The 56,558-nt window shown below is 72.2% G+C and carries 54 protein-coding genes and 1 pseudogene (2 of these 55 cut by a window edge); 28 read left to right on the plus strand and 27 right to left on the minus strand.

What is annotated here, in order from left to right; translation table 11 throughout:
- From Q5762_RS17595 to Q5762_RS17605, 3 genes are all read left to right on the plus strand, one after another.
- Positions 1-649, plus strand: the 3' end of a protein-coding gene (locus Q5762_RS17595) for a sugar ABC transporter permease (protein WP_399495189.1). 734 nt of this gene lie to the left of the window's left edge; only the last 649 of its 1,383 coding nucleotides appear in the window; its start codon lies off the left edge, out of view; its stop codon occupies positions 647-649.
- Positions 650-858: 209 nt separating this feature from the next.
- Positions 859-2,778, plus strand: a complete 1,920-nt coding sequence (dxs, locus tag Q5762_RS17600; protein ID WP_315893075.1) for a 1-deoxy-D-xylulose-5-phosphate synthase — start codon at positions 859-861, stop codon at positions 2,776-2,778.
- A 191-nt stretch (positions 2,779-2,969) separates the two neighbouring features.
- Complete coding sequence (locus tag Q5762_RS17605; RefSeq protein ID WP_399495192.1) at positions 2,970-4,448, plus strand: amino acid permease; 1,479 nt, start codon at positions 2,970-2,972, stop codon at positions 4,446-4,448.
- 37 nt (positions 4,449-4,485) lie between these two features.
- Here Q5762_RS17605 and Q5762_RS17610 read toward each other — a convergent pair whose 3' ends face one another.
- Complete coding sequence (locus Q5762_RS17610; protein WP_315893077.1) at positions 4,486-4,866, minus strand: NTP pyrophosphohydrolase; 381 nt, start codon at positions 4,864-4,866, stop codon at positions 4,486-4,488.
- Between the two features lie 12 nt (positions 4,867-4,878).
- A complete protein-coding gene (locus tag Q5762_RS17615; protein WP_315893078.1) occupies positions 4,879-5,970 on the minus strand; it encodes an LCP family protein in 1,092 nt (363 codons plus the stop codon).
- A 503-nt stretch (positions 5,971-6,473) separates the two neighbouring features.
- Between Q5762_RS17615 and Q5762_RS17620 the strand changes: the two genes are divergently transcribed.
- The gene (locus Q5762_RS17620) at positions 6,474-7,568 is read left to right on the plus strand and encodes a hypothetical protein (protein ID WP_315893079.1); all 1,095 of its coding nucleotides are present in this window, start codon (positions 6,474-6,476) and stop codon (positions 7,566-7,568) included.
- Between the two features lie 78 nt (positions 7,569-7,646).
- On the opposite strand, the gene Q5762_RS17625 is transcribed toward Q5762_RS17620, so the two are convergent.
- Together Q5762_RS17625 and Q5762_RS17630 are read right to left on the minus strand one after the other, a co-directional pair.
- Complete coding sequence (locus Q5762_RS17625) at positions 7,647-9,800, minus strand: 3-hydroxyacyl-CoA dehydrogenase NAD-binding domain-containing protein (protein WP_315893080.1); 2,154 nt, start codon at positions 9,798-9,800, stop codon at positions 7,647-7,649.
- Positions 9,797-11,011 carry an acetyl-CoA C-acyltransferase gene (locus tag Q5762_RS17630; RefSeq protein WP_315893081.1) on the minus strand — a complete coding sequence of 405 codons (1,215 nt, stop codon included), beginning with the start codon at positions 11,009-11,011 and terminating at the stop codon, positions 9,797-9,799. Before Q5762_RS17630 ends, Q5762_RS17625 begins: the two co-directional genes overlap by 4 nt.
- A 392-nt stretch (positions 11,012-11,403) precedes the next feature.
- Between Q5762_RS17630 and Q5762_RS17635 the strand changes: the two genes are divergently transcribed.
- Positions 11,404-12,450, plus strand: coding sequence for an alpha/beta fold hydrolase (locus Q5762_RS17635; protein ID WP_315893182.1), 1,047 nt, complete (start codon positions 11,404-11,406; stop codon positions 12,448-12,450).
- Between the two features lie 55 nt (positions 12,451-12,505).
- On the opposite strand, the gene Q5762_RS17640 is transcribed toward Q5762_RS17635, so the two are convergent.
- The 3 genes from Q5762_RS17640 to Q5762_RS17650 all read right to left on the minus strand — a co-directional run bounded on the left by Q5762_RS17640 (position 12,506) and on the right by Q5762_RS17650 (position 15,566).
- Positions 12,506-13,792 (minus strand): ribonuclease D, encoded by a 1,287-nt coding sequence (locus tag Q5762_RS17640; protein ID WP_315893082.1) that lies wholly within the window; start codon positions 13,790-13,792, stop codon positions 12,506-12,508.
- A gap of 117 nt (positions 13,793-13,909) precedes the next feature.
- Positions 13,910-14,575, minus strand: a complete 666-nt coding sequence (locus Q5762_RS17645) for a response regulator transcription factor (RefSeq protein ID WP_315893083.1) — start codon at positions 14,573-14,575, stop codon at positions 13,910-13,912.
- A gap of 304 nt (positions 14,576-14,879) precedes the next feature.
- On the minus strand, positions 14,880-15,566 hold the full coding sequence (locus tag Q5762_RS17650) for a DUF3000 domain-containing protein (RefSeq protein WP_315893084.1): 687 nt from the start codon (positions 15,564-15,566) through the stop codon (positions 14,880-14,882).
- A 92-nt stretch (positions 15,567-15,658) separates the two neighbouring features.
- Here Q5762_RS17650 and hemE point away from each other — a divergent pair, with 92 nt between their 5' ends.
- Positions 15,659-16,735, plus strand: coding sequence for a uroporphyrinogen decarboxylase (hemE, locus tag Q5762_RS17655; protein ID WP_315893085.1), 1,077 nt, complete (start codon positions 15,659-15,661; stop codon positions 16,733-16,735).
- Positions 16,736-16,804: 69 nt separating this feature from the next.
- Here the strand turns inward: hemE and Q5762_RS17660 are convergent, their stop codons facing one another.
- From Q5762_RS17660 to Q5762_RS17670, 3 genes are all read right to left on the minus strand, one after another.
- Entirely contained in the window at positions 16,805-17,182 is a 378-nt protein-coding gene (locus Q5762_RS17660) for a hypothetical protein (RefSeq protein ID WP_315893086.1), read from the minus strand.
- A gap of 68 nt (positions 17,183-17,250) precedes the next feature.
- Positions 17,251-18,624 carry an FAD-dependent oxidoreductase gene (locus Q5762_RS17665; RefSeq protein WP_315893087.1) on the minus strand — a complete coding sequence of 458 codons (1,374 nt, stop codon included), beginning with the start codon at positions 18,622-18,624 and terminating at the stop codon, positions 17,251-17,253.
- Between the two features lie 33 nt (positions 18,625-18,657).
- Positions 18,658-19,572 (minus strand): DUF4349 domain-containing protein, encoded by a 915-nt coding sequence (locus tag Q5762_RS17670; RefSeq protein ID WP_315893088.1) that lies wholly within the window; start codon positions 19,570-19,572, stop codon positions 18,658-18,660.
- A gap of 162 nt (positions 19,573-19,734) precedes the next feature.
- Here Q5762_RS17670 and hemG point away from each other — a divergent pair, with 162 nt between their 5' ends.
- Both hemG and hemQ read left to right on the plus strand, forming a co-directional pair.
- Positions 19,735-21,201, plus strand: coding sequence for a protoporphyrinogen oxidase (gene hemG, locus Q5762_RS17675; protein WP_315893089.1), 1,467 nt, complete (start codon positions 19,735-19,737; stop codon positions 21,199-21,201).
- A 17-nt stretch (positions 21,202-21,218) separates the two neighbouring features.
- Complete coding sequence (hemQ, locus tag Q5762_RS17680; protein WP_315893090.1) at positions 21,219-21,932, plus strand: hydrogen peroxide-dependent heme synthase; 714 nt, start codon at positions 21,219-21,221, stop codon at positions 21,930-21,932.
- A gap of 8 nt (positions 21,933-21,940) precedes the next feature.
- On the opposite strand, the gene Q5762_RS17685 is transcribed toward hemQ, so the two are convergent.
- The 5 genes from Q5762_RS17685 to Q5762_RS17705 all read right to left on the minus strand — a co-directional run bounded on the left by Q5762_RS17685 (position 21,941) and on the right by Q5762_RS17705 (position 28,060).
- Positions 21,941-23,614: an alpha/beta hydrolase gene (locus Q5762_RS17685; RefSeq protein ID WP_315893091.1), complete on the minus strand. Its 1,674-nt coding sequence runs from the start codon at positions 23,612-23,614 to the stop codon at positions 21,941-21,943.
- Positions 23,615-23,701: 87 nt separating this feature from the next.
- Positions 23,702-24,748, minus strand: coding sequence for a TIGR04222 domain-containing membrane protein (locus Q5762_RS17690; RefSeq protein WP_315893092.1), 1,047 nt, complete (start codon positions 24,746-24,748; stop codon positions 23,702-23,704).
- 7 nt (positions 24,749-24,755) lie between these two features.
- Complete coding sequence (locus Q5762_RS17695; RefSeq protein WP_315893093.1) at positions 24,756-26,333, minus strand: DUF692 family multinuclear iron-containing protein; 1,578 nt, start codon at positions 26,331-26,333, stop codon at positions 24,756-24,758.
- Between the two features lie 129 nt (positions 26,334-26,462).
- The gene (locus Q5762_RS17700; RefSeq protein WP_315893094.1) at positions 26,463-27,218 is read right to left on the minus strand and encodes a DUF4142 domain-containing protein; all 756 of its coding nucleotides are present in this window, start codon (positions 27,216-27,218) and stop codon (positions 26,463-26,465) included.
- A gap of 131 nt (positions 27,219-27,349) precedes the next feature.
- Positions 27,350-28,060, minus strand: coding sequence for a peptidyl-tRNA hydrolase (locus tag Q5762_RS17705; RefSeq protein WP_315893095.1), 711 nt, complete (start codon positions 28,058-28,060; stop codon positions 27,350-27,352).
- Between the two features lie 71 nt (positions 28,061-28,131).
- Here Q5762_RS17705 and Q5762_RS17710 point away from each other — a divergent pair, with 71 nt between their 5' ends.
- The 3 genes from Q5762_RS17710 to Q5762_RS17720 all read left to right on the plus strand — a co-directional run bounded on the left by Q5762_RS17710 (position 28,132) and on the right by Q5762_RS17720 (position 30,372).
- Positions 28,132-28,809 (plus strand): AIM24 family protein, encoded by a 678-nt coding sequence (locus Q5762_RS17710; protein WP_315893096.1) that lies wholly within the window; start codon positions 28,132-28,134, stop codon positions 28,807-28,809.
- Positions 28,810-28,879: 70 nt separating this feature from the next.
- Positions 28,880-29,725, plus strand: a complete 846-nt coding sequence (locus Q5762_RS17715; RefSeq protein WP_315893183.1) for an ATP-binding cassette domain-containing protein — start codon at positions 28,880-28,882, stop codon at positions 29,723-29,725.
- Complete coding sequence (locus tag Q5762_RS17720) at positions 29,722-30,372, plus strand: ABC transporter (RefSeq protein WP_315893097.1); 651 nt, start codon at positions 29,722-29,724, stop codon at positions 30,370-30,372. The genes Q5762_RS17715 and Q5762_RS17720 overlap by 4 nt, the downstream gene beginning before the upstream one ends.
- A gap of 54 nt (positions 30,373-30,426) precedes the next feature.
- On the opposite strand, the gene Q5762_RS17725 is transcribed toward Q5762_RS17720, so the two are convergent.
- From Q5762_RS17725 to zapE, 5 genes are all read right to left on the minus strand, one after another.
- The gene (locus tag Q5762_RS17725; protein WP_315893098.1) at positions 30,427-31,350 is read right to left on the minus strand and encodes a polysaccharide deacetylase family protein; all 924 of its coding nucleotides are present in this window, start codon (positions 31,348-31,350) and stop codon (positions 30,427-30,429) included.
- 17 nt (positions 31,351-31,367) lie between these two features.
- On the minus strand, positions 31,368-32,258 hold the full coding sequence (locus Q5762_RS17730; RefSeq protein ID WP_315893099.1) for a PPK2 family polyphosphate kinase: 891 nt from the start codon (positions 32,256-32,258) through the stop codon (positions 31,368-31,370).
- Between the two features lie 89 nt (positions 32,259-32,347).
- Entirely contained in the window at positions 32,348-33,730 is a 1,383-nt protein-coding gene (locus Q5762_RS17735) for an alkaline phosphatase PhoX (RefSeq protein WP_315893100.1), read from the minus strand.
- Between the two features lie 135 nt (positions 33,731-33,865).
- Positions 33,866-34,291 carry an OsmC family protein gene (locus tag Q5762_RS17740; protein WP_315893101.1) on the minus strand — a complete coding sequence of 142 codons (426 nt, stop codon included), beginning with the start codon at positions 34,289-34,291 and terminating at the stop codon, positions 33,866-33,868.
- Between the two features lie 34 nt (positions 34,292-34,325).
- Positions 34,326-35,414, minus strand: coding sequence for a cell division protein ZapE (zapE, locus tag Q5762_RS17745; protein WP_315893102.1), 1,089 nt, complete (start codon positions 35,412-35,414; stop codon positions 34,326-34,328).
- A gap of 69 nt (positions 35,415-35,483) precedes the next feature.
- On the opposite strand from zapE, the gene Q5762_RS17750 reads away from it, so the two are divergent.
- The 5 genes from Q5762_RS17750 (at position 35,484) to Q5762_RS17770 (ending at position 39,668) form a co-directional block, all read left to right on the plus strand.
- A complete protein-coding gene (locus Q5762_RS17750) occupies positions 35,484-36,323 on the plus strand; it encodes a pyrimidine reductase family protein (protein ID WP_315893103.1) in 840 nt (279 codons plus the stop codon).
- A 106-nt stretch (positions 36,324-36,429) separates the two neighbouring features.
- The gene (locus tag Q5762_RS17755; RefSeq protein WP_315893104.1) at positions 36,430-36,912 is read left to right on the plus strand and encodes an indole-3-glycerol phosphate synthase; all 483 of its coding nucleotides are present in this window, start codon (positions 36,430-36,432) and stop codon (positions 36,910-36,912) included.
- 238 nt (positions 36,913-37,150) lie between these two features.
- Complete coding sequence (murC, locus tag Q5762_RS17760; RefSeq protein ID WP_315893105.1) at positions 37,151-38,542, plus strand: UDP-N-acetylmuramate--L-alanine ligase; 1,392 nt, start codon at positions 37,151-37,153, stop codon at positions 38,540-38,542.
- Between the two features lie 10 nt (positions 38,543-38,552).
- Positions 38,553-38,963, plus strand: a complete 411-nt coding sequence (gene msrB / locus Q5762_RS17765; protein ID WP_315893106.1) for a peptide-methionine (R)-S-oxide reductase MsrB — start codon at positions 38,553-38,555, stop codon at positions 38,961-38,963.
- A 111-nt stretch (positions 38,964-39,074) separates the two neighbouring features.
- Complete coding sequence (locus Q5762_RS17770; RefSeq protein ID WP_315893107.1) at positions 39,075-39,668, plus strand: NAD(P)H-dependent oxidoreductase; 594 nt, start codon at positions 39,075-39,077, stop codon at positions 39,666-39,668.
- Positions 39,669-39,672: 4 nt separating this feature from the next.
- On the opposite strand, the gene Q5762_RS17775 is transcribed toward Q5762_RS17770, so the two are convergent.
- Entirely contained in the window at positions 39,673-40,983 is a 1,311-nt protein-coding gene (locus Q5762_RS17775) for a benzoate/H(+) symporter BenE family transporter (RefSeq protein ID WP_315893108.1), read from the minus strand.
- A gap of 115 nt (positions 40,984-41,098) precedes the next feature.
- Here Q5762_RS17775 and Q5762_RS17780 point away from each other — a divergent pair, with 115 nt between their 5' ends.
- The 6 genes and pseudogenes from Q5762_RS17780 to Q5762_RS17805 all read left to right on the plus strand — a co-directional run.
- A complete protein-coding gene (locus Q5762_RS17780; protein WP_315893109.1) occupies positions 41,099-42,562 on the plus strand; it encodes a TerD family protein in 1,464 nt (487 codons plus the stop codon).
- A gap of 397 nt (positions 42,563-42,959) precedes the next feature.
- Positions 42,960-45,251, plus strand: coding sequence for a sensor histidine kinase (locus tag Q5762_RS17785; protein WP_315893110.1), 2,292 nt, complete (start codon positions 42,960-42,962; stop codon positions 45,249-45,251).
- Entirely contained in the window at positions 45,248-45,652 is a 405-nt protein-coding gene (locus tag Q5762_RS17790) for a roadblock/LC7 domain-containing protein (protein WP_315893111.1), read from the plus strand. Before Q5762_RS17785 ends, Q5762_RS17790 begins: the two co-directional genes overlap by 4 nt.
- Positions 45,652-46,026 (plus strand): DUF742 domain-containing protein, encoded by a 375-nt coding sequence (locus Q5762_RS17795; protein ID WP_315893112.1) that lies wholly within the window; start codon positions 45,652-45,654, stop codon positions 46,024-46,026. The genes Q5762_RS17790 and Q5762_RS17795 overlap by 1 nt, the downstream gene beginning before the upstream one ends.
- Positions 46,013-46,609 (plus strand): ATP/GTP-binding protein, encoded by a 597-nt coding sequence (locus tag Q5762_RS17800; protein ID WP_315893113.1) that lies wholly within the window; start codon positions 46,013-46,015, stop codon positions 46,607-46,609. Before Q5762_RS17795 ends, Q5762_RS17800 begins: the two co-directional genes overlap by 14 nt.
- A gap of 25 nt (positions 46,610-46,634) precedes the next feature.
- Positions 46,635-46,796 (plus strand): annotated as a pseudogene (locus Q5762_RS17805) (hypothetical protein); the annotation flags it as partial.
- A gap of 38 nt (positions 46,797-46,834) precedes the next feature.
- On the opposite strand, the gene Q5762_RS17810 reads toward Q5762_RS17805, so the two are convergent.
- Both Q5762_RS17810 and Q5762_RS17815 read right to left on the minus strand, forming a co-directional pair.
- Positions 46,835-47,080 (minus strand): DUF397 domain-containing protein, encoded by a 246-nt coding sequence (locus Q5762_RS17810; RefSeq protein ID WP_315893114.1) that lies wholly within the window; start codon positions 47,078-47,080, stop codon positions 46,835-46,837.
- On the minus strand, positions 47,077-47,913 hold the full coding sequence (locus Q5762_RS17815; protein ID WP_315893115.1) for a helix-turn-helix transcriptional regulator: 837 nt from the start codon (positions 47,911-47,913) through the stop codon (positions 47,077-47,079). Before Q5762_RS17815 ends, Q5762_RS17810 begins: the two co-directional genes overlap by 4 nt.
- A gap of 146 nt (positions 47,914-48,059) precedes the next feature.
- On the opposite strand from Q5762_RS17815, the gene Q5762_RS17820 reads away from it, so the two are divergent.
- Positions 48,060-48,497, plus strand: coding sequence for an ATP-binding protein (locus tag Q5762_RS17820; RefSeq protein WP_315893116.1), 438 nt, complete (start codon positions 48,060-48,062; stop codon positions 48,495-48,497).
- A gap of 62 nt (positions 48,498-48,559) precedes the next feature.
- The gene (locus tag Q5762_RS17825) at positions 48,560-49,630 is read left to right on the plus strand and encodes a hypothetical protein (RefSeq protein WP_315893117.1); all 1,071 of its coding nucleotides are present in this window, start codon (positions 48,560-48,562) and stop codon (positions 49,628-49,630) included.
- A gap of 91 nt (positions 49,631-49,721) precedes the next feature.
- On the opposite strand, the gene Q5762_RS17830 is transcribed toward Q5762_RS17825, so the two are convergent.
- Positions 49,722-50,120, minus strand: a complete 399-nt coding sequence (locus tag Q5762_RS17830) for a VOC family protein (RefSeq protein WP_315893118.1) — start codon at positions 50,118-50,120, stop codon at positions 49,722-49,724.
- A 47-nt stretch (positions 50,121-50,167) separates the two neighbouring features.
- Between Q5762_RS17830 and Q5762_RS17835 the strand changes: the two genes are divergently transcribed.
- Complete coding sequence (locus tag Q5762_RS17835) at positions 50,168-50,803, plus strand: nucleoside/nucleotide kinase family protein (RefSeq protein WP_399495193.1); 636 nt, start codon at positions 50,168-50,170, stop codon at positions 50,801-50,803.
- Between the two features lie 20 nt (positions 50,804-50,823).
- Here Q5762_RS17835 and Q5762_RS17840 read toward each other — a convergent pair whose 3' ends face one another.
- The gene (locus Q5762_RS17840) at positions 50,824-51,555 is read right to left on the minus strand and encodes a glutamine amidotransferase-related protein (RefSeq protein ID WP_315893184.1); all 732 of its coding nucleotides are present in this window, start codon (positions 51,553-51,555) and stop codon (positions 50,824-50,826) included.
- Between Q5762_RS17840 and Q5762_RS17845 the strand changes: the two genes are divergently transcribed.
- From Q5762_RS17845 to Q5762_RS17855, 3 genes are read left to right on the plus strand one after another with little or no spacing between them, the layout of a single operon-like run.
- Positions 51,437-52,129 (plus strand): LysR family transcriptional regulator substrate-binding protein, encoded by a 693-nt coding sequence (locus Q5762_RS17845; RefSeq protein WP_315893120.1) that lies wholly within the window; start codon positions 51,437-51,439, stop codon positions 52,127-52,129. The two genes, Q5762_RS17840 and Q5762_RS17845, sit on opposite strands and share 119 nt — an antisense overlap.
- A 50-nt stretch (positions 52,130-52,179) precedes the next feature.
- Positions 52,180-53,151, plus strand: coding sequence for a hypothetical protein (locus Q5762_RS17850; RefSeq protein ID WP_315893121.1), 972 nt, complete (start codon positions 52,180-52,182; stop codon positions 53,149-53,151).
- A gap of 39 nt (positions 53,152-53,190) precedes the next feature.
- Complete coding sequence (locus Q5762_RS17855; protein ID WP_315893122.1) at positions 53,191-54,318, plus strand: Xaa-Pro peptidase family protein; 1,128 nt, start codon at positions 53,191-53,193, stop codon at positions 54,316-54,318.
- 39 nt (positions 54,319-54,357) lie between these two features.
- Here Q5762_RS17855 and treZ read toward each other — a convergent pair whose 3' ends face one another.
- Together treZ and Q5762_RS17865 are read right to left on the minus strand one after the other, a co-directional pair.
- Positions 54,358-56,109 (minus strand): malto-oligosyltrehalose trehalohydrolase, encoded by a 1,752-nt coding sequence (treZ, locus tag Q5762_RS17860; RefSeq protein ID WP_315893123.1) that lies wholly within the window; start codon positions 56,107-56,109, stop codon positions 54,358-54,360.
- Positions 56,110-56,181: 72 nt separating this feature from the next.
- On the minus strand, positions 56,182-56,558 hold the final stretch of the coding sequence (locus tag Q5762_RS17865) for a GNAT family N-acetyltransferase (protein ID WP_315893124.1). Its footprint extends 613 nt past the window's final position; only the last 377 of its 990 coding nucleotides appear in the window; the start codon falls outside the window, past its right edge — the gene reads right to left on this strand; it ends in the stop codon at positions 56,182-56,184.

Raw genomic sequence — 56,558 nt, forward strand, 5'->3', positions numbered from 1 at the left:
CGCGGTCCTCGCCTACGCCGGCTCCCTGGTCCTGGACGCCAAGCGCCGTAAGGCCGCCGCCCTGCCGTCCCGGCCGGTCAGCGAGATCGTGCTGCGCACCGCCGTCGTCGCCGTCCTGTGCTTCGTCGTCGCCTACGTCCTGAACGAGCCCGAGGGCGCCCGCGGCCTGCCGCTCGCCCTGGTCCTCTTCCTGGCCGTCCTGGTGATCGCCGACTTCGTCGCCCGCCGCACCCTCTTCGGCCGCAAGGTCTTCGCGGTCGGCGGCAACGCCGAGGCGGCCCGCCGCGCCGGCATCAACGTCGACCGGATCCGGATCGTCGTCTTCGGCGTCTCCGGCATGCTCGCCGCCTTCGGCGGCCTCTTCGTGGCCAGCCTCTCCGGTGGCGCCACCAAGAGCCTGGGCAGCGGCAACACGCTGATGCTGGTCATCGCCGCCGCCGTCATCGGCGGTACGAGCCTCTTCGGCGGCCGCGGCAAGGTCTGGTCGGCACTCCTGGGAATGATCGTGATCCAGTCGATCCAGCAGGGCCTGAACATGATCGGCATGGCCAACGAGATCCAGTACATGATCACCGGCGCGGTGCTCCTCGCCGCCGTCGTCATCGACTCGATCTCGCGCCGTACGCAGAAGACCGCGGGCCGCGCCTAGCCCCCCGCGTTAGCCATCCCACAGTGTCCGGCGCCGCAGAACCGGTGCCGGGCACTGCTGCGTCTGGCCCTGTGGACCGCCCGTACGCTCAGCGGTGTGTCGGCCACACGGGTGACCCGCACCCCGCCGTCCGATGACCACGGTCGGGGGCGGAACATTAGACTCGACGAATCGGCAAGCTCGACCAGCTCAATGGCAAGGAGGCACGGGTGGCACTGCTGACCCGTATCAGGGGACCGCGTGATCTGGACCGGCTCTCCCCGGAACAGCTGGACCAGCTGGCCGAGGAGATCAGGACGTTTCTCGTGGACGCCGTCTCCAAGACCGGCGGTCACCTGGGGCCCAACCTTGGCGTGGTCGAGCTGACCATCGCCCTGCACCGCGTCTTCGACTCCCCGAAGGACAAGGTCCTCTTCGACACCGGCCACCAGAGCTACGTCCACAAGCTGCTCACCGGCCGCCAGGACTTCTCGAAGCTGAAGATGAAGGGCGGCCTGTCCGGCTACCCCTCGCAGGCCGAGTCCGAGCACGACATCATCGAGAACTCGCACGCCTCCACGGTCCTCGGCTGGGCCGACGGTCTGGCCAAGGCCAACGAGGTCCTGAAGAAGGACGACCACGTCGTCGCCGTCATCGGTGACGGAGCCCTCACGGGCGGCATGGCCTGGGAGGCGCTGAACAACATCGCCGCCGCCAAGGACCGCCCGCTGGTCATCGTCGTCAACGACAACGAGCGCTCCTACGCCCCCACGATCGGCGGCCTCGCCAACCACCTGGCCACGCTCCGTACCACCGACGGCTACGAGCGCTTCCTGGCCCGCGGCAAGGACATCCTGGAGCGCACCCCCGTCGTCGGGAAGCCGCTCTACGAGACCCTGCACGGCGCCAAGAAGGGCCTGAAGGACTTCATCGCCCCGCAGGGCATGTTCGAGGACCTCGGCCTGAAGTACGTCGGCCCCATCGACGGGCACGACATCGAGGCCCTGGAGTCCGCCCTGACGCGCGCCAAGCGCTTCGGCGGCCCGGTGATCGTCCACTGCCTCACCGAGAAGGGCCGCGGCTACCAGCCCGCCCTCCAGGACGAGGCCGACCGCTTCCACGCCGTCGGCAAGATCCACCCCGACACCGGCCTGCCGATCTCCTCCTCCGGCGCCGACTGGACCGGCGTCTTCGCCCAGGAGATGGTCGAGCTCGGCAAGGAGCGCGAGGACATCGTCGCGATCACCGCGGCCATGCTCCAGCCCGTCGGCCTCGACAAGTTCGCCAAGGCCTTCCCCGATCGGGTGTACGACGTCGGCATCGCCGAACAGCACGCCGCGGTCTCCGCGGCCGGCCTCGCCACCGGCGGCCTCCACCCGGTCTTCGCGGTCTACGCGACGTTCCTGAACCGCGCCTTCGACCAGGTCCTCATGGACGTGGCCCTGCACAAGTGCGGCGTCACGTTCGTCCTGGACCGGGCCGGCGTCACCGGCACCGACGGCGCCTCCCACAACGGCATGTGGGACATGTCGATCCTCCAGGTCGTGCCCGGTCTGCGGCTCGCCGCCCCGCGCGACGCCGACCAGGTCCGCGCCCAGCTGCGCGAGGCCGTCGAGGTCACCGACGCGCCGACCGTCGTCCGCTTCTCCAAGGGCGCCGTCGGCCCCGCCGTACCGGCCCTGCGCCGTATCGGGGGCGTGGACGTGCTCCGCGAGCCCGGCACGCCGACGCCCGACGTGCTCCTGGTCTCCGTCGGCGCGCTCGCGCCGATGTGCCTGGAGATCGCCGGCCTGCTCGACAAGCAGGGCATCTCCACCACCGTCGTCGACCCCCGCTGGGTCAAGCCGGTCGACGAGGCGCTCGCACCGCTCGCCGAGCAGCACCGGGTCGTCGTCACCGTCGAGGACAACAGCCGCGTCGGCGGCGTCGGCTCGGCCGTCGCCCAGGCCCTGCGCGACGCCGGGGTGGATGTTCCGCTGCGCGACTTCGGCATCCCGCCGCGCTTCCTCGACCACGCCTCGCGCGCCGAGGTGATGGCCGAGATCGGGCTGACCGCCCCGGACATCGCCCGCCAGGTCACCGGCCTCGTCTCCCGCCTCGACGGCAAGTACGAGGACAGCGACCGCGCCGTGGAGCCCGCCCGCGACTGACCTCCGGTCACCCGGCGTCACCATTGGGCCGGTCGGACCACCCCACGGGGTGACCGACCGGCCCTTTCGTGTGAAACGCGCATCCTCGACGCGCGCCACTCCTTCGGGGTCTCGATCATGGGTGTCGGGACCGACGGCACGGAGGTACGACGGTGAGTACGGACCAGCAGCCACCACGAGCGAGCACCGGGATGTTCCGGACGAAAACGGTCGAGCAATCGATCCGTGACACCGAGGAGCCGGAGCACGCGCTCAAGAAATCCCTCTCCGCGTGGGACCTGACGGTCTTCGGCGTCGGCGTCATCATCGGCACCGGCATCTTCGTCCTCACCGGCAAGGTGGCGAAGGAGAACGCCGGGCCCGCCACGGCGCTGGCCTTCGTCGCCGCCGGCATCGTCTGCGCGCTCGCGGCCCTCTGCTACGCCGAGTTCGCCTCCACGGTCCCGGTCGCCGGATCCGCGTACACCTTCGCGTACGCCTCCATCGGCGAACTGCCCGCCTGGATCATCGGCTGGGACCTTGTCCTGGAGTTCGCGCTCGGCACGGCGGTGGTCGCGGTCGGCTGGTCCGGCTACGTCCGCTCGCTGATGGACAACATCGACTGGCATCTACCAGCGGCTCTGGAAGGCCCCGACGCACCCGGCGGGACCTTCGACATCCTGGCCTTCATCCTGGTCCTGGTGCTGACGGTGATCCTCGTCCTCGGCATGAAGCTCTCCGCCCGGATCACCGCCCTCGTCGTCGCCATCAAGGTGACCGTGGTCATGATCGTGATCGTCGCGGGTCTGTTCTTCATCGTCGGCGACAACTACGACCCGTTCATCCCCGACGCGGTCACCCCGGAGGGCGGCGGCTCCGCCTGGGACGCCCCACTGGTCCAGACGATCTTCGGCTACGAGCCCACCAACTTCGGCGTCATGGGCATCTTCACCGCCGCCTCCGTCGTGTTCTTCGCCTTCATCGGCTTCGACGTGGTCGCCACCGCCGCCGAGGAGACCAAGCTCCCGCAGCGCGACATGCCCCGCGGCATCCTCGGCTCGCTGTTGATCTGCACGGTGCTCTACGTCGCCGTCGCCCTGGTCGTCACCGGTATGCAGCACTACAGCGAACTCTCCGTCAGCGCCCCGCTCGCCGACGCCTTCAAGGCCGCCGGACACCCCTTCTACGCCGGCGTGATCAGCTTCGGCGCCGCCGTCGGCCTCACGACCGTCTGCCTGATCCTGCTGCTCGGCCAGACCCGGGTGTTCTTCGCGATGAGCCGCGACGGGCTGCTGCCGCGGTTCTTCTCCATCACCCACCCGCGCTTCCGGACGCCGTACCGGCCGACGATCCTGCTCGGCGTCATCATCGCCATCGTCGCGGGCTTCACCAGCATCAACGAGCTCGCGACGCTGGTGAACATCGGCACGCTGTTCGCCTTCGTCATGGTCGCCGTCGGCGTGATGGTGCTCCGCCGTACCCGCCCCGACCTGCACCGCGCCTTCCGCACCCCGTGGGTGCCGGTGCTCCCGATCCTGTCCATCGCCGCGTCGTTCTGGCTGATGCTCAACCTGCCGGGCGAGACCTGGTTCCGGTTCGCCGTCTGGATGGCGATCGGCATCGTCGTGTACTTCCTCTACGGCCGCTCCCACAGCCGCCTCGGCAAGGCCGGCCCCGACGCGCTGTACTAGGGGCTCTGTACCAAGGGGTCTGTGCCAAGGGTCCGCACTAAGGGATCTCCCGCACCGCACGCGGACCCACGCACCGGGCCCCGTGCTCGCCCACCCGCCGCCGCAGTTCCCGGTCGGCCGTGACCACCAGGCACGGCCGGTCGGCCGCGTTCCGGGCCAGGGCCACGATGAGGTCGTCGCCGCTGCCGGGCGCCTCCTCGACCCGTACGCCGGGCACGGACTCCACGCCGCGGGCCCGGCCCTCCACGACCAGCACCACCTCGAAGGGCCCGCCCTCCGGAACGCCGCCGGCCGCGAGCCGGTCGCGCAGCCGCTCGGCGGCCGCGCGCCGGTCCCGCCACCAGCCGTCGGGAACGGACCCCACGACATTGGCGCCGTCGACGATCAGCAGAGGCGGCGTCAGCTCTTCCCCGTCCATGCGGACAGGATGTCAGCCGCCGGTCGCGGGCGACTTCTTGGCCGCCGCCGGGATGCTGGTGTCCTCGCGGATCGCCTTCCACAGCCGGGAGGCGTTGGGCTCGTACGCCACCACCCGGTTCGGGTCCTTCTTGTCGTAGGCGACCGGCAGCATGATCGTCTCCATGCTGCTCGGGTCGACCCCGTTCAGGGAGCGGGCGAACTCGCTGAGCGCGGTGAGCGAGGCGAGCCCCGAGTCGGTGGTCAGTGCCTTGGTCGCCGAATCGGCGACCTTGTACGTCTTGGTGGGGCTGCCCAGCAGGTCCTGCTTGCGCACCTCGGTGAGCAGCGCGGTGAGGAACTTCTGCTGGTTGCCGATGCGGCCGAGGTCGCTGCCGTCGCCGACGCCGTACCGGGTCCGTACGAAGGCCAGGGACTGGGTGCCGTCGAGCCGCTGCGGGCCCGCCGCCAGGTTCAGTCCGGCCGAGCCGTCCTTGATGGGCTCCTCGAGGTCGACCGTGACGCCGCCGATGGCGTCCACCAGGTCCTTGAAGCCCGCGAAGTCGATCTCCAGGTAGTGGTCGAGGCGCACGCCGCTCATCTTCTCGACCGTCTTCATCACACAGACCGGTCCGTACTGCGCGAACACGGAGTTGAACATCACGCGCTGTGCGCCGGGCGCGGTGCCGCCGTCGGACTTCTGGCACTCGGGCCGGAAGACGAGCGTGTCGCGGGGGATGCTGATGGCGACCGCCTGGGTGCGGCCCTCCGGGATGTGGACCACCAGGGCGGTGTCCGAGCGGGCCCCGCTCACCTTGCCGCCGTCCAGCTCGGCGTTGGCTCCGGCACGCGAGTCGGAGCCGAGCACCAGCAGGTTCTGGCCGGCGGTGGGGAGCTTCTGCGGGCGGTCGTCGCCGAGTGCCTTGTCGACGTCCACGGCCTTGATGTTGCTGTCGAGGCTGCTGTACATCCAGTACGTGGTGCCGCCCGCGGCGAGCAGGAGCACGAGCAGCGTCAGCAGGATGATCCGGCCCGTCCTGCGCTTGCGCTTCGGCGCCTTGCGGGAACGTCCGGCGGGGGCCCCGCCGTCGGGTCCGGTGTCAGGCGTACGTATGTCCTGGCTCATCGCGCGTGCATCCTCGAATTCTGGCAACCCGCTGCGGGGTACGGCGACTCGGCACCCCCCCCGGGGCAGCAGGATCCGCTCAGCTCCTGTGGAGCGTGCAGTATAGGCGGCCGTGTGCACATCCGTTCGCCCTTTGTTCGAGGAACAGTCACACAACCGCCACAGGTGATGCGACGGTCATTCGGTCGGAACGGGGGAGTCGCGGGTGCCACGGAGAGCTGGACCGGCCGGGCCCGACTCCACGCCCGGCCGCGGAGCCCCGGACGTCCGGCGGGCGGACCGCGCCGCCGCAGGTCAGTGGCGCTCGGCCGGCAGTCCGTACGGCAGTTCGAGACCGGCTCGCCGCGCAACCGGCGGTTCCACGCCGGACAGCTGCCCGGCGCGACGGCGGCGTACCCCACGGCGGCGTCAGGCACTCCCGGCACCCACTAAAGTCGACGAACAGCAGTCCGAGCGGACCTGCACATTCCACTGCTGACCTGTCGACCGGAGCGCTGGACCCCATGGCATATCGATCCGAGGACCCGACCCACCGTACTCAGGGGCCGTTCACCGTCCCCACGCTGCGCGGGGGCTGGCTCACCCGTGGCGCGGAGGGCCGCTTCAGCGCCTACCTGATGCGCGACGGCGAGGTGCTGCGCTGGACCGAGGGCACCGACGGACGGTGGAGCGGCCCGGTCTCCCTCGGTGGCGGCGGACTCCAGCCGATCCTGGCGGTCGGACAGGGCGCCGACCGTTACGTCCACCTCGTCGGGCTGCGCCCGGTGGAAGGTGAGGAGGACCACGTCGAGCTGATGCACAGCACCCAGTTCCAGACGGGCCGCCCCAACGTGGAGTGGCGCTCCATCCAGCACTCCAACGGCAAGAGCTTCAAGTGGACCGGCAACCCGAGCGTCACGGTCGACTCCGAGGGACGCGCATACGTCTTCACCAAGAACGGCGGCGGCGGGCTGAGCGTACGGGCCCAGAAGTCGGGCGGCGGCTGGCACCCCTGGTGGGACCTGAAGGGCGGCGGCACCGACCCCTCGCCGGTCGCGGTCACCAACGGCGCCGGCCTCGTCGAGCTGTACACGGCCACCGCCAAGGGCTTGGTGCGCTACGTCCAGGAGGAGCCCGGCGGCAAGCCCGTCCGGCAGGACGTGGTGCCCGCGGCGGTCACCCTCGGCAGCCTGGCCGCCGTCACCGGGCCCTCGGGCCACGCCACGCTCTTCTACCTCGACAAGGAAGGGCGCGTCTGCGTCTGGTCCCCGGACCGCTCACCGGAGACGACGCCGTTCGTCGAGGCCGTCGGAACGGGCCCGCTCGCCGCGACGCGGTGCCGGATCGACGGCTTCGAGTGCACCGTCCTCGCCCAGCAGTCCGCCGACGGACGCCTCGCCCTGGCCGCGTACCCCGCCGAGCAGGAGACCGCGGGAGCCAAGTGGACCGAGACGGGCGCGCCGCAGGGCACCGTCGCCACCACCCTCACGCAGGGTCTGGACGGCGGTCTGGTGGCCATGACGGTGGCCGGCGGACCCACCGGACCCGTCCTGCTCACCATGCGCCAGCAGGCCGACGCCGACGGCTTCCAGCTGGGCGGCTGGCACACGGTGGCCTGAGCGCCGCACGGCGCGGTACGCGGAACGGCCCCGGCACCTTTCCCAGGTGCCGGGGCCGTTCCGCGTGCTCTTCAGGCGTTACGCCGGGACGCTCGCCACGCCCTGCGCGAGGAACGGCTTGCCGTTCACCCGCTGGGAGACGCCCTCACGGTCCAGGTACGGCGTGATGCCGCCCAGGTGGAAGGGCCAGCCGGCGCCCGTGATCAGGCAGAGGTCGATGTCCTGCGCCTCGGCGACGACACCCTCCTCCAGCATCAGGCCGATCTCCTGCGCCACCGCGTCCAGGACGCGGTCGCGGACCTGCTCCTCGGTCAGGACGACATCGCCCTGCTTGAGGAGGGCGGCGACCTCGGGGTCCAGCTCCGGCTTCCCGGAGTCGTAGACGTAGAAGCCGCGCTTGCCGGCCTCGACGACCGCCTTCAGGTTGGGGGAGACGGTGAAGCGCTCCGGGAAGGAGCGGTTCAGGGTCTCGGAGACGTGCAGACCGATGGCCGGGCCGACGAGCTCCAGGAGGACCAGCGGCGACATCGGCAGACCGAGCGGCTCGATGGCCTTCTCCGCCGTGACGACCGGGGTGCCCTCGTCGATGACGTTCTGGATCTCGCCCATGAAGCGGGTCAGGATGCGGTTCACGACGAACGCCGGGGCGTCCTTGGTGAGGACCGCGGACTTCTTCAGCTTCTTCGCGACACCGAACGCGGTGGCGAGGGAGGCGTCGTCCGTCTGCTCGCCGCGCACGATCTCCAGGAGCGGGAGGATCGCGACCGGGTTGAAGAAGTGGAAGCCGACCACGCGCTCCGGGTGCTGGAGCTTGGAGGCCATCTCGCTGACGGAGAGCGAGGAGGTGTTGGTGGCGAGGATCGCGTGCGCCGGGGCGACCGCCTCGACCTCCGCGAACACCTTCTGCTTGACCGTCATCTCCTCGAACACGGCCTCGATGATGAAGTCCGCGTCCGCGAAGCCCTCGGCCTTGTCCAGGACGCCGGTCACCAGGGCGGTCAGGCGGTTGGCCTTGTCCTGGTTGATGCGACCCTTGCCGAGCAGCTTCTGGATCTCTGCGTGGACGTAGCCCACACCCTTGTCCACGCGCTCCTGGTCGATGTCGGTGAGGACCACCGGCACCTCCAGGCGGCGCAGGAAGAGCAGCGCCAGCTGCGAGGCCATCAGACCGGCGCCGACGACACCGACCTTGGTGACCGGGCGGGCCAGCGACTTGTCCGGGGCACCGGCCGGCCGCTTGGCGCGCTTCTGCACCAGGTTGAAGGCGTAGATGCCGGAGCGCAGCTCGCCGCCCATGATCAGGTCGGCGAGCGCGGTGTCCTCGGCGTCGAAACCGGCCTGGAGGTCGCCGTCCTTGGAGGCGGCGATGATGTCCAGGGCGCGGTACGCGGCCGGGGCGGCGCCGTGCACCTTGGAGTCGGCGATGAACCGGCCCTTGGCGACGGCCTGGTCCCAGCCCTCACCACGGTCGATCTCGGGCCGCTCGACGGCGACGGAGCCGTTGAGGACGGAGGCCGTCCAGATCAGCGACTGCTCCAGGAAGTCCGCGCCCTCGAAGATCGCGTCGGCGATGCCGAGCTCGAAGACCTGCTTGCCCTTGAGCTGACGGTTCTGGTTGAGCGAGTTCTCGATGATGACCGAGACGGCCTTCTCCGCACCGATCAGGTTCGGCAGGATCGTGCAGCCGCCCCAGCCGGGGACGAGACCGAGGAAGACCTCGGGGAGCGAGAAGGCCGGCAGGGCCTTCGAGACGGTGCGGTAGGTGCAGTGCAGACCGACCTCGACACCGCCGCCCATCGCCGCACCGTTGTAGTACGCGAAGGTCGGCACGGCCAGCGCGGACAGACGCTTGAAGACGTCGTGGCCGCCCTTGCCGATGGCGAGCGCGTCCTCGTGGCGCTTCAGCAGCTCGACACCCTTGAGGTCGGCGCCGACGGCGAAGATGAACGGCTTACCGGTGACACCGACGCCGACGATGGAGCCCTCGGCGGCCTCCTTCTCGACCTGGTCGATGGCGAGGTTGAGGTTCGCCAGGGACTGCGGCCCGAAGGTGGTCGGCTTGGTGTGGTCGAAGCCGTTGTCCAGCGTGATCAGCGCGAACCGGCCGCCCGCGGCGGAGCCGCTATCGGACCCCGTGGCCGGGAGTTCGAAGTGCCGTACGTGGGCGCTGGTGACGACCTCGTCCGGGAAGAGCTCGGCGGCGCCCTTCAGAAGCTCGGCGGTGGTGCTCACTTGCCCTCCCAGTGGGGGTTTTCCCAGATGACCGTCGCGCCCATGCCGAAGCCGACGCACATGGTGTTGAGGCCGTAACGGACCTGCGGGTTCTCCTCGAACTGGCGGGCCAGCTGCGTCATCAGACGGACGCCGGAGGAGGCGAGCGGGTGACCGTAGGCGATCGCGCCGCCGTACTGGTTGACGCGGGCGTCGTCGTCGGCGATGCCGTAGTGCTCGAGGAAGGCCAGCACCTGAACGGCGAAGGCCTCGTTGATCTCGAAGAGGTCGATGTCCTCGATGGACAGACCCGCCTGGGCGAGCGCCTTCTCGGTGGCCGGGATCGGGCCGTAGCCCATGACCTCGGGCTCGACGCCCGCGAAGGCGTACGAGACGAGGCGCATCTTCACCGGGAGGTCGTGCTCGCGGGCGAAGTCCTCGGAGGCGATGATCGAGGCGGTGGCGCCGTCGTTGAGACCGGCCGCGTTACCGGCGGTGACGTTGCCGTGGACGCGGAACGGCGTCTTCAGGCCGGCCAGCGACTCCATCGTCGTACCCGGGCGCATCGGCTCGTCGGCGGTGACCAGGCCCCAGCCGGTCTCGCCGGCCTCGGCGTTGGTACGGCGCACCGAGATCGGCACCAGGTCCGCCTGGATCTTGCCGTCGGCGTACGCCTTGGCGGCCTTCTCCTGCGAGCGCACGGCGTACTCGTCGGCGCGCTGCTTGGTGATGCTCGGGTAGCGGTCGTGCAGGTTCTCGGCGGTCATGCCCATGAAGAGGGCGGACTCGTCGACGAGCTTCTCGCTCACGAACCGCGGGTTCGGGTCGACGCCCTCGCCCATGGGGTGACGGCCCATGTGCTCGACACCGCCGGCGATGACGGCGTCGTAGGCGCCGAAGGCGATGGAGCCGGCGACCGAGGTGACGGCGGTGAGGGCACCGGCGCACATGCGGTCGATGGAGTAGCCCGGGACGGACTGCGGCAGGCCGGCGAGGATGCCGGCGGTACGGCCGAGGGTCAGACCCTGGTCACCGATCTGCGTGGTCGCGGCGATGGCGACCTCGTCGATCTTCGCGGGGTCGAGGCCGGGGTTGCGGCGCAGCAGCTCCCGGATGGCCTTCACGACGAGATCGTCGGCGCGGGTCTCGTGGTAGATGCCCTTCGGGCCCGCCTTGCCGAACGGGGTGCGGACGCCGTCGACGAAGACGACGTCCCTGACGGTACGAGGCACGATGGCTCTCCTCCAGGGTGCGGGATGGCACTGCACTGCTGCGGCACACGACTAAGCGCGCGCTTGCTCCCCCCATGCTACTTGCGGGTAACCACCCTGCCCACCCCCCTGGGCGGGAGCGGCGAAGGTCACACCCCGAACAGCACGCCGGACGGATGTGCGCCCCCACGCGCGCCCGGCCGATCGGAGGGTCCCGCAACCCGATGGGCCCCGGCCGGCAGCCGTGCCGTGGCGCCGGGTGCACATCGAGCCGACGCTGGCCTGGCCGGGGCACGAGGCCCCGGACCGAGCGCACAGAACGGATTCCCATGGCGGCCATCATCTCCAAGGACCACGAGGTCACCCACAAGTCCACCGTCCCCGCGAACAAGGACGACATCGTCAAGCTCTTCGTGCGGGAGCGGGACGGCACGCCCCTGGGGCATCTCCCGGAGCGCAAGGCCGTGCTCATGCTGCACGGCCGGAGCGTTCCGGTGGCTGCGGGCTTCGACCTCAAGCACGCCTCCTACAGCTGGGCGGACCACCTGGCCAAGGCCGGCTACGACGTCTTCATGATGGACCTCCAGGGCTCCGGACTGTCGCCACGTCCCAGGATGGAGGACCCGCGCAATGTCAGCCCCGCCCATCAGAACCTCCTGAAGCCGAGGCCACCGGGATTCACCCCGGGCACACCGAACTACGCGTTCCAGCTGAACAACTCGAACAGCGACCGGGACGAGCTGCACACCGTCGTGGAGTGGATCCGCAAAGAGCGCAACGTGGCCAAGGTCGCCTTCGTCGGCTGGTCCGCGGCGGCGTTCACCATGGGGCCGTACGCGGTGAACAACCCCACCAAGGTGGAGAGCCTGTTCCTGCTGGCGCCGATCTTCCCGCCCGAGGGCACGTCGACCCCGCCGAGCCAGCTGCCGCAGCCGGGATTCCCGACGTTCCTGGGCACGAGATGGGGTTTCGAGTCGGGGTGGAACACGGAACTGCGCTGCGAGAACCAGCGCGAACCGGGCATCGTCGAGAAGGTGTGGGCCGCGGTCATGGAGAACGACCCGGTGGGCAGGACATGGGGACCGCCGGAGGGCCTCAGCCGGATCCGGAACTTCTTCCGGTGGGGCTGGAACAAGACGACGGCTGCGCAGGGCGGTGTCCTCGGCGGAAGCGTGCCCGTGCTGATCGCGTACGGCGAGTACGACACCCAGGTGAACACCTCACCGCCCAACCCCAACCCGGAACTCGACTTCTCGGTCCCCGCGCTCTACAACGCCATCGCGGGCTCCCACAAGCTGATGGTCAAGCTGGCCTGCGCGGGGCATTCGGTGGTGTGGGAGACGCAGCACAAGAACGTGCACAACCTCACGAAGCACTGGCTCGAGCACCTCAAGGTCGACGGCAAGACCCTCGGCGTCTTCGACATGAACACGAACGGCGACATCAGTCCGGCGCCGTAGGACGACGGAGTCCCCGGCCGGGCACAGCACGGCCGGGGACTCCAGGGTCGTCAGGTCAGGCCTTGGCGCTCGTCAGTGCCGTCACCAGGAGCGGGGTCACCAGGTCCACCTGCCACGGGCGGGCGCCGTAGCCGGTGAGGGCGGTCGAGACCGCGTCCGGGGTGGACGGGGTCGGAGGCTCCCAGCAGACGCGGCGGACCGTGTCCGGGGTGATCAGGTTCTCCTGGGGGAGGTTCAGCTCCTCCGCGAGCGCCGAGATCGACGTGCGCGCCGCCGACAGGCGGGCCGCCGCGATCGGGTCCTTGTCCGCCCACGCGCGCGGCGGCGGCGGGCCCGCGACCTGCGTGCCCGGCTGCGGCAGCTCGCTGTCCGGGAGGGCCTTCGCCCGCTCCACGGCCGCCTGCCACTGCTCCAGCTGCCGGCGGCCCATGCGGTGGCCGAAACCGGGCAGCGCGGTCAGCGCCGTGACATTCGCCGGCACCGCGAGCGCCGCCTCCACGATCGCCGCGTCGCTCAGCACCTTGCCCGGCGACACGTCCCGCCGCTGCGCCACCTTGTCGCGGGCCGTCCACAGCTCCCGTACCACCGCCATCTGGCGGCGACGGCGGACCTTGTGCATGCCGGACGTCCGGCGCCACGGGTCCTTGCGCGGCGGCGCGGGCGGGGCCGAGGCGATCGCGTCGAACTCCTGCAGCGCCCACTCCAGCTTGCCCTGCCGGTCGAGCTCCTTCTCCAGCGCGTCACGCAGGTCGACGAGGAGCTCGACGTCAAGCGCGGCGTACCGCAGCCAGGGCTCGGGCAGCGGGCGGGTGGACCAGTCCACCGCGGAGTGCCCCTTCTCCAGCGCGTACCCGAGCACGGACTCGACCATGGCCCCGAGCCCGACCCGCGGGAAGCCCGCGAGCCGGCCGGCCAGCTCGGTGTCGAAGAGCCGCGTCGGCACCATGCCTATGTCCCGCAGGCACGGCAGGTCCTGGGTCGCCGCGTGCAGGATCCACTCGGTCCCGGCGAGCGCCTCGCCGAGGCCGGACAGATCGGGGCAGCCCACCGGGTCGATGAGCGCGCTGCCCGCGCCCTCGCGGCGGAGCTGGACGAGATAGGCGCGCTGGCCGTAGCGGTAGCCGGAGGCGCGCTCGGCGTCCACGGCGACGGGCCCGCGGCCCGCGGCGAACGCGGCGATCACCTCGGCGAGCGCCTCGTCGGTCGCGACGACGGGCGGAATGCCCTCACGGGGCTCCAGCAAGGGGATCGGCAGCCCATTCGCAGGGACGTCGTCGTCCGGGGGAGCGCCCCCGGTGGTTCGCAGTGCTGTGTCTGCTGCGGTCTCTTGGGCGTCGGTCACGTGTCAAGGGTATCTGTGAACGGCAAGCGCCTGTCGACGGAACGTTCCGTCGACAGGCGCCGGTGTTTCGTCAACCGCGCGGGGGGCCCGTTCGGGGACTCCGGGGGCTCGTCGGCCTCAGTGGATGATCCCGGTGCGCAGCGCCACCGCGACCATGCCCGCCCGGTCGCCGGTGCCCAGCTTGCGGGCGATCCGGGCCAGGTGGCTCTTCACGGTCAGGGCGGACAGGCCCATGGAGACGCCGATCGCCTTGTTCGACTGGCCTTCGGCGACCAGCCGGAGCACCTCGACCTCGCGGCCGGAGAGCTCGCGGTAGCCGCCCGGGTGGCTCGGAGCACCCGGGGGGCGGCGGTGGCCGAGACGGGCGGCCGCGGAGCCGATGGGGGCGGCGCCGGGGCGGGTGGGGTGCCCGATGTTGGTGCGCGTACCGGTGACGACGTAGCCCTTGACTCCACCGGCCAGCGCGTTGCGCACCGCGCCGATGTCGTCGGCCGCCGACAGGGCGAGGCCGTTGGGCCAGCCCGCCGCGCGGGTCTCGGACAGCAGCGTGAGGCCGCTGCCGTCGGGGAGGTGGACGTCGGCCACGCAGATGTCGCGGGGGTTGCCGACGCGGGGACGGGCCTCCGCGATGGACGACGCCTCGATGACGTCGCGTACGCCGAGGGCCCACAGGTGGCGGGTGACGGTGGAGCGGACGCGCGGGTCGGCCACGACGACCATGGCCGTCGGCTTGTTGGGGCGGTAGCCGACCAGGCTTGCGGGCTGCTCGAGGAGAACGGACACACGGCCTCCTGGGGAGATGCGGGACGGAGCCGGCTCGGGGAAGAAGCCGGGGGCGAACCCGTGCGGTGAAGGGGTCATTGACCTCTTCGGCAGCTCGGCCGCCCGCCTTTAGGGAAAGATCACGATTTGGTGAGTAACAATTGGGGCAATTCGGACGCGTGATCGATCATCCTACGAGTGAGCCTCCGTCCGGGCGACGCCTACGGCCCCGTCAGGGGCCGTCCCAGACCGTTCCCGGGGCCCGGATCAACGCCTCCCCGGGGTGCCCGCAAGGCTCCTCCCCGGACCCTTCCCCGGACGCCCCCTACGGCTGCTGCGGCCCCCTGCGCTGCGGCAGCGAGACGACCCCCGCGCCCGAGATCGTGCTCGCCCCCGGGTCGGGCGGCGACGGTGACGGCGGCAGCCCCGCGATCTGGCAGAGCAGATCGCACCAGGCCGCCAGATGCGCCCCGGTGTCCGGCACGCCGCCCAGCGCCTCCTGCGGCGTCCACGACGCCCGGATCTCGATCTGGGTCGCCGGGCGCCGCTCCGCGAGCCCCCCGAAGTAGTGCGAACCCGCGTGGGTGACCGTCCCGCTCGCCTCCCCGTACGCGAGCCCGCGCGCCTCCAGCGCGCCGGTCAGCCACGACCAGCAGACCTCCGGCAGCAGCGGGTCCGACGCCATCTCGGGCTCCAGCTCCGCCCGGACGAGCGTCACCAGGCGGAACGTACCCTTCCAGGCATCGTGCCCCGCCGGGTCGTGCAGCAGCACGAGCCGGCCGTCGGCAAGATCGTCCTCGCCCTCGACGACCGCCGCCTCCAGTGCGTACGCGTAAGGGGCCAGGCGCTGCGGAGGCCTGGTCGGGTCGATCTCCAGCTCCGGCCGCAGCCGAGCCGTCCGCAATGCGTCGACCGCCCGTCTGAAGGCGGGTGGCACCGCGTTCGCCTCCGTGTCGTCCGTACCTCCGTCACCGTCGGAATGATCGGAAAAATGTCCCTGAGCCGCAGCCATGCGGGGAAGAGTAGGCGGAACGGGGGCCTCGCGCAGGGAGGGACACCCCGCCCCGGGCGGGCGGCTTCCGCGTGCATGCGAAGATTCTGGGCGTGAGCGCCAACGAACGCCCCGAGGGCCAGCAGACGAAGCACCAGCCGCAGACGTACGACTCCGCCTTCCTGAAGGCCTGCCGGCGTGAGCCCGTGCCGCACACACCGGTCTGGTTCATGCGTCAGGCGGGGCGCTCGCTGCCCGAGTACCTGAAGGTCCGCGAGGGCATCCCGATGCTCGAGTCCTGCATGCGGCCCGAGCTGGTCACCGAGATCACGCTGCAGCCCGTACGCCGCCACAAGGTGGACGCGGCGATCTACTTCAGCGACATCGTGGTCCCGCTCAAGGCCATCGGTATCGATCTCGACATCAAGCCCGGCGTCGGACCGGTCGTCGCCGACCCGATCCGGACCCGCGCCGACCTCGACCGGCTGCGCGACCTGACCCCCGAGGACGTCCACTACGTCACCGAGGCCATCGGGATGCTCACCGGCGAGCTGGGCGCCACCCCGCTCATCGGTTTCGCCGGCGCGCCTTTCACCCTCGCGAGCTACCTCGTCGAGGGCGGCCCGTCCCGTAACCACGAGCACACCAAGGCGCTCATGTACGGCGACCCGCAGCTGTGGGCCGATCTGCTCGACCGCCTCGCCGAGATCACCTCGGCCTTCCTCAAGGTCCAGATCGAGGCCGGCGCCTCCGCCGTCCAACTCTTCGACTCCTGGGTCGGCGCCCTGGCCCCCGCCGACTACCGGCGCTCGGTGATGCCCGCCTCCGTCAAGGTCTTCGACGCGGTCGCCTCGTACGGCGTCCCGCGCATCCACTTCGGTGTCGGTACGGGTGAGCTGCTCGGCCTCATGGGCGAGGCGGGCGCCGACGTGGTCGGCGTCGACTGGCGCGTCCCGCTGGACGAGGCCGCCCGGCGCGTCGGCCCCGGCAAGGCGCTCCAGGGCAACCTGGACCCTGCCGTGCTCTTCTCCACCCCGGAGGCCGTCGAGGCCAAGGCGGACGAGGTCCTGGCCGCCGCCAAGGGCCTGGAGGGACACGTCTTCAACCTGGGCCACGGCGTGCTGCCGACGACGAACCCGGAAGCCCTGACGCGCCTGGTGGACTACGTCCACACCAAGACGGCTGTCTGACGACGCCCCCACCGCACGGCCCCGGCCCGCCACCCCCGTTCGGGGCGGCGGGCCGGGGGCGTGAAGGGGTCAGTTGGCCTCGCAGTTGATCGGCGGGTTGCCCGTGGCGACCCGGCAGAAGTCGCTGCCGGGGCCGCCGTCGACGACGCCGGCGTTGCCGTTGACCCGCAGGAAGTCGCTGCCGGTGTTGCCGCGTACCGAGGCCATGGGCGACACGAGGCCGTCGACGGCGATGAAGTCGTTGCCGCCGAGACCGTCGACCGAGTGGCCGGCGGGGACCGACGCACAGCGGATGAAGTCGCTGCCGGGCGTGCCGGTCAGGTTGGTGGCGGTCCGGGGGACGCCGTTGACCGTGCAGGTCACGGCCTGGGCGGGCGTGATGCTCAGAGCGAGCGGGGCGATGACGAGTGAGGCGGCGCAGAGCGCACGCACGGTGTGTCTGATCATGTCATCGAGTTAACCCACGGTCATTACAACATCGCAATTCGTCACCGTGGGTCACTGGCCCGCTCGGATCAGCCCGCCTTGCGTACCGCCGCCACCGCCTTCCGCGCCGCGATCAGGACCGGGTCCCACACGGGCGAGAACGGCGGCGCGTACCCCAGGTCGAGCGCCGTCATCTGCTCCACCGTCATCCCGGCCGTCAACGCCACCGCCGCGATGTCCACCCGCTTGGCGGCCCCCTCGCGGCCCACGATCTGCACCCCGAGCAGCCGGCCCGTACGACGCTCCGCGAGCATCTTCACCGTCATCGGGGCGGCGCCCGGGTAGTAGCCCGCCCGGCTGGTCGACTCGATCGTCACCGTCACGTACCGCAGACCCACCTCCCGGGCGTCCTTCTCGCGCAGGCCCGTCCGCGCGATCTCCAGGTCGCAGACCTTCGACACCGCCGTGCCCACCACACCCGGGAACGTGGCGTAGCCGCCGCCCACGTTCGAGCCGATGACCTGGCCGTGCTTGTTGGCGTGCGTGCCGAGCGCGATGTGCCGCTCGCGGCCCGAGACCAGGTCGAGGACCTCCACGCAGTCGCCGCCCGCCCAGATGTTCTCGTGGCCCCGCACCCGCATCGCGAGGTCGGTGAGCAGCCCGCCGTACGTCCCCAGCGGCAGCCCGGCGGCCGCCGCGAGACCCGTCTCCGGTACGACGCCCATCCCGAGGACGACCACGTCCGCCGGGTACTCGCCGTCGTCCGTCGCCACCGCCCTGACCCGGCCGTCGTCCCCCGTGAGGATCTTGGTGACCGCCGAGGAGCCGACCGTCGTGATCCCGAGACCGTCCATCACCTCGTGGACGAGCCGGCCCATGTCCGGGTCGAGCGTCGCCATCGGCTGCTCGCCCCGGTTGAGGACCGTCACCTCGTAGCCCCGGTTCAGCAGCGCCTCGGCCATCTCCACGCCGATGTACCCGGCCCCCACGACCACCGCCCGCCGGCCCTCCGAAAGCGCCAGCGAGTCGAGCAGCGCCTGACCGTCGTCCAGGGTCTGCACGCCGTGCACGCCCGGGGCGTCGATCCCCGGCAACGGCGGCCGCAGCGGTCGCGCGCCGGTCGCGATCACCAGCTTGTCGAAGCCCGTCCACGCCACGGCGCCCGACTCCAGGTCCCGCGTGCGCACCCGCTGCCCTTGAACGTCGAGCTCGACGACCTCCGTCCGCATCCGTAGGTCGATGTCCCGCGCCCGGTGCTCCTCCGGGGTACGCGCGATCAGCTCGTCGCGCTCGGCGACGTCGCCGCCGACCCAGTACGGGATGCCGCAGGCGGAGAACGAGGAGAAGTGACCGCGTTCGAAGGCGACGATCTCCAGCTCCTCGGGGCCCTTGAGCCTGCGTGCCTGCGACGCGGCGGACATGCCCGCCGCGTCACCGCCGATGACCACCAGTCGTTCGCTCATACGAACACGCTACGTCGGCGCGGCCGTTCGGTCTCAGTCCGTCGATGCGCCCGGTTCCTCGGCGGCGGCCGGAGAGCGGCGGGCCGCGCGGCGCGGACGGATCAGCAGCCGCCACACCAGATAGCCGATCAGGGTCACCGCCAGCCACGGTGCCACCGCCGCCAGCACGATCCCGGTCCAGGCCAGCGCCGTCACCAGCGCGTTCCAGCCGCCCGCGAGCGCGTCCAGGATGCCCGGCCGGTCCTCGTCCTCCGAGGGCTTCGCGCTCTCCTTCTCGGTGAGTTCGAGGGTGATCGTCGCCATCGTCGTACGGTCCTTCAGCGAGGCCTGCTGGGCGAGCAGCGACTCCAGATCGGCCTGACGGCTGCTCAGCTCGCCTTCCAGGGTGACCACGTCGGACAGCCTCGTCGCCTGGTCCATCAGCTTGCGCACCCGGTCGACGCTGGCCCGCTGGGTCGCGATCCGGCTCTCCACGTCCACCACCTGCTCGGTGACGTCCTTGGCGTCCGCCTTCCGGGAGAGCAGCTTCCCGGTGCCCGCGAGCTCCCTGAGCACCGACTCGTACGAGCCCTGCGGCACGCGCAGCACGATCCGCGACGTCACATAGGTGTCGTCGATCCGCTCGGTCGACTCGTTGGCGACATGACCGTCCGCGCCCTCGGTGACCCGGCGGGCGGTGGCCAGCGCCTTCGTCGCGTCCTCGACCTCCACGGCCAGTTCGGCGGTACGGATGACGTGCTGCTGCTGGGCCGGGGCGGCGGGCTTCTTCGCGTCCGATGACCCGTCGGTGGCCCCCTTGTCCGCCTCGTACCCCCGGTCGGCGGCGCCCGCGGCACTCTCGGGGCCCTCCGCGGGCTTCGCCGCGCTCAGCCCCTTGCTGTCGGCTCCGCTGTCGGACGCGCCCGCGGCGCAGCCGGTCAGCGCCAGCGCGACCGTCAGCAACGCCACGGCCGCTCTTCGCGCTCCTCGTGTTCCTCGCACGGATCCCCCCTCGGGATGGTGGTGGTGAGTGGTGACGGTTCGACGTACGAGCCGTGCTCCCGGGTTGCCCTCGGGCGGTAGCGAAGCGGTCACGTTCTGGCCTCGGAACGGGTTTGAGAGAGTGGAGCCATGAACGCGGACACCAGGGACAGCAGCACACGGGCGCACGTGGTCGTCGTCGGAGGCGGAATCGCCGGTCTCGCGGCCGCCCACCGACTGGTCTCGGCCGGGCTCCGGGTGACGCTGCTCGAAGGCGACGACCGGATCGGCGGCAAGCTGCTCGCCGGGGAGATCGCCGGCGCCCCCGTCGACCTCGGCGCCGAGTCCCTGCTCGCCCGCCGCCCCGAGGCCATCGCCCTCGCCCGCGCCGTCGGGCTCGGCGACCGGCTCCAGGCGCCCGCCACGACCACCGCCTCCGTCTGGACCCGCGGCACCCTGCGCCCGATGCCCAAGGGCCACGTCATGGGCGTCCCCGGCGACGCGGCCGCCCTCGCCGAACTGCTCTCCGAGGAGGGTCTGCGGCGGGTCGAGCGGGACCGCGACCTGCCCCCCGCCGAGATCGGCGAGGACATCGCCATCGGCGCGTACGTCGCCGAGCGGATGGGCCACGAGGTCGTCGACCGGCTGGTCGAACCGCTGCTCGGCGGGGTGTACGCCGGTGACGCCTACCGCATCTCCATGCGTGCCGCCGTCCCGGCGCTCTTCTCCGCAGCCCGGACCCACCCGACGCTCACCGAGGCCGTCCACGCCGTCCAGCGGGCGGGCGCCGCGACCCCGTCCGACGCGGCGGGCGCCGCCACCGGCCTCGGCGGCACCGCCTTCGCGGGCATCGAGGGCGGCATCGGCACCCTCCCCGAGGCCGTCGCCACCGCCATCCGCGCGGCGGGTGGCGAGATCCACACCCTCATGCCGGTGACGGAACTGCGCCGGGTGGCGGACGGTGGACGGTGGCGGGTCGTCGCCGGCGGCCGGGAGTTCCACGCCGACGCGGTCGTCGTCGCCGCGCCCGCCTGGGCCGCCGCCGAACTCCTCGCCGCCGAGTCCCCCGTCGCCTCCCGCGAGCTCGGGACCGTCGAGTACGCCTCGATGGCGCTCGTCACCCTCGCCTTCCGCCGCCAGGACGTGCCCGCGCTGCCCGGATCGGGCTTCCTCGTGCCGCCCGTCGACGGGCACACCATCAAGGCCGCCACCTTCTCCAGCCAGAAGTGGCGGTGGGTCTCCGACGCCGCCCCCGACCTCTTCGTCCTCCGCACCTCCGTCGGCCGTTACGGCGAGGAGGAGCAGGTCCTCCGCGACGACGCCGACCTCGTCGAGACCTCCCTCAAGGACCTCGCCGCGGCCACCGGGCTGACCGCCCGGCCCGTCGCCACCACGGTCACCCGCTGGACCGGCGGCCTCCCGCAGTACCCGGTCGGCCATCTCGCCCGCGTCGCCCGTATCCAGGACGCCGTCGCCGAGGTCCCCCGGCTGCGCGTCGCCGGGGCCGTGTACGAGGGCGTGGGCATCCCCGCGTGCATCGCCTCGGGCCGTCGCGCGGCCGACGAGATCATCGCCACGTTCGAAACGACCCACCCTGGTGCAGGGCACTGTCCGTGACGGGCGAGAATAGGCGTATGAGTGCGCCCGAAAAGATCCCGAACGCCGGTAAGAAGGCGAAGGACCTCAACGAGGTCATCCGCTACACCCTGTGGTCTGTGTTCAAGCTGCGCGACAACCTGCCCGAGGACCGCGCCGGCTACGCCGACGAGGTCCAGGAGCTGTTCGACCAGCTCGCCGCCAAGGACATCACCGTCCGTGGCACGTACGACCTCTCCGGTCTGCGCGCCGACGCGGACGTCATGATCTGGTGGCACGCCGAGACGAGCGACGAGCTCCAGGAGGCGTACAACCTCTTCCGCCGCACCAAGCTGGGCCGCGCCCTCGTGCCGGTCTGGTCGAACATGGCGCTGCACCGCCCCGCCGAGTTCAACAAGTCGCACATCCCGGCCTTCCTGGCCGACGAGACGCCCCGCGACTACGTGAGCGTCTACCCCTTCGTGCGCTCCTACGACTGGTACCTGCTGCCGGACGAGGACCGCCGCCGGATGCTCGCCGACCACGGCAAGATGGCCCGCGGCTACCCCGATGTCCGCGCCAACACGGTCGCCTCGTTCTCGCTCGGCGACTACGAGTGGCTGCTCGCCTTCGAGGCCGACGAGCTGCACCGCATCGTCGACCTCATGCGCCACCTGCGCGCGTCCGAGGCGCGGATGCACGTCCGCGAGGAGGTCCCCTTCTACACCGGCCGCCGCCGTTCCGTGGCGGATCTGGTGGCGGGTCTGGCCTGACGGCCGCCCTACCGACTCGGTGACGGCCCGGCGACCAGCCGGGCCGTCACCCCTTGACCCGGAAGATCAGACGGCGGAAGTTCCGACCGCCGTTCCAGCGACACCGGGTCCGGCTCCGGGTGCGGCGCGCACGACGCGCGCCGCACCGGCGTCATTTCCGGGGTGTTCGGTACGGAGGCGTCCCGTACGGACGTGCCCGGCACTGCCCCGGTCAGCAGGTAGTTCTCCAGGTATCCGTTGACGCAGGCGTTCGTGCCGCCCCCGATGCCGTGCGTACCGGCGTTCCGCTCGGTCACCAGCGCCGCACCCGCCAGCCTGCGCTGGAGCTCCAGGGCACCCGCGTACGGCGTGGCCGCGTCCCGCTCGGCGGCCAGGATCAGCACCGGCGGCAGCACCCCGGGACCGGTCCGGACGTCCAGGGGCTTCTGCCGGGGCGCCTTCCAGTACGCGCAGGGCAGATTGGCCCAGACGTTGTCCCAGGTCTCGAAGGGGGCGACGGTCGCCAGCCGGGTGTTGTCCCGGTCCCAGACCGCGAAGTCCTCCGGCCACGGCGCGTCGTTGCACTCCACCGCCGTGTACACGGCAGCCCCGTTGCCCGTGAGCTCGGTGACCTCCTCGCCCGGCGCCGCCTGCGCGATCAGCGGCTTCGGATCGCCCTTCAGATAGCGGGCGAGCGCGGTGGCCCGCAGCGGCCAGAAACCGTCGTGGTACCCGGCCTGGAGCATCGCCCCGTGCAGCTGTCCCGGACCGACCCGCCCGCCGGCCGGCTTCGCCGCGAGTTCGGCGCGGACCTTCTCGTAACTCTCCTGGACCTCCTGGGCCGTGGCCCCGAGGCCGTACACCTTGTGGTGCTTGGCCACCCACGTACGGAAGTCGGCCCAGCGGCGCTCGAACGCCCGTGACTGGTCGAGGTTGTTGACGTACCAGATCCGGCTCGGCGCGGGGTGGACGGGCGCGTCGAAGACCATCCGGCGGACCCGGTGCGGGAAGAGGGTGGCGTAGAGCGCGCCGAAGTACGTGCCGTAGGAGGCGCCCATGTACGTCAGTCTCGGCTCGCCCAGCGCGGCGCGCAGCACTTCGAGATCGCGGGCGTTGTTGAGCGAGTGGTAGTGCCGCAGCGCCGTGCCGGTACGGGTCGCGCAGCCCTGGGCGTACGTCTTCGCGCGGGCGGTCCTCTCCCGCTTGAAGACCTCGGAGGGCTGGGTGGGCGCCGGGGTGGGGCCGGTGGCACGGTCGGCGGGGTCCTGGCAGGAGACCGGGGCGGAGCGGGCCACACCGCGCGGGGCGTAGCCGACGAGGTCGTACGCGGCGGAGATCCGCTTCCAGGCGGGGAGTTCGGCGACCAGGGGGAAGTACGTCGAGGAGGCGCCGGGGCCGCCCGGGTTGAACACGAGCGCGCCCTGCCGGTCGGCGGCCGGGCCGGAGGCTTTGACGCGGCTGACGGTGAGGGGGATCTGCCTGCCGTCGGGGTCCGCGTAGTCGAGGGGGACCAGGACGGTGCCGCACCGGACGTGCGGCGGGAGTTTCTCGGCCGCCGGGCAGCTGCCGAAGCGGACGGGCTCGGCGGCTGCCCGGCGGGCGGCGAGGAGGGTGCCGCCGGTCTCGGCGGGCGGGGCGTCGAGACCGGTCAGCGAGGACAGCAGGAGCGACCCGACGGTTCCGGTCAGCACGAGGGCTTTCACGGCAGGATCGTTGGAGCGGGTGACGTGCTTGTCCAGGACCCCCGGGGGTGTCGGGCGGAATTGACCCGTTCGGCCCTCGGGCTTGGGTCAGCTGCTGGAGCTCGAACAGCTCGATCCGCTGCTGCTGGAGCAGGAGCTGCCGCCGCCGCTCGAACCGGAGCTGGAGCCTCCGCAGCTCGACCCGCTGGATCCGCTGGATCCGCCGGATCCGCCGGAACAGGCGCTCGCGGAACAGCTGCCGACGCCGAACCCGGAGTCCGTACCGCCGCCGCCTCCTCCGGTGCCACCAGGAGCGCCGCCGCAGCCGCCTCCGTTGCCCGGGGTGCCCGCGCACCAGTGCAGGGTCGCGAGCATGGCGGCGTCCGTGGCGGAGCTGCCGGACGAGTGGGTCGTGACCGGCCGGGGCATGCGGGCCGCCGCGATCAGCTGGGTGCGCAGTTCCGGTTCCGGTACGGCGCGCAGTCCACGGAGCGCGACCTGGTGTCCGGCGTCGGGGGCGTAGGCGTGGTCCCGCTGGTACGCGAGGGAGGCCCGGCGGCCGGCGGGGGTGGCGCGGTGGGCGTTGTAGGCGCCGCAGAGGAGGGCGGTCACGATGCCCGCGAAGAGCACCGGGCCCACCTTGAAGATCAACGGCAGCTCGTACAGGCCGGTGTCGACGCCCACGCTCAGGGCGAAGGAGAGGATGAGCAGCCCGAAGGAGCCGAGGGCGAGCATGAGGCACCAGCGGCGTCCGGCGCGGCGGGCCGCGGGGTCGACCATGAGGCCGCGCGCGGCGAGCCCGTCGCCGATCTCCTGCACGGCGGGGCTGCGCATCACCGCGAGGCGCAGGTGGTGCAGGGCGCCGTGCGGGGCGGCGGCCAGCTCCTGGAGGACGGCCCGTTCGACGTGATCGCGGGGCGCGGCGCCCGGACGCGCGACGACGATGCCGGGACCGCCGACGGCGATCCGGCCGTCGGCGTGCAGGGCGGCGAGCGCGCTGTCGACGACCCGGGGCGGGCCGCCGATCAGGAACGCGGCCTCGGGGAGGTCGTGGACGTATCCGCCGCGGTCGGCGCGGGCGTCGCGGAGGCGGACGATGAGCAGGACGGAGCCGGTGATCACGGCGGCCCAGACGAGCAGGGCGAACAGATTCATGGGGACGTCACCTCCGTACGAGTGCGGCGCGGGCCGCGCGGGCGAGTCGGGTGGCCGGGCCGGGCCGGCGGGTGCCGGCGCGCTCCTGCCACCAGTGGGTGAGCCGGCGCCGGGCGTCGGGGTCCTCGGGGCGTCCGGCGACGAGCAGTTGCTCGACGAAGTCGAGGGCGTCGCGGCGGTAGCCGCCGGTCATCGGGCGGCTCCGGGCGTACGCGCGGAACGCGGGGCGGTAGCCGTCACCGAGGATCTCGGGCAGCTCGGGCGCGATCTTGGCGATCACGTCGGTCCGCTTCCCGACCAGCGCCCGACTCTGCACCCCGACCCGCCGCGAATCGAACCCCTCGGGCACAGGCGTCCCCGCGACCAGCGCGGAGAGCAGCGCCGCCTGCGCCATGGCCACCCGCTCGCGCGCGGCCTCGCCACGGGGGGCACGGGGCGTGGGGGTGGGAGCGGTCCGCTCGTCGGCGTCGGCGTCCGCGTCGGCGACTGCGACCGATGTCCTCGCCGAGCGGGGCTCGACAGCGGGGACCGACCCGTCGGCCACCTCCGCAGGGTCCGTGCCGGGGGCGGCGAGGCGCCCCCGGGTCACGTACGCCGGCTTCGCCGCGCGTCGGGACTGCGGCATCAGGCCGCCCGAGACGCGGGCGCCCGCGCCGATCAGCGGCGCGTCCTCGGCGGCGCGCGCGCCGGACGTGGCGGAGCCCGCCTCGGCCGGGTCGTGCCCGGCGGTCACGTCGGGACGTCCGTCGGTTCCCGCGCGCCGCGCTCCCGCCACCCGTCCCCGGATCGCCGCCAGTTCCGAGGCCAGTTCCTCGGCCGGCGGGAAGTTGTCGTCGCGCTCCAGGAGCACGCCCGGGGGAGTGGTCCGGGCGGCGAGGTCCGAGAGGATGTCCAGGACGGGTTCCGCGACCGGGTGGGCGTGGGTGTCGTGCCAGACGCCGTCGCGGGCGAGGCCGCCCGCCACGTGGACGTACGCGATCGCCTCGACCGGGAGCTCGGAGAGGGCCTTCGACGGGGACTCGCCCCGGTTGACGTGGTTCGTGTGGAGGTTCGCGACGTCGATCAGGAGCCGTACCCCCGTACGCTCCACCAGCTCCGCAAGGAACTGGCCCTCCGTCAGCTCCTCGTCCGGCCAGGCGATCAGCGCCGCGATGTTCTCGAGCGCCAGCGGCACGGGCAGCGAGTCCTGCGCGATCCGGACGTTCTCGCAGAGCACGTCCAGGGCGGCCCACGTGCGCGGCACGGGCAGCAGGTGGCCGGCCTCCAGGACCGGCGTCGCCGTCAGCACGCCCCCGGCCCGGACGAACGCGATGTGCTCCGACACCAGCGGCGCCCCCAGCGCCGTCGCCGTCGCCGCGAGGTCCGCGAGCCGCCGCGCGTCCGGCCGGTCCGCGCCGCCGAGCCCGAGGGAGACCCCGTGCGGCACGACCGTGACCCCGCGCGAGCGCAGCCGCTTCAGCGGGTCCGGCAGGTGGCCCGCGCACATGTTCTCCGCGACGACCTCCACCCAGTCGACGCCCGGCAGCGCCTCCACCGCCCCCGCGATCTCCGGCCGCCATCCGATGCCAATGCCGAGTTCCGTCATGTCCCCCTCCTTCGGTCCCTCACCTGATGGCCCCGCCGGCCGCGTTCGAATCCAGTCAGTGGGACGTTCAGAGGTTGATTTGAGGTTCCGAAGGCCCTTCGGCGGACATGACGACGATTTCGGGATCGACTACGGCATCGACTGCGGCGTCACGATCCCCGCCTCCGGCGCCGGGCGCGACGTGAACGACTGGTCCGTCCCCGTCGGCCGCACCGGGGTGGGCACCGCCGGCGACGGCACCACCGGCGGCCCGGTCGGCGGCGCCGTCTTCCGCCCCGCCGCCTCGTTGGCCAGCGCGTCGAAGTCGACCATGCCGGTCGCCTCCAGCATCGTGATGTGGTCCAGGACCGTCTGGTTCGCGTCACTCGCCAGCTGCCGGATCAGCGAGTTGCGCGTCGTGTGCCGGACCTCCGCGATCAGCGCGAAGACCTTCCCGTGCGCGTTGCGCAGCAGGTTCGCGAACTTCCGCTCGTACTCCTCCCCGCGCGCCGCCGTCAGCTCCCGCAGCCACCCCTGCTGCTGCTCGGTCGGCTGGTTCGGCAGCTCCACGGCCAGCTTCGCCGCCACCTCCCGGGCCCGCCGGTCCAGGTCCGTGTGGCCGACCACCAGGTGGTCGCCGCTCTCCACCATCGCCCGGCTCGGCGCGCGTTCGACGGCCTGCTGGCCGGCCGGGAGCTCCCACAGCCCGGCCAGCCGTACCTTGACCAGGAAGTCCCGGTCCGTGGCGGACAGCGGCCCCCACTGCGTGGGCACGCTCGACACGTTCAGGTTCGCCTGTCCGGTCCCCGAGCGGTCGGCGTAGGACCAGACCGGGAAGGCGAGCGCGCCGATCGTGACGACGAGCGCCGCGATGATGAGGGCCGTGCCGTTGACGCGTAGCGACAAGGTGTCTCCCGTACGTTCCGTGTCCGATGTGCGTCGGTCACCGCAGACTGAACCGCCAACGCCGCGGCTGTTCAACCCACTTGGCGGTATCGGGAGATACGTACGACTGGGCGGCCGTGTTCAGTCGCCGTTCAGTCGCCGAGCGAACCGAGCACAGGGAATTCGGACACGACCGTGCACGAACCGGGCGCGATCTCCGTGAACCCCGCGTCCCGCACCACCGGCAGCCCGCTCGTCGTCAGCTCCGCCCAGCGCTCCGCGCCGGCCGTCCGTACGGCCAGCGGGAAGCCGGCCTCACGCCACGCCTTCCGGTCCGCGTCCGGCATCTCCCACCACAGCAGCTGCGCCCCGTGCCCCGCCTGCGCCATCGACTTGCCCGCCGACATGTCCAGGTCCGGGTTGAGCCAGAGCGTCGCCGCCCCGGGCCGGGGAGCGCCGGGAGCCGCCGGGTCGTCCAGGTCCGTGCCGGACACCTGGAGCTTCGCCAGCTCCTTGGGCCAGCCGTCCAGGGGGACCGGCGGGAACACCCGTACCTCCGCCGCCTCGCCCGTGACCGTGATCCCCGGCAGCGCCGCCGCCTTCCGCCACTCCGCACCGCGCGCCCGGCGCACGACCTTCCGGATCCGGGCGTCCTGCCAGTCGGTCATCGCCTCCGCCCACTCGCCGTCACCGGTCGAGCGCTCGTCGGCGAGGATCTCCAGGACGGCCCGGGCGGCCGTCTCCAGCGCGTCGGTACGGGCCGGAGGTTCGGTCTTCTCGATCCGTACGACGAGGGGCAGGACGAACTGCGGCTTGGTGTCACGGGCATCGGCGGGGTCGATCTCGGTCTCGTTGCTGCTCACCTGGCCAGTCTGCCACTGCTCGCACAGGTGTTTCTTGTGGGATTGGGCGGATCCGCGAAAGGATGCCCGCCATGAAGAGCGATCTGTTTTCCAGCGAACACCTTGCCGAGACCGCCACGTTCCCGGGCATGAGCCTGGAGAACGCCAAGTGCGTGAAGTACGCCGTCAACGGAGAGATGCACGCCCGTCAAGGGTCGATGATCGCCTTCCGCGGCGACCTCCAGTTCGAGCGCAAGGGCCAGGGCATCGGCGGCATGCTCAAGCGCGCGGTCACGGGTGAGGGCCTGGCGCTGATGGCCGTCCGCGGCCAGGGCGAGGCCTGGTTCGCGCAGGAGGCGCAGAACGTGTTCATCGTCGAGATCGAGCCGAACGACGCGCTCACGGTCAACGGCCGGAACGTGCTCTGCTTCGACGCCACCCTCTCGTACGAGATCAAGACGGTGAAGGGTGCCGGTATGACCGGCGGCGGCCTCTTCAACAGCGTCTTCACCGGCCAGGGCAAGCTCGCTCTGGCCTGCGAGGGCACCCCGATCGTCATACCCGTCACCCCGCAGGCCCCGGTCTGCGTCGACACCGACGCCGTCGTCGGTTGGAGCCACCAGCTGCAGACCTCGCTCCACCGCTCGCAGTCCATCGGCTCGATGATCCGCGGCGGTTCGGGCGAGGCGGTCCAGCTCCGGCTCGACGGCCAGGGCTTCGTCATCGTCCGGCCGAGCGAGGCCACCCCGCAGAAGGCCTCGTCCAACTGAGCCCGCGCCGACGGAGCTTGGGCGGGTGAACCATGAGCGGGTGAAGCACGAGCGGGTGAAGCACGAGCGGGTGAGGCTTGAGCGGGTGGGGCGGCGTTACGGCCCGCGCGGGTCGTGGGTGCTGCGCGGGGTGGACCTCGTCCTGCCCGCCGGCGCCCTCGTCCGGATCGCGGGCACGAACGGCACCGGCAAGTCGACGCTGCTGCGGGTCGTGGCCGGCATCGACGCGCCGACGGAGGGCCGGATCACCGGCCGCCCCCGGCGCACGGCCTACGTACCGGAGCGCTTCCCGGTCGCGCTGCCGTTCACCGCGACCGGCTATCTGACCCACCTCGGCCGCGTCCAGGGTCTCGGCCGGGCCGAGGCGGCCGCACGGGCGGGGGAGTGGCTGGACCGCTTCGGCGCGGCCGCCTTCGCGGACGCCCCGCTCGCCGAACTCTCCAAGGGCAGCAGCCAGAAGGTCGCCGTCGCCCAGGCCCTGCTCGCGGACCCGCCGCTGCTCGTCCTGGACGAGGCCTGGACCGGCCTCGACACGGCCGCCCGGCACCAACTCGACCAGGCGGTCCGTGAGCGGGTCGCGGCGGGCGGCACGGTCGTCTTCGTTGACCACGACCCACGCCGGCTGGCGGGCGAGGCCGACGCGACGTACGAGGTGGAGGCGGGCGGGGTACGGGCCGCGCGCCCGAGCACCGGCGGCCACCCCGACGGAGACCCGCCGCCCCGCGCCCGGGTCCTGGCCTCCGGCGGGCGCCCACTGCCCGAGGGGCTGCCGGGCTCACCCTCGTACGAGCCCGGACCCGACCGTACGACGACGGTGTACGCGGTCGACGCGGCGCACTCCGACGCACTGCTCCGGGCGCTGCTCGACGCCTCCTGGCACATCCACGAGCTGAACACCGAGGCCGCCCGCACATGACCGCACTGCTCCGCTACCAGACCGACCTGCTGCTGCGGTCGCAGCGCTGGCTCGCACCCCTCCTCCTCTACGCCGTGTTCCTCGGCGTCGGCGTGAACGCGGGGGAGCCCGTGCTCGGCGCCCTCGGCTACGCGGCCGCCGCCCTGCTCCCGGTCACGGCCTGGGTGGTACGGATCTGCCTCGGCCAGGAACCCGCCGCCGCGCGGAACGTGGTGGCCGCCGCGGCCGGGCGGCAGCGCGCGCACCTGGCGGCGGTGCTTGCCGCCCTCGCGTGCGCGGCCCCGCTCGGCGCGGTCGCGGTCCTCGGCGTGACGGCGGTCGGCGACCTGCGCGGCGTCGACCCGGCCGGGGCCGGGCTCGCGGGGCTCCTCGCCACGACGACGTGCGTGCTGACCGGCGCGGCCGTGGGCGCCCTCACCACCCGCCCGCTCGTGCGCTCCCGCGGCTGGTCCCTCGCGGCCCTCGTCCTGGGCTCGCTCCTCGCCCTGGTGACGACCGGCTCCCCGGCCAAGCACGCGGTGACGGCCCTGGTGACCGGCTCGCGCACGGCGACGGTGCCGATGCCCTGGCCCGCCCTCGCGGGAGGCCTGCTCCTGGCCGCCGTGGCGGTGGCGGTGAGCGTCAGGGCCACGGCCTGGCGGGAGTGAGCACCGCTCGACGGCATGGACGAGGAAACGGTCGGGGCCGGCGGGTGCCGCTCGCTAGCCGGCGCCGCCCGTTCCGGTTCCGGTCATCAGCTCGGAGACCTTCACGAAGCGGTAGCCCTTGGCCCTCAGTGCGGGCACGATCTTCCGGATCGCCTGCTCGGTGACGGGGGCCGCGCTGCGGGTGCAGTGCATGACCACGAGCGAGCCGGGCTTCACCCCGTCGATGACCTGCTCGGCCACCGCGTCGCCGTCCTTCGCGAACGCGTCGCCGCTGACCACGTCCCACTGCACCGCCGTGACCTTCGCGGGCCCGAGCGCGCGCAGCGCCCGGTCGTCGTAGCAGCCGCCCGGGAACCGGAAGTACGGCACGACATCGCGCGCCCCCGCCTTCCTGAACGCGTCGAAGGCCCGCCGTACGTCGGCCGCCATGTCCTGCTTCGCGACCGTCGGCAGGCCGTAGCAGGGCGAGGCGAAGGCGTAGTGGCTGTACGAGTGGTTGGCGATCTCGAAGCGCGGGTCGGTGCCGATGGACCGTGCCTGGTCCGGGTACTCCTCGGCCCAACGCCCCGTCATGAAGACCGTCGAGTCGACCTTCAGCCGCCGGAGGGTGTCGATCAGGGCCGGATTGTCGAAGCGCTCGCCGCTCGCGGCCCGCCGCCCCTGGTCGGCCGTCATGTCGGCGTCGAAGGTGAGCGCGACGACCTTCTCGCCGCCCTTGCGCGCGCGCTCGAACACCGGCGTGAGCCCACCGGGCCCCGGCGCCATGGTCGGCGGAGCCTTGCGTACGACGGCGGGCCCGGGGGCGGCACCGGCACTGGCGCCGGCACCCGCACTCGCGCCGGGCGTGGGGCTCGACGGCGCGGTGGAGGCGGACGGGCCGTCAGGCGCCGGCGCCGTGTCGGCCGCGCCCCCGCCGCAGCCGACGAGTGCGGCACCCAGCAGAGCAAGCGCCGACAGCTTTCGTACAGAAATGGTCACGCACGGAAACTAGCCGATCAGGTGGCGAGCAACTGCTTCCGGCACTCCGCCACGTCGAAGTCGCCCGGTGGGTAGCGCGGGTCGAGAGCCGTGAGGTGTTCCAGGAGCAGCCTGCTGATCGCCCAGTTGCGGTACCACTTGCGGTCGGCCGGGACCAGGTACCAGGGCGCCTCCTCCGTCGAGCAGCGTTCGAGGGCGCGTTCGTACGCCTGCTGGTACGCGGGCCACAGCGCGCGCTCCGCGATGTCCCCCGCGTTGAACTTCCAGTGCTTCTCCGGGTTGTCCAGCCGCTCCAGGAGGCGGGCGCGCTGTTTCTCGTACGAGATGTGGAGGAAGACCTTGACGATCGTGATCCCGTCGTCGACGAGGGACTCCTCCCAGCGGTTGATCTGGCCGTAGCGGCGGCCGAGGTCGCGGCGCGGGACCAGCTCGCGGACGCGGGCGATGAGGACGTCCTCGTAGTGCGAACGGTCGAAGATGCCGATCTCGCCCGGCACCGGCAGGGCCCGGGAGATACGCCAGAGGAAGGGGTGGCCGCGCTCCTCGGCCGTCGGGGCCTTGAAGGCGCGGATCCGGCAGCCGGAGGGGTTGAAGTGGCCGATCACGTGTTTGACCGTGCCGCCCTTGCCGCTGGTGTCCATGCCCTGGAGGACGAGCAGCAGCCGGCGGCGGTCGCCGGCCGTGCTCGCCGCGTACAGCCGCTCCTGGAGGTCGGCGAGGCCGGGGCCGAGCAGGGCCGTCGCCGCGATCCCGGCCGTCTTGTTCACGGGCCCGGCCGGGATCTCCGAGGCGGAGTACGTGGAGAGGTCGACCGGCTTGCCGGCCGGCAGCCGCAGTACGTCACGCAGGGCCGGCTCCTCCGGCGTCTTCCGCTGCTTCTTGTCCGGCTTCTTGTCCTTCTTCGCCACCTCGCGACCCTTCCGTCCGCCCCCGCACCCTCCCCCGATCCTGCGACGGAACGGACGGCCCCGCGACCCGGAAGGTCACGGGGCTCCCGTCAGCACCAGGGGCCGCGGACCGCGAACGTCGTCCCGGGCGTATAGCAGTTGACGAACATGGTCCGCCGGTCCGGAGAGAACGTCACACCCGCGAACTCGCCCCACTCCGGGGCCTGTGGGGTACCGCCCGCCGCGTCAGCGGCTGATGTCAGCGCCTGGGCGCCGCGGGCCATCGCGTACACCTCGCCCTTCCGGGTCAGGCCGTACACGTGCTGCGCTCCCTCGCCGTCCTCGCAGACCATCAGGCCGCCGCTCGGGGCGAGGCAGATGTTGTCCGGGGACTCGCCCGGGAGTTGGATGTCCGTGCTCGGGCCGAAGACGACGACGAGGGTCAGCCGGCGCAGGTGCGGCTCGTACCGCCACACCTGCCCGAAGTGCGTCGCGCCGGAACCGTCGGTGGTGCGGGCGAAGGACGAGACGAAGTAGACGGACCGGCCGCCCCAGTAGCAGCCCTCCAGCTTCTGCGCGTGCGTGATGCCGCCCCGCCCGAAGTCCTGGAGCCTGATCGGCGTCTCGACCGCCAGCGGATCCGGTACGGACACCCACTCGACGCCGTCGAAGCTCGCCCCGGTCTCCTGGATCACCGAGAGGTCGGGCACGCCCGGCACCCGCATGGCCTCCAGGGCGCCGCCCGCACGCAGCGAGCCGTGGCCGCCGAGGGGGACCTCGGGCAGGAAGCGGTAGAAGAGCCCGAACGGCCTCTCGAACGCGTCCTCCGTCTCGTACACGATCCCGCTGCGCGGGTCGACGGCGATCGCCTCGTGCTGGAAGCGGCCCATGGCGGTGAGCGGTACGGCCCCGGTGCGGTGCGGGTCGGCGCCGTCGACCTCGAAGATGAAGCCGTGGTCCTTCGTGTAGCCGTTGGTCCCGGCCCTGTCCTCGGTCTCCTCGCAGGTGAGCCAGGTGGCCCAAGGGGTCGGCCCGCCCGCGCAGTTGACGGCGGTGCCGGCGATGGCGACCCGCTCGTCGAGGACCTCGCCCCGTCCGTCCAGGGTGAGCGCCGTACAGCCGCCCTTGGCGGCCGGGTCGTACGTCAGCCCGTCGATCGTCGGGACACCGATCCGGCCGGTGACCCGGTTCTCGTGGTTGCGGACCAGATGGACGCGGCCCCGGCGGCCGGCGAAGGCGGCCATGCCGTCGAAGTTGCTGGGGACGCGGCCCTCGCCGGAGCGGAGGGGGTCGCCCTCGCGGGAGAGGACCGTGTAGCGGAAGCCCTCGGGGAGGTCGAGGAGGCCGGCGGGGTCGGGGACCAGGGGGCCGTAGCCGGCGTGGCCCCGGGCGGCGGCCGTACCGGCGAAGAGCTCGCCGATGGCGCCCGAGAAGGCGATACCGGCCACGGAGGCGCCGGTGCGGGAGAGGATCTGACGTCGTGTCGCGGACATGCTGAGGCAACCCACTTCTGTTGGCGGACAGGAGAGGTGTGACGTGTGTGACCCGCATGTGTGTACCACGTGCTCTGGTGACACGTGAACCATGCGGGCCGACACAGCCTCATGCGGCGCCAGAAGTCTTACGGATCAGACCAGTTCGGCGGTCAGGGTGATGGTGGTGCCCGTCAGGGCCTGGCTGACCGGGCAGTTCTTCTTGGCGTCCTCGGCCAGCTCGAGGAACTTGTCCTTGTCCAGGCCCGGCACCTCGCCGCGCACGGTGATGTGGCTGCCCGTGATGCCCTTGCCCGGCACGAACGTGACGTCGGCCTTGGTCTCCAGGCGGGCCGGCGGGGTGTCGTTCTTGGCCAGGATGTTGGAGAAGGCCATCGAGTAGCAGGAGGAGTGCGCGGCGGCGATCAGCTCCTCGGGGCTGGTCTTGCCGTTCGGCTGCTCGGTGCGGGCCGGCCAGGAGACGTCGTACGAGCCGAGACCGGAGGAGTCGAGGGTGACGACGCCGTTGCCCTTGAGGAGGTCACCCTGCCAGACGGTGTGGGCGGTACGGGTTGCGGCCATGATGAATCCCTTTCGATCGGGTATGGCCCCCAACCTACTGCTCGACCAAGCCCTTCGCGTCTCGTGCCAGCGCCGTGAGCCGGGAGATCGCCCGGAAGTACTTCTTGCGGTACCCGCCGTTCAGCATCTCCTCGCTGAACAGCCGGTCGAAGGGGAGTCCGGAGGCGAGCACCGGCACCTCCCGGTCGTACAGCCGGTCCGCGAGGACGACGAGCCGCAGCGCCGTCGACTGGTCCGGGATCGCCTGGACGTCCGTGAGGCAGACCGCCGTCAGATCGTCGGTGAGCGCGCCGTACCGGCTGGGGTGGACCTTGGCCAGGTGGTCGAGCAGGTGCGGGAAGTCGTCGAGCGAGGCGCCGGGCGTCGCGTACGCCGCCTTCGTCACCTGTTCGTCGGAGTACGGGGCGGGCGCTTCGGGCAGCCCGCGGTGGCGGTAGTCCTCGCCGTCGATCCGCAGCGGGCGGAAGTGGGCGGAGAGGCCCTGGATCTCGCGCAGGAAGTCGGCGGCGGCGAACCGGCCCTCGCCCAGCTTGCCCGGCAGCGTGTTGGAGGTGGCGGCGAGCGCCACGCCCGCCTCGACAAGCCGGCTGAGGAGGGAGGAGACGAGGACGGTGTCGCCCGGGTCGTCCAGCTCGAATTCGTCGATGCAGAGCAGCCGGTGTCCGCTCAGGGTCCGTACGGTCTGCTGGAAGCCGAGCGCGCCGACCAGGTTGGTCAGCTCCACGAAGGTGCCGAAGGCCTTGAGCCCCGGCTCGGCAGGCGTCGCGTGCCAGAGGGAGGCGAGCAGGTGGGTCTTGCCGACGCCGTACCCGCCGTCGAGGTAGACACCGCGCGGCCCGCTGGGGGCTGTGCTCTTAGGGGTCCTCGCGAACCAGCGGCCGAGCGCCGACCGCTTGCCGGCTCCGGTGGCGTGGGCGCCGCCGAGCCCCTCGGCGAAGGAGCTGAGGACCTTGACCGCGTCTATCTGGCTGGGCTGGTTCGGGTCCGGGATGTACGTGTCGAAGCGCACCGAGTCGAACCGTGGCGGCGGGACCATCTCCGCGACGAGCCGGTCGGCGGGGACATGGGGCTCCCGGGCGCAGAGGGAGGCCGGAGCCGCTTCGGTGGAAGCCGCTTCGGTCATGGCGCGGGGGGCTTGGGAGGCACGGGTCGACACAGTTCCCCACTCTAAGCGCCGTGTCAGACTGCGAGGATGCGACGCCTGTTCCCTGTGACGGACATGACAGCCATCGACGCCGCCAGGACCGGCCACGCCGCCGGGCGGGACGCCCCGGGGCACGAGGACGCCGGGAGCGCCACCTCCGGTGACAGGGAGTGGTCCCTCGACGAGCTCGCCGACGCCTACGCGTACCCGGAGCTCGGCCCCGGCGAGAGCTGGCTGCGCGCCAACATGGTCTCCTCCCTCGACGGCGCCGGGCAGCACGACGGCCGCTCCCAGCCGCTCTCCTCGGACAGCGACATGCGGATCTTCGGCACCCTGCGCGGTCTCGCCGACGTGATCGTCGTGGGGGCGCAGACCGTACGCCTGGAGGGATATCGCCCGGCACGCGCGCGTGAGGCCTTCGCGGGGCGCCGGGCGGCCGCCGGGCAGGGGCCGGCGCCGGTGATCGCCGTGGTCAGCGCCTCCCTCGGCCTCGACTTCACGCTGCCGCTCTTCACCGAGCCCCTGGTCCCGACCCTGGTCCTGACCGGCGCCGCGGCGCCCGCCGACCGGGTGGCCGAGGCCCGGGCGGCCGGGGCGGAGGTGGTGATCGCGGGCGACGGGCCCGGCGTCGAGCCGGACCGGGCGGTGGCGGCGCTCGCCGGGCGGGGGCTGCGGCGCCAGCTGACCGAGGGCGGTCCCCGGCTGCTCGGCCAGTTCGTGGCGGCCGGGGTGCTCGACGAGATGTGTCTGACGGTCTCGCCGACGATGACGGCGGGCAGCGCGCAGCGCATCGCCGGGGGGCCGTCGGTGGAGGTCCCGCGGCGGTTCGCCGTGGCGTCGGTGCTGGAAGAGGCCGGGTTCCTTTTCACCCGCTACCGTCGGATCTGACAATCAGCGGAATTTGTCGTTCCGGTTAGCTTCCGCTGGGCACACTTACCCCCGTAGACCCCGTGCGGGCACGGGGAAGGATGGTTTCCGCAGAAGGGCTCCTGAGGTGTTCACAAGCGTTCTGATGATCGAGAAGCCCCTTACGTCCGTCGACGTGGAGTTCGTCACCACCCTGCACGGCGACGAGGACGTGTCCTTCATCGTGCTGATGCAGCCCCGTGGTGACCAGGCCGATGTACTGCTGCGCGCCATCGACGACGTCGCCCTGGGCGAGCTGAAGGAAGCGGCCCGCGAGGGCGAGGAACCGGAGGGCAAGGCGGCCCGTGTCCCCGCCGAGCAGGCCTTGGAGTACTCCCTCCAGGGACTGCGGAAGGCGGGCTGCGAGGCGGTCGGACAGGTGGTCGAGGACCACCCCCTGGACAAGATGAAGGCCGTGGTCGAGGAGTCCGAGGCCGACGAGGTCATCGTCCTGACGGCCCCGCACTACGTGGAGGAGTTCTTCCACCGGGACTGGGCGTCCCGTGCCCGTCACAAGGTCGGCGTACCGGTACTGAAGCTGTTCGCGCACAGCGAGTCGGAGAACGGCTAGGAGCGGAGGGCCGGGGCGCGGGGGCGGCCGTCGCGCCGCCCCGCTTCCCGTCGCGCCCCACCGCACCCGTCGCGCCGCCCCGCTTCCCGTCGTGCCCCACCGCCCCCGTCGCATCCCGCCCCCTCCGCGCCGCCCCGCCCCGGGCGGCGCGGACGCGCGCGGGCCGTCGGCCCGGGGGTGTCACAGGGAGCCACTAGGCTGGGGAGCTCCTGAACGTCGTACCCCGGGGAGAAACCTCATGGCACCCGCCATCCCTGCCGCCATGGAACGGCCGCACTTCATCGGCATCGGCGGTGCCGGAATGTCGGGCATCGCGAAGATCCTCGCCCAGCGCGGAGCGAAGGTCGCCGGCAGTGACGCGAAGGAGTCCGCGACCGCCGAGGCGCTCCGCGCGCTCGGGGTCACGGTCCACATCGGGCACGCCGCCGCGCACCTCGCCGACGACGCCTCCGCCGTCGTCGTCTCCAGCGCCATCCGCGCCGACAACCCCGAGCTGGCCCGCGCCGCCGAGCTCGGCATCCCGGTCGTCCACCGCTCCGACGCGCTCGCCTCCCTGATGGACGGCCTGCGCGCGATCGCCGTGGCGGGTACGCACGGCAAGACCACGACCACCTCCATGCTGGCCGTCGCCCTCACCGAGCTCGGTCTCGACCCCTCGTACGCCATCGGCGGCGACCTCGCGGGCCCGGGCACGAACGCCCTCCACGGCGAGGGTGAGGTCTTCGTCGCCGAGGCCGACGAGAGCGACCGCAGCTTCCAGAAGTACGACCCCGAGGTCGCGATCGTCCTCAACGTCGAACTGGACCACCACGCGAACTACGCCTCCATGGACGAGATCTACGAGTCCTTCGAGGCCTTCACCGCCAAGATCCGCCCCGGCGGCACCCTGGTCGTCGGCGAGCACGCGGGCGCGCGCGAGCTGGCCGGGCGGGTCGCGGGCCGGGAGGGCCTCCGGATCCTCACCGTCGGTGAGTCCGAGAGCTCCGACGTGTGGATCCGCTCGATCGTCCCGAACGGCATGACCAGCGAGGTCGCCGTGGTCATGGACGGCGTCGACTACGCCTTCACCGTCTCCGTCCCCGGCCGCCACTACGCGCACAACGCCGCCGCGGCCCTCGCCGCCGGCTCCCGCGTGGGCATCGACCCGGCGGAGCTGGCCCAGGCCCTCACGGCGTACACCGGTGTCGGCCGCCGCCTCCAGCTCAAGGGCGAGGCCGCCGGCGTCCAGGTGATCGACTCGTACGCGCACCACCCGACCGAGATGACCGCCGACCTGGAGGCCATGCGCGGCGCCGCCGGGGACGCCCGCCTCCTGGTCGTCTTCCAGCCCCACCTCTTCTCCCGCACGCAGGAGCTCGGCAAGGAGATGGGCGACGCCCTGGCCCTCGCCGACGCCTCCGTGGTCCTGGACATCTACCCGGCGCGCGAGGACCCGATCCCGGGGATCACGAGCGAGCTGATCATCACGGCCGCCCGCGCGGCGGGCGCGGACGTGACGCCGGTGCACGACAAGGCCACGGTCCCGGACGTCGTGGCGGGAATGGCCAGGCACGGTGATCTCGTTCTGACGATGGGCGCGGGCGACGTCACGGACCTCGGTCCGGAGATCCTGGCCCGCCTGTCGAGCTGAGGAGCATGTGATGGCTGGGTACGAGGTCGAGAAGCCGGACGAGCAGTGGCGTGCGGAGCTGACCCCGCAGGAGTACCAGGTGCTGCGCCAGGCGGGCACCGAGCCCGCGTTCCGGGGTGAGTACACGGACACGAAGACGACGGGCGTCTATTCGTGCCGGGCGTGCAGTGCCGAGCTGTTCACGTCGACGGAGAAGTTCGAGTCGCACTGCGGCTGGCCGTCCTTCTACGACCCGAAGGACAGCGCGGCGGTCGAGCTGATCGAGGACCGCTCGCACGGCATGCTGCGTACGGAGGTCAGGTGCGCGAGCTGCGGCTCGCACCTGGGCCATGTCTTCGAGGGCGAGGGGTACGCGACCCCGACGGACCAGCGGTACTGCATCAACAGCATCTCGCTCCGGCTGAGGCCGGACGAGGGCTGACGGTCCGGTTTCGCCGATCGACTGATCGGTCGGACGGTCGGATCATCGGGGGCGTCGGCCGTACCGCCAGGTGGCCGACGCCCTGTTCCCTCTCCCACCCGAGGCGGTCGCGTGACCCACGTACACGTCGTCTACGCGCACCCCAGCGAGCGGAGCTTCACGCGCGAGGTGCTCGACGCGTTCCTCGGCGGCCTCGACGAGTCCGGTCGTACGTACACGGTCTCGGACCTCTACGCGAGGGACTTCCGCTCGGAACTGACACTGGCCGAGTACGAGCGCGAGGCCGGGTACGATGTCGACGCGCCCGTCCCCGAGGACGTCGCCGCCGAGCACGCCAGGCTTGCCGCTTCGGAGGTATGGGTGTTCGTCTACCCGGTGTGGTGGGCGGACTGCCCCGCCCGGCTCAAGGGCTGGTTCGACCGGGTCTGGACGGTGGGCTTCGCCCGGGGCCCGATGCCGGCCGGCCGCCGTACGGTGGCCGAGAAGGCCCTGGTGCTCTGTACTGCCGGGTACGACGTCGCCGAGCTCGAAGCCTCCGGCTGCTACCGGGCGATGAGGACCGTCATGCTCACCGACCGGATCGGCGAGCGGGCTCGGGCGAGCGAGTTCGTCGTCCTCGGCGGCTCGGCCACCAGTGGGGAACGGTGGCCCGAGCTCAAGGGCGAACACCTCGCCCGGGCGGCCGAGTTGGCGCGTTCGATCTGACCGCTCAGCGGGACGTGGCCGCCTTCTCCGCTTTTGGGGCGGCGCTGCGTGTGGGGGCCGCGCTCGGCGTGGGGGCGGCGCTCCGCGCCTGCTCGTCGGAGCCGGAGCCGGAGCCGGAGCCGGAGCCGGTGCCGCGCCCGCGCCGGGCGAGGTCGCCCACGGCCAGGGTCAGGACGCCCGCGAGGAGGCCCCAGAAGGTCGAGCCGATCCCGAAGAGCGTGAACCCGGACGCCGTGGCGAGCAGGGTGACCACGGCCGGTTCGCGGAGGCGGTCGTCGCGGAGGGCCGAGGTGAGGGAGGAGCCGATGGTGCCGAGCAGCCCGATGCCCGCGATGCCCAGGACGAGGGCGGGCGGCATCGCGGTCAGCAGCCAGCCGACCGTTCCGCCGAAGAGGCCGACCAGCAGGTAGAAGACGCCCGTCCAGACACCGGCGACCCACCGCTTCCTGGGGTCGGGGTGAGCGGCCTCGCCGCTGCAGATCGCCGCGGTGATGGCGGCCAGGTTGAGGCCGAAGCAACCGAAGGGCGCGAGGACGGCGTTGACCGTGCCCGTCCAGGTCAGCAGGGGCGAGACCGGGGTCGAGTAACCGGCGTTGCGCAGCACGGCGATGCCCGGCAGGTTCTGCGAGGCCATCGTCACGGCGAACAGCGGCAGGCCGACACCGACGAGGACCTGCCAGTCGAACTCGGGCCGTACGAAGGATGGTTGGGCGAGCGTGAGCTCGAAGCCGTCCAGCTTCCAGGAGCCCTGCCACGCCGTCGCCGCGACGCCGACGGCGAGCGCGGCGACGACCGCGTACCGGGGGAACCAGCGGCGGCCGGCGAGATACGCCAGGAACATGGGCACGGCGACGACGCCGTTCCGCTCCATCTGCGTGAACAGTTCGGTGCCGAACTGGAGCAGGACACCGGCGAGCAGCGCCGAGGCGAGCGGGACCGGGATCCGGTTCATGATCCGCTCGAACCAGCCGGTGACGCCGCTGATCACGATGAGGACGGCGGACAGCAGGAACGCCCCGACCGCCTGCGCCATGGTCACGCCCTGGAGCCCGGTGGCGAGCAGCGCGGCGCCGGGGGTCGACCAGGCCGTGACGACGGGCGCGCGGTAGCGCAGCGACAGGCCGATGCAGGTGACGCCCATGCCGATGCCGAGGGCGAAGACCCACGAGGTGAGTTCCGCGGACGTGGCCCCCGCGGCCTTGGCGGCCGTGAAGACGACCGCTACGGAACTGGTGACGCCGATGAGGACGGCGAGGAATCCGGCGGAGACGGCGGTGGCCGGCGCGGCGGATCTGACGTGTCGTATGAATGCCATGGCCAGGGCATCCTGACACACCGCGTTCGGAGCGCCCGAGCGGTTTTCCACAGGCCTTGTCGCGGGGGCCCGGGTGGCCGCAAGATCCAGGAGTGATCCTTTTTGGGGAGGGGAAATGATCAAGGGAGACAACACCTTCGTGCCGACGGTGCCGCTGCGGATCGCGGTGCGGGGCGGGGTTGATGTCGCGGCTCTGCTCCTGACGGAGACGGGCCGGGTCCGGGGGGACGCCGACATCGTGTTCCACGGTGCGCCGGTCCATCCCGCGGGCGCCGTGCGGCTGTCGGGGGAGGAACCCGGCACGGGCACGGTGTGGCTGGAGACCGTTCTCACGGAGGTCGAGGAGCAGATCGCTCGCGTCCTGGTGGTCGGTTCCACGGAGAACGGCGCGATGCGGGACGTGCGGGGGTTGTGCGTGGAGGCGTTCGCGCCGGACGGCACGTCGGTCGCGCGGTACGACGTGACGGACGCGGGCGGCGAGACGGCGATGGTCCTCGCGGAGCTGTACCGGCGGGCGGGGGGCTGGAAGATCCGCGCGGTCGGCCAGGGCTGGCTGAACGGCCTGGCGGGCCTGGCGAGGGACTACGGGGTGGACGTGGCGGACGAGATTTCGGCGCCGGCGCCGGCGCACGCGGAGGTGGCCCCGGGGCCGGTTCCGTTCCAGGCCCCGGCAGCTGGGTCGGGGCCGGTTCCGTTCCAGGCCCCGGCAGCTGGGTCGGCGCCGGTTCCGTTCCAGGCCCCGGCAGCTGGGTCGGCGCCGGTTCCGTTCCAGGCCCCGGCAGCTGGGCCGGCGCCGGTTCCGTTCCAGCCGCCGGCTGCGGTGCCGTACCAGGCTCCGGCCCCGGCTCCGGTGTTCGCGGCGCCTGCCGTCCCGGCGCCCACGGTTGTGGTTCCGCAGGGCGGGCCGGACTGGACGTTCGGTGGTGTCTTCCCGCCGTACACGCAGACCGGCCGGGACAACGACGTGCTCACCGTGGACGGGCTTCCGCCGGGCCCGGTCGTGGTCGAACTGGAGATACGGGGAGACGGGTACACCGGCCTGTGGACGCTCAACCGGTTGAACAAGGAGGGGGAGAACCTCGTCAACAGCACCGAGGAGAACTTCCGGGGCCGCATGCTCGTCCAGGTCCCCGGAACCGGCCGCCTGCGCCTGAAGCTGAGGGCTGAGGGCCCCTGGCAGTTCCAGGTGCTGCCGCTGGCCGCCGCGACGCGCCTGACCGAGGAGGACGTGGAGAACCGCGGCCCGGACGTCTTTCTGCACACCGGCGGAAGCGCCGATCTCGCCCTCCGCTACCGGGGCGACGACAACCTCATCGTCCACCTCTACGAACTGGCGGGGCACGACGACCCCACGGCCCTGCCCAGGTACGAGAACGTCGTGAACGAGATCGGCAAGCGAAGGGAGACGGTTCCGCTGCCCGAGGGCCCGGTCGTCGTGCAGATGGAGATGGCCGACGGCCCGTGGCGGGCGCGGCTGAAGCATCTCCAGCCGCACAGCGAGCCGTTGAACGGCGGAGGGATGGCGCAGGTGACCGACATAGGCAAGGCCCAGGGCTGGCTGCGGCGGGGCAGGCGCTGAGCATCAGACTGCCCGCCCCCGCCCCGCTGTTCGTCGCGGCGGGGGCGGGGGCGGGGGCGGGCAGGCGTGGGCGAGCTGAGAGCTGACGAGCCGACACCCGTACGGGAAGAGATACCGGCTGGGTTCCGATACGGCCTCCGGTGCGCAACGCACCCGGCCCCGTTACCACGCGGCAAAGGCGGAATCAATCCCTCCGATCGCTCGGCGTGGCTGGTTATGATCCCTCCATACATCCCGCCGAAGCCGGATCGGGCGTATCCCACGCCGTCCACACCCCAGGATCGCGCGCCTGTCCGGCCGGCGGCCCGTCCCCATGCCTCCCCGCTCCCGAGGGCTGATGTCTCCCATAGAACCTCATGGCGCACCCGCGCGGTCGACGGCCCGTCGACGACGTACCGTGCGCCTGCGTACGCTGCTCATTTGGCTGGCGGTCGTCCCCACCCTGGCCATGGGCACCCAAGTCGTCGTGATCGTCGGTCAGCTCCTGGAGCGGTCGCAGCACCTGCGCGCCGATGTGGCGGCCGGTGAGCGGTACGGCGCACCCCTGTTCACGCTCATGGCCGAGATGCAGGCCGAGCGGAGGATGACCGCCGCCCGGTGGGCCGGCGCGTCCGTGACCGAGAACGACCTACGGGACACGCGCGCGGCCACGGACCGGGCCGCGGCCCAGTTCCGCTCGCTCATGCCCGCCGGTCCCGAGGGGGCCGAACGTGCGGACCGTCACCTCCAGGAGGTGACGAGCGGCCTCGACGACCTGGCCGCGTACCGCGATCGCGCTGACGCCCGCAGCAGCAGCGCCCACGGCGCTATCGCCTATTACAACCGCGTGATCGACCAGATCGTCGGCGTCTACCAGGACGCTTTCAGCCATGGCGCGGAAGGTGAGCTGGCCCAGGAGAGCCGGCCGATGGTCGCCATGCTCTCCGCCTCCGAGATGGTGGCCCGCGAGGACACGATCCTCGCCCTCGTCGAGCCCTCCAGGGAGCTCAGCCCCACCGCGTTCGCCGAGTTCGCCAACGCCGTCGGAGCCCACCGGTACCTGTACGAAACGTGGGTCGTGCCGTATCTGCCGGCCGAGGAGCGAGTGTCCTACGCGCAGTTGACGGGCTCGGACGCCTGGCGTACCAAGACCGCGATCGAGAACGCCGTCGTCTCCGAGCACAAGGACCTCGACTCCGGGGGTGTGCGGCTGCTGCCCCGCGACGTCGCCGACTGGCGGGCCGCGCACAAGGAGTTCGCCGCCGGCCTTGCCGCGCTCAACGCCGAGCGGTCGCGGGCCGTGGCCGCACGCGCCGACGCCAAGGCCGCCGAGCTCGAAGCCGAGGTCACCTGGCTGATCGCGGGAAGCGGCGGTGCGCTCCTCCTCGTCGTGCTCGTCGTCGTCTTCACCACCCGCTCGGTGCTGCGCCGCCTGCGCGGCCTGCACGAACGCACGGTGACCGTCGCCGACAAGACGCTTCCGGACGTCGTCGACCGGCTGCAACGCGGGCAGAGCGTGGCAGCCGACGCACTGCCGACGGTGGGCGGAGACAAGGACGAAGTGGGTCGAATCAGCGACGCGTTCGCCCGTGTCGTCGCCGTATCCGTCGACGGACACCAGCAGCTCGCCGCCGAGCGTCAGGGCTTCGGGATGTTCGCCGCAGGCATCGCCTCGCGCACCGGAAACCTCGTCAGCCGCCAGCTGAGCCTCACCGAAGACCTCCAGGACGCCTTCGGCCACAACGAAGCGCTCCTCGCCCAGCTGATGAAATCCGACCAGTTGACGGTGGGCATGCGGCGACAGATCGAAAACCTGCTCATCCTCGCGGACGGCGAGATATCCGACCCGCACACCGAGCCCATGCGCGTCGCCGACCTGCTGCGCGAGGCGGCGGCGGAGGTCGAGGAGTTCCGGCGGATCGAGCGCCAGGCCCTGGACGAGATCAGCGTGGAGCCGCGCGTGATCAGCCAGGTCAGCCACCTCCTGGCCGAACTGCTCGACAATGCCACCCGCTTCTCCCCGCCGAGGTCGAAGGTCGTCATCCGCGCCGAAGCCGTGGCGGACGGGCTGTCCGTCGAGATCGAGGACCGCGGGCCGCGCGTGTCCCCCGAGCGCTACGAGGAGATGAACGCCCGCCTGCACTCGGCCCCGCCGTACTCGGTCCTGGCGGAGAACGCCCATCGGCTCGGACTTTTCGTGGTCGGCCACCTCGCCGACCAGCTGGGGGCCACGGTCACGCTGCGCCGCTCGGTCTTCGGAGGTACGTCGGCGGTGGTGATCCTGCCGAAGGACCTGCTGGTACGGACGGAGTCGCGGACGGAGCCCGTGCGAGAGTCGTCAGGTGAGCCCGTACAACCCTCCGTCCCCGCACCACCAGCCGTCCCCGCGCCGCGTCCGCCGGAGGAGCGCAAGCCGGAGCTGGTCCTGCACGCGGGTTCCGGTTTGCCGACCCGCCGGGTGGCGGACCGGGCACCCGAGCGGCCCGCCGACGCGGCCACCCCGGACGGCACCCCGGACGGCACCTCGCGCCCGGCCCTCCCCGAGCGCGTCCCGCAGACCCACATCGCCGAGCAACTCCGCGCCCCCCGCGCACCCGAAGAGACCGTCGTACAGGACAAGGCGACCCCCGAAGAGGTCGCCGACGCCTGGGCGGACTTCCAGCACGGAATCCAGACAGTCGAAGAAGAGCTCCGACGGGATCAGCCATGACGACGACACCCAACGACATGATCTACAGCGTCCTGGACAACAACCTGAGCAGGATCGCCGGCGTCCAGGGCGCCGTGCTCCTGTCCAACGACGGCATCATGCTCAGCGCCTACCTGCTCGAACGGGACCGCGCCGAGCGCGTCGCCGCCGCCTCCTCGGGAGTCGCGGCCACCATGAAGGCGATCTCCCGGGAGGTCGGTGGCGGCCGGGTCATCCGCCAACTGGTCGAGATGGACGAGAGCTACCTCTGCATCGTCGGCTGCGGCGAGGGCAGCACGCTCATCGTGGTGACCTCCCGCAAGGCGCGCCTCGGCGAGCTGGGCGGCGAGGCGGTACGGACCGCGCAGGCCCTCGGCGAGTGGCTGGGCACCCCCGAGCGCGCCGAGACACCGAGCTCCTGATGCCGGACGAGCCGCGCGAGCCGCAGCGCGGAAGCCGGCGCCGTACGCGGCTGTACGCCCTGACCGACGGACGTACCGCCGCAACCCACACCGTCCTCACCATGGACACCACCATCACGGCGGCGACGCCCGAGGAGGCCCACGGCGGTCTGCCCACCGAGTGGCAGGCCGTCCTCGCCCTGTGTGCGCCGCCGAACGGGAGGGCGGTCGCCGAGATCGCCGCACGGATGCGGATCCGCCTCACCCCGATGACGCTTCTGCTCGGCGAACTCGCGGACCGTGGGCTGATCCACCACCAGCCGCCTCTGGAGGCGGCCGCGACCACCAATGTCCACCTGCTCATGAGAATCAGGGACAACCTTGCCCGGATATGACACCTCTGCCGACGGCGTCACGGCCCCCGTCAAGATCCTGATCGCGGGAGGGTTCGGCGTCGGCAAGACGACCCTGGTCGAGACGGTCTCGGAGATCGAGCCGCTGCGTACGGAGGAACGGCTGACTGCCGCGGGTGTCGGCGTCGACGACCTCGACGGCATCGAGGCCAAGACGGTCACCACGGTGGCGATGGACTTCGGCCGCATCACCCTTACCGACGCCGGGGTCGTGCTGTACCTGTTCGGAACACCGGGCCAGGAGCGCTTCTGGTTCATGTGGGACGACCTGCTGAACGGGGCGCTCGGGGCGATCGTGCTGGTCGACACGCGCCGCCTGGACCGCAGCTTCCCGGCCGTCGACTTCTTCGAGAGCCGCGGGCTTCCGTTCGTGGTCGCCGCGAACTGCTTCCACGGCGAACAGCACTACACCGCCGAGGAGATCAGAGCGGCCCTGCACCTGGGCGACCCGAACACCCCCATCCTCATGCTCGACGCCCGCTCCCGTGACGACGTTCGGGGCGCCCTGCTCTCGCTGCTCGACATGCTGATCGCCAGGGCGGGCGGGACCGCGGCGACCGTCTGAACCCGGCCGTTGCGGCGGAGGCGACCTCGACACCCTCAACGGCGGTGCCGGCGACGACACCGTCGACGGCGGCCCCGGCAACGACCGGCTCACCGGCGGCCCGGGCGCCGACAGCTTCATCGGCGGGCCCGGTCGCGACGCCAACACCGACTTCACACCTGCCGACGGGGACACCAACTCTCCCTGACCACGGCGCGCCAGGCCTGAGGTCCCCTGCGTGGGACCTCAGGCCTCCGTGGTAACGGCGAGGAAGCCGGCCCAGGCGGCGGGGGCGAGGGCGAGTTGGGGGCCGTCGGGGTTCTTGGAGTCGCGTACGTGGACGGTGGTGGGGCAGGCGGCGACCTCGACGCAGTCGCCGTCGCCGCTGCTGCTGTAGGTCGACTTGTGCCAGGAGAGCGCGACTTCGACGCAGTCGCCGCTGCCACTGCTGCTGTAGCTGCTCTTGAACCAGGCCAGGTCTGTGGTGCTCATGTAGCTCCTCGCATCTGCCGCAACAGGCTCCGGGAGTCTTCCAGGGTAAGAGCCTGTGAGCGCATCCTGGCATACCGCATCTGGAGGATGCTGACCTCTTTGCGGTCGGCGATGAACTGGCCGCCGCGCTGCCCCTCGCCGTAGGCGAAGACTCTGTTGTCCGGAGTCTCCAGGAGCTGGAAGGGGCCGCCGAACCCCGCGTGGTGGCCGAGCTTCTTCGGCAGGACCTGAACCTCGATGTTCCGCCGTGCGTCGAGTTCGAGGAGGTGGTCGAGCTGTTCCCGCATCACTTCCGCGCCGCCCGTGGGCCGTTCGAGGACGTGCTGCTCGATGATGAAGCTGTACGCCGTGTTCGGCCGCTCCGTCACTAACCGCTTCCGTTCGAGTCGGGCCACGAGCTGCTCCTGGATCTCCTCGTCGCCGAGCGGCGGGCGTCGCTCGGTGAAGAGTTCCCGCGCGTATGCCTCCGTCTGCAGCAAGCCCGGCACCATCCGGTTCTCGTACGTGTACAGCGTCAGCGCCACCGCCTCCAGCTTCGCCCACTGGCGGAACCAACTCGCCAGTCCCGGCTGCCTCGACAGATGCTTCGCCGCCGCCCGGATCACCCCGAACGCGTCCAGCACCTCCTCCGCCCGCTCCACGAAGTCCGCCGACGGAAACCGTCGGCCCTGTTCGATGGAGGCCACCGTCGGCAGCGAGTACCCCACTCTCGCGGCGAACTCCTCCTGCGTGAGCCGCGCCCGCTTACGGAAGGTCTTGACCACCTCCCCGAAGGTCTTCAGGCTGTCCGAAGCCTCGGGCTCGCCGCCGCCTGCCGTGTGCCCCTCTGTCATCCCGTACACCTTCCGTGCAGCCGCACCCCAACGGGGCCATCGTCACGGCCGGTTACCGATACTGTCCACCCTCCGGACCCGTACGCTCACTCAGCGTACGAGTGGCTGACCTGGCAACCCGCCCCTGACCTCGCCACATTGATCACATGACCTCCCCCCTGACCCACCAAGGACCCGTCACCGTACGTGTGTTCACCCAGCGCTTCAGCTCCACCCCACGCGGCGCCCGCCTCGCCCGTCTCCTGGCCGTCCACCAGTTCCGGCACTGGGACGTCCCGCAGGACACCGCCGCCCTGCTCGTCGCCGAGCTCGCCGCCAACGCCGTCACCCACGGCCGGGTCCCCGGTCGTGAATTCGAGCTGACGCTCTCGTACACCCCCGGCCGCCTGCTCCGTATCGACGTCTCCGACACCCGCACCGAGCGCCGACCCCCGAGCCCCGGGGCACTGGTCGGCCCCCGGCCGCTCGCCGATGCCGGCCGCGGCCTGCTCATCGTCGAGGCCCTGGCGTCGCGCTGGGAGGTCCGGGACCGTCTTCCGATCGGCAAGACGGTCCGTGCCGAGCTCGACCTCTCGGGAGGCTGAATCCGTTGGCCCGCTGATCGCCGAGCCGGAATAATCCGCATGTCAGGGACAGGGAGGGGGTCATGACGGAGATCGTGTGCGCCGCGTGCGACGCCGTGTTGAGTGCGCCGCTGTCGCAGGTCGCGCTTCCCGGCCACGCGCATCAGACGTGGGGAAACGGAGTCCTGCTGCCGGTGCTCATGGAACCGGGCACGTACGCCGTCGAACCGGAGCCCTACGGGCCGCCCTGGCGGACGTGGAGTGACGTCGGGGAGGAGGAGGCGGCGGCCCGCGGCGTGTTCGCACCCGTCCATGCCCTGTCCTACGGTGACCGGGGAGCGATCGTCGTCGCGCCCGGCGACACCCGTGGCACCGTCCTGATCCCGGAGCGATGCGGTGGCTACTGCTGCGGGCTCGACGGCGGCGACGGTCCGAATCTGGCGTGTGAGCAGTGCGGTCGGGCGGTGGCGACCCGTGTCGACGACTGTTCGCTCTGGCAGGCGGTGTGGTTCGCCCCGCACGCCGTGCGCCGTCTCGGCGACGATGCCCCTGCTGGTCGGGATCTCGGCTGGGAGGTGCTTGCGCGGCCCGGGTGGGGCGCGCCGCCGGTCGATCTGTCCGGGGTGTGGAGCCGGCGGTGGGAGGCGGTGGTCGGGGCGGGGTTGGCCCATCTGGTGGCGGCCTCCGGCGGCACACCCGTCACCGTTCCCGACGGCCTCCTCGCGATCACGTTCGGGCGCGTCCTCGGCGCGCTGCTCCCGCCCGGTGGGCCGGTGAAGCGGGCGGCCTTGGCCGGACCGGGCCTGCACGCCGCCGGCCCCGCCCCCGACATCGCGCTCGTTCCGCGTCATCCGCGGACGGGGGAGCCGTGGCGGACGGCGAGCAGTCCGGTGGCCGTGGCGTTGGACGCCGAAGTGTGGGCGTATCTGGCTCTGGGCTTCCGCGACGAACGGTTCCGCGCGCCCGCGACGGGCGGACTGCCGGAAGGTGTCCTCCGGGACGATCCGCTGCCGCTGCGTCCGGCAGGCCACTTCTGGCCCGACCCGTGGGTGTTCATCCGCACGCTCGCGCGGCTGCCCGCCGTCCGGCAGCCGTGGCTGCGCAGCATCTACGACCGGGTGACGGACCGCCCGTTCGGCTGGCCCGGTCTGTGACACCTCGTTCTGTGACACCTCGGTCTGTGACACCTCGGTCTGTGACACCTCGGGCGCCCGCGCCGCTCGGACGCCGACGGGAGTCCGAGCCTCAGGCGTCCGGCGCCGGTTCCAGCAGGTCCCAGCGGTTGCCGTAGAGGTCCTCGAAGACCGCCACCGTGCCGTACGGCTCGTGCCGCGGTTCCTCCAGGAAGCGGACGCCCGCCGTGGTCATCCGGGTGTGGTCGCGGGTGAAGTCGTCGGTGTGGAGGAAGAAGCCGACCCGGCCGCCCGTCTGGGCGCCGACGGCCTCCTCCTCCGCCGGGTTCTTCGCCCGCGCCAGCACCAGGGCCGAGCCGGCGGGGCCGCCCGGCGGGCGGACGACGACCCAGCGGGAGCCGTCACCGCGGTCGGTGTCCTCGACGAGGTCGAAGCCGAGGGCGTCGGTGTAGAAGGCGACGGCCTCGTCGTAGTCACGGACGACGAGGGTGACGAGAGCGAGGAAGGACATACCCCGAGGTTATACGTATGACCAGATGGGTGCCACGCGGTGCGACAATGCACCGCATGGACGCCCAGCTGCTCGCCGAGCTCACCGACCGCGCCCGGCTCCTCGCCGTTCCCGGCCGGCGGCGGATCCTGGGGCTCGCCGGGGCGCCGGGGGCCGGGAAGTCCACGCTCGCGGCCCGTCTGGTCGCCCGGCTCGACGGACTCGCCGTCCTCGTCCCGATGGACGGCTTCCATCTGGCGCAGGGAGAGCTGGAGCGGCTCGGCCGGGCGGAGCGCAAGGGGGCGCCCGACACCTTCGACGCCGCCGGGTACACCGCCCTGCTCGCCCGGCTCCGCGCCCCCGAGCCCGGCACCACGGTCTACGCCCCCGCCTTCGACCGCACCCTGGAGGAGCCCGTCGCCGGTGCGGTGTCGGTCGGGCCCGACGTGCCGCTCGTCGTCACCGAGGGCAACTACCTCCTCCACGACGAGGGAGGGTGGGCCGGTGTCCTGCCGCTGCTCGACGAGGCGTGGTTCCTGGAGCTCGACGACCACCGCCGGGTGCCCCGGCTCGTGGAACGGCACGTCCGCTTCGGCAAGGACCGCGCCCACGCCGAGCGCTGGGTCCGCGACTCCGACGAGTCCAACGCCCGCCTCGTCGCCCGCGGCCGGGACCGCGCCCACCTGGTCGTCCGGATGAGCTGACGAGCCGGCGGGTCAGCGGGTCAGCGGGCCTGGCGGGCGTGGTCCGTCGCCGCTCGGGCCAGGGCCCGGACGATCGGGTGCGGGCGTGAGCCGTCGCCCGCGAGTTCCGGCTGGAAGAGGGTGGCCAGGAAGAAGGGGTGGCCGGGCAGTTCCGCGATCCGGACCTGGCCGTCCTCGTCCTCGCCCGTGAACCGCAGCCCGTGGGCGCGCAGCGTGTCGAGGTGGCGGCTGTCGGGGCCGTAGTCGCAGTGGTACCGCTCCGTCGTCCGCTCGGCGCCGAGCACCGACTCCGCGAGCGAGTCCGGTGTGACCCGCACCGGCCCTTCGTGCCCGATCAGCGAGCAGGCGAGCGGCGCGATCAGCAGGTCGTCGCCGGCCGCCGACGGATCGTTCTCGGCGTGGGCGGCGGCGGTCAGACCGCAGACCTCGCGGGCGAACTCGAGCAGCGCGTGCTGGAAGCCGCCGCAGGTGCCGAGGAACGGGATGCCGTCCTCGCGGGCCGTACGGATCGCCGCGAGTGCGCCCGCCTCGCTCTCGTACGGGCTCCCCGGCAGCACCCACACCGCGTCGAAGCCCTTCACCGCGCCCGGCGCCTCCGCGTCGCGGCTCGGGATCCAGTACGCGTCGAGGACGATGCCGTCGCGCCTCCTCCGGCTCGACGCCGCCCGCGCCGACCTCGCCCGGTTCGCCGCCGCGCTGCCCGGGACGCTGACCCTCGCCGCCTCCCCGCTCGCCCTGCGCCCCCGTACGATCGCGGCCCTCGCCGGCCTGCCCGCCGTCGGCGTCACGCTGCGGACCCTGCCCCGCGACGAGGTGTCGGCGGCCGTCGCGACCGGCGCGGCCGACCTCGGTCTGGTCGACGGACCCGCCGCCCCCAGCGACCCGTTGCGGCTGCCCGACGTCGCCCTGCTCACCGCCACCCGCGTCACCGAGGAGCCGTTCGCCGTCGTCCTGCCCGTCGGCCATCCGCTCGCCGGCCGCCAGAACCACGGCCTGCGGCTCGCCGACCTCGTCGACGCCCGCTGGCTCGACGCCCCCGACGCCGGGATCCCGCTCGACCGGCTCCGCTCCGCGCACGGCGGGCCGGCCGGCCAGGGCTTCCGTACGGCCCTGCGTCACGAGGGCACCGACAGCCGCGTCCTCGGCGCCCTGGCCGCCGCCGGGCACGGACTGACCCTGCTGCCCGCCTCCCTCGCCGCCACGATCGCCGGAGCCGTCGCCGTACCGCTCAGCGCCCCGCGCCTCGTCCACCGCGTCGAACTGCTCCACGCCGGCCGCGAACCCGGGGGCCCGGCCGCCGAGTTGGCCCGACGGCTCGCCGCATGAGCGGGGGCAGGGCCTAGGCTGTTCCCACGGCGAGAGGGAGGCGGGCGGACGTGGGGTTGTTCCGGCGAGGGCCGAAGCGTGACGGCGACGACGCGCCCAGGGACCCCGAGTTCTCGTACTTCTCCGTACGCGAGGCCGCCCTCTTCCGCAGCCGCGTCCGCGAGGCGTTCGCCGAACTCGGCCTCGAAGTCACCGTCTACGCCGACCTGGTGCGCGACGCAGACGGCCGCGCGTTCGGCCTCGGCAACCTCGCCGCCGTCTGCCACAACGACCGGCGCGGACCGCGCGTGTGGCCCGCGCTGATCCGCCGCCACGTCGGCCTGGTCCTCCGGACCATGGACGGCCCCTCCGCCCTCGACACCCTCCGCCCCGAGCAGATCCGCGCCCAGCTCTACCCCCGGGTGGTCAGCGGCGACGGCATCGACCCCGGGACCTTCGGCTACGCCAGGAACGTCGCGCCCGGACTGTACGAGATCCTCGCCCTCGACCTCCCCGAGAGCGTCATGATGCTCACCGACGAGGCGCTCGAACCGCTCGGCGACGTCGACGACCTCCGCGACCGGGCGCTCGCCAATCTGCGCGGGCTTCCCGTCGAGGGCCACGAGACGGTACGGGACGCCGACGGCATGTCCTTCGAGGTGATCCTCGGCGACTCCTTCTACACCGCGAGCCGCGTCCTCGACCTGGACGCCGTCGTACGGCGCGTCACCGGCCGGCCGCTCGGCGATGACGGAGCCCTCGTCGCCATGCCCTTCCGGCACCAGCTGGCCTTCCACCCGATCCGCGACACCACGATCGTCCCCGCGCTCGGCGCGATGGCCTCGTTCGCCGCCTCCGGCTACGAGGACACGCCAGGCGCCATCAGCCCGTACGTCTTCTGGTGGCGCGGCGGCACGCTCACCCAGCTCAGCGACCGCGACGAGGACGGCGGCGAGCTGCGGATCGTCGTCGGCGAGGACTTCCACGAGCTGCTCGAACGCCTCATCACGCAGGGGCCGGGCCCCGGCCCCGACCCACGCTGAACGGTCGCGTCCGCCGCCCGGGGCGGGCAGGATGACGACATGTCGAGTACCCCCGCGCCCTTCACCGCCGACGACTACCGCGCCCGGATGACCCGTGCCGCCCAGTCCGCCGCCGACGCCGGACTCGCCGGAGTCCTCGTCGCGCCCGGCCCCGACCTGGTGTACCTCACCGGCTACCAGCCGACCGCGATCACCGAACGGCTCACCGCCCTCGTCCTCGCCGCCGGCCAGGACCCGGTCCTCGTCGTGCCGACCCTGGAGGCCCCGGACGCCGAGAAGGCCCCCGGCGCCGCCGCGCTCACCCTGCGCGACTGGACCGACGGCAAGGACCCGTACGCCGTCACCGCGCCCCTCCTGGACATCGACGGCCGATTCGGCGTGAGCGACAACGCCTGGGCCATGCACCTGCTCGGCCTCCAGAAGCAGCTGCCCGCCAGCTCGTACGTCTCGCTGACCGAGGCGCTGCCGATGCTCCGGGCCGTCAAGGACGCGCACGAGCTGGAGCGGATCGCGGCGGCCGGCGCCGCCGCCGACCAGGCGTACGGCGAGATCCTCAAGGTCGCCTTCGCGGGCCGCAGGGAGACCGAGGTGGCCGCCGACCTCGCCGCGCTGCTCCTGCGCTTCGGCCACTCCCAGGTCGACTTCACCGTCGTCGGCTCGGGCCCCAACGGCGCCAACCCGCACCACGAGGCGGGCGAACGGCTCATCGAGCGCGGGGACATGGTGGTCCTGGACTTCGGCGGCCTCAAGCACGGGTACGGCTCCGACACCACCCGTACCGTGCACGTCGGCGAGCCGACCGCCGAGGAGCGGCGCGTCCACGACCTGGTGCGGGAGGCGCAGCAGGCCGGCTTCGAGGCCGTACGGCCCGGCGCGGCGTGCCAGGACGTCGACCGGGCGGCCCGGAAGGTGATCACGGACGCGGGCTACGGCGAGTACTTCATCCACCGCACCGGCCACGGCATCGGGGTCACGACGCACGAACCGCCGTACATGATCGAGGGCGAGGAGCTCCCGATCGTGCCCGGCATGTGCTTCTCGATCGAGCCGGGCGTCTATCTGCCGGGCCGCTTCGGGGTCCGGATCGAGGACATCGTGACACTGACCGAGGACGGTTCAGGACGTCGCTTCAACCACACCCCGCGCGAGATGGCGATCGTCGAGTAGAGGCCCTCACCCGTCCGGTAGAAGCCCTCACCCGTCCGGTCACCCGTCCGTCAGGACCACCGCGCACTCCGCCGGGAGCCGTAGCAGTCCGTCCGCGCCCGGCGCCTCGACCGGCTCCCAGGCGGCGAGGACCCGGTCGCGGCCGTTCGTGCCCAGCGGGATCTCCACCGGCTCCTTGCCCAGGTTGACCGCGATCCGCAGCACCCCGCGCCGGAACGCCAGCCAGCGGGCCTCCTCGTCGAACGCGACCCGGACCGCCGCCAGGTCCGGGTCGGTGAGGTCCGGCAGCGTGCGGCGCAGCGCGATCAGCTCCCGGTGCCAGGCGGCGAGCCGGTTGTGCGGGGCGCGTTCGCGCTCCGTACGGTCCAGGACGGAACGGTCCCGGGTGGACGGATCCTGCGGATCGGGAATGTCCTCCTCCGCCCAGCCGTGCTCCGCGAACTCCCGCCGCCTGCCCCGCCGTACCGCCTCCGCGAGCTCCGGGTCGGTGTGGTCGGTGAAGTACATCCAGGGGGTCGTCGCCCCCCACTCCTCGCCCATGAACAGCATCGGCACCGAGGGCCCCGTCAGGACCAGCGTCGCCGCGCAGGCGAGCAGCCCGGGGGAGAGGCTCGCTGAGAGCCGGTCGCCCAGCGCCCGGTTGCCGACCTGGTCGTGGGTCTGGGCGTACGCCAGGAAGCGGTGCGCGGGCGTACGGACCCGGTCCACCGGGCGCCCGTGGTGGCGGGCCCGGAAGCTCGAATACGTACCGTCGTGGAAGAAGACATACGTCAGCGTCTTGGCGAGCGCGGCCAGCGGAGCCTGCGCGAAGTCGGCGTAGTAGCCCTGGGATTCACCGGTCAGCGCCGTGTGCAGGGCGTGGTGGAAGTCGTCGTTCCACTGGGCGTGGACGCCCAGGCCGCCCGCGACGCGCGGGGTGGTCGTGCGCGGATCGGCGAGGTCAGACTCGGCGATCAGGAAGTGCTGGCGGCCCTGTTCCCGCGCCAGCTCGTCCACCGCCTCGCTCAGCTCCTCCAGGAACGTCAGCGCCCGCCCGTCCACCAGGGCGTGGACGGCGTCCAGGCGGAGCCCGTCGATCCGGTAGTCCTGGAGCCAGGCGAGCGCGCTGTCCCGCAGATAGGTGCGGACCTCGTCCGAGCCCGGCGCGTCGAGGTTCACGGCCGCGCCCCAGGGCGTGTGGTGGATGTCGGTGAAGTACGGGCCGTAGGACGGCAGATGGTTCCCCGACGGGCCGAGGTGGTTGTGGACCACGTCCAGGATCACGCTCATCCCGAGCCCGTGCGCCGTGTCGACGAACCGCTTGAGCGCCGTCGGCCCGCCGTACGGCTCGTGCACCGCCCACGGCGCCACGCCGTCGTACCCCCAGCCGTGCCTTCCGGGGAAGGGGCAGAGCGGCATCAGCTCCACATGGGTGATGCCGAGCCCCGCCAGCTCCCCGAGCCGCTCCGCCGCCGCGTCCAGGGTCCCGTCCGGGGTGAAGGTGCCGATGTGCAGCTCGTACAGGACGGCGGCGCGCAGCCGCAGCCGCGGGGCCTCGTTGAACCAGACGTACGCGGAGTGGTCGACGACCGCGCTGAGGCCGTCCGGGCCGTCCGGCTGGCGGCGGGAGCGGGGGTCGGGCAGGACCGGGCCGCCGTCCAGGGAGTAGCCGTACCGGTCGCCGTCCTCGGCCGGCACGACACCGGTCCACCAGCCGGCCCGCTCGGCGTCCCGCTCCAGCGGGTGTCCGGTGCCGTTGAGCTCCAGCGTCACCCGGTCACGGGCCCGCGGGGCCCACACCTCGAACAGCACCGGCCGATCCCCTCGTCGATGGTCCACACATCTGCACAGCGAAGACTGCGACTACGGCGTCCATCCTGGCAGTCAGGACGAGGCCGCGCCCGGCGTGTCCCAGACGAAGTCGATCGCCCGCTGGAAGGTCGCGTACCCCGTCCGGGCGAAGGCCTTGGCCATCGGGACGTTGCCCAGGTCGGTCGCCGCACGGATGCGGGGCACGTTCTGACCGGCCAGGATGCGGGTGCCCTCGGCGAGGATGTCGTCGATGTAACCCTTGCCGCGGTGGGTCGGGACCACACCGATGTAGGCGATCGTGTGGTTGTAGTTGTTGCGGGCGGGCACGACGAAGCCGACCGGCTCGCCGGTCCCCGGCAGCTGCGCGACCTGCCACCACTCCTGAGGCGAGGCGTACTGCGCGAACTCCTCGTCGTACTGCTGCTCCGCCGCCTCCCGGGGCGTCATCC

The organism is Streptomyces sp. P9(2023), assembly GCF_032436795.1.
Classification (GTDB): Bacteria; Actinomycetota; Actinomycetes; order Streptomycetales; family Streptomycetaceae; genus Streptomyces.

Bases quoted from the DNA above. Each gene is read 5' to 3' on its own strand.
- msrB (WP_315893106.1), top strand. From the start codon at position 38,553: ATGGCTGGGTACGAGGTCGAGAAGCCGGACGAGCAGTGGCGTGCGGAG.
- Q5762_RS17810 (WP_315893114.1), bottom strand. From the start codon at position 47,080: ATGAGCACCACAGACCTGGCCTGGTTCAAGAGCAGCTACAGCAGCAGT.
- Q5762_RS17750 (WP_315893103.1), top strand. From the start codon at position 35,484: ATGCGACGCCTGTTCCCTGTGACGGACATGACAGCCATCGACGCCGCC.
- Q5762_RS17710 (WP_315893096.1), top strand. From the start codon at position 28,132: ATGAAGAGCGATCTGTTTTCCAGCGAACACCTTGCCGAGACCGCCACG.
- Q5762_RS17775 (WP_315893108.1), bottom strand. From the start codon at position 40,983: ATGGCATTCATACGACACGTCAGATCCGCCGCGCCGGCCACCGCCGTC.
- hemQ (WP_315893090.1), top strand. From the start codon at position 21,219: ATGAGTGCGCCCGAAAAGATCCCGAACGCCGGTAAGAAGGCGAAGGAC.
- Q5762_RS17720 (WP_315893097.1), top strand. From the start codon at position 29,722: ATGACCGCACTGCTCCGCTACCAGACCGACCTGCTGCTGCGGTCGCAG.
- Q5762_RS17660 (WP_315893086.1), bottom strand. From the start codon at position 17,182: ATGATCAGACACACCGTGCGTGCGCTCTGCGCCGCCTCACTCGTCATC.
- Q5762_RS17620 (WP_315893079.1), top strand. From the start codon at position 6,474: ATGGCATATCGATCCGAGGACCCGACCCACCGTACTCAGGGGCCGTTC.
- Q5762_RS17780 (WP_315893109.1), top strand. From the start codon at position 41,099: ATGATCAAGGGAGACAACACCTTCGTGCCGACGGTGCCGCTGCGGATC.
- Q5762_RS17825 (WP_315893117.1), top strand. From the start codon at position 48,560: ATGACGGAGATCGTGTGCGCCGCGTGCGACGCCGTGTTGAGTGCGCCG.
- Q5762_RS17820 (WP_315893116.1), top strand. From the start codon at position 48,060: ATGACCTCCCCCCTGACCCACCAAGGACCCGTCACCGTACGTGTGTTC.
- Q5762_RS17835 (WP_399495193.1), top strand. From the start codon at position 50,168: ATGCACCGCATGGACGCCCAGCTGCTCGCCGAGCTCACCGACCGCGCC.
- Q5762_RS17815 (WP_315893115.1), bottom strand. From the start codon at position 47,913: ATGACAGAGGGGCACACGGCAGGCGGCGGCGAGCCCGAGGCTTCGGAC.
- Q5762_RS17695 (WP_315893093.1), bottom strand. From the start codon at position 26,333: ATGACGGAACTCGGCATTGGCATCGGATGGCGGCCGGAGATCGCGGGG.
- hemG (WP_315893089.1), top strand. From the start codon at position 19,735: ATGAACGCGGACACCAGGGACAGCAGCACACGGGCGCACGTGGTCGTC.
- Q5762_RS17690 (WP_315893092.1), bottom strand. From the start codon at position 24,748: ATGAATCTGTTCGCCCTGCTCGTCTGGGCCGCCGTGATCACCGGCTCC.
- Q5762_RS17790 (WP_315893111.1), top strand. From the start codon at position 45,248: ATGACGACGACACCCAACGACATGATCTACAGCGTCCTGGACAACAAC.
- zapE (WP_315893102.1), bottom strand. From the start codon at position 35,414: ATGACCGAAGCGGCTTCCACCGAAGCGGCTCCGGCCTCCCTCTGCGCC.
- Q5762_RS17740 (WP_315893101.1), bottom strand. From the start codon at position 34,291: ATGGCCGCAACCCGTACCGCCCACACCGTCTGGCAGGGTGACCTCCTC.
- Q5762_RS17650 (WP_315893084.1), bottom strand. From the start codon at position 15,566: ATGGCTGCGGCTCAGGGACATTTTTCCGATCATTCCGACGGTGACGGA.
- Q5762_RS17795 (WP_315893112.1), top strand. From the start codon at position 45,652: ATGCCGGACGAGCCGCGCGAGCCGCAGCGCGGAAGCCGGCGCCGTACG.
- Q5762_RS17615 (WP_315893078.1), bottom strand. From the start codon at position 5,970: ATGAGCCAGGACATACGTACGCCTGACACCGGACCCGACGGCGGGGCC.
- murC (WP_315893105.1), top strand. From the start codon at position 37,151: ATGGCACCCGCCATCCCTGCCGCCATGGAACGGCCGCACTTCATCGGC.
- Q5762_RS17830 (WP_315893118.1), bottom strand. From the start codon at position 50,120: ATGTCCTTCCTCGCTCTCGTCACCCTCGTCGTCCGTGACTACGACGAG.
- Q5762_RS17605 (WP_399495192.1), top strand. From the start codon at position 2,970: ATGTTCCGGACGAAAACGGTCGAGCAATCGATCCGTGACACCGAGGAG.
- Q5762_RS17735 (WP_315893100.1), bottom strand. From the start codon at position 33,730: ATGTCCGCGACACGACGTCAGATCCTCTCCCGCACCGGCGCCTCCGTG.
- Q5762_RS17855 (WP_315893122.1), top strand. From the start codon at position 53,191: ATGTCGAGTACCCCCGCGCCCTTCACCGCCGACGACTACCGCGCCCGG.
- Q5762_RS17610 (WP_315893077.1), bottom strand. From the start codon at position 4,866: ATGGACGGGGAAGAGCTGACGCCGCCTCTGCTGATCGTCGACGGCGCC.
- Q5762_RS17665 (WP_315893087.1), bottom strand. From the start codon at position 18,624: ATGAGCGAACGACTGGTGGTCATCGGCGGTGACGCGGCGGGCATGTCC.
- Q5762_RS17845 (WP_315893120.1), top strand. From the start codon at position 51,437: ATGCCGTCGCGCCTCCTCCGGCTCGACGCCGCCCGCGCCGACCTCGCC.